The organism is Arthrobacter sp. P1_H7 (genome assembly GCF_056405215.1).
The window spans coordinates 166334-222322 of the sequence record NZ_JBFUCO010000006.1; the positions used below are offsets into that span (position 1 = coordinate 166334).

Here is a 55989-nt window from a genome sequence, read left to right on the forward strand (position 1 = left end):
ACGAGACCCACCGGCGTCGCGATCACCACGCTGATCAAGAAGCCCACGACGCCGCGCTGCAGCGAGGTCCAGACGGCCTCTTGAAGCTTGCCCTCGCTCCACAAGGTTCCGACCTGGCCGACGACATCCAGCGGGCCGGGCACGACGTCGCGCCGCTTGAAGCCGAGGGAGACGTACAACTGCCACAGGATGATCAACACCGCGAGCGCAGCCACCGGCAGCAGGATCCGGCTCCAGTCGATGCGGACCTTGCGGATGGAGTCTGACTGCAGGGAATCGAGGCCTGCTTCGAGCTCGCGGAGATCTTCCTTGCCGGTGGAGGACCGGGTCAGCGCTGCATGGACTTTGCGGGTCTCGGCCGGGGCTTCCGCCACGGGTAGCTGGTTACTTGGCATGGCGGCGGATCTCCTCGCGTAGCCGGGCGGTGATTTCGCCGGTGAGCTGGCCGGCCAGTCCGGCGTCCGTGCGGTGCTCTTCGCTGACGTGCCATTCCCGCACCACGCGGCCGGGCCGGGAGGACAGCAGCAGGACGCGCTGGCCAAGCCGGACGGCCTCGCGGACGTTGTGCGTGACAAAGACGATGGTCCGGCCGGTTTCCTTCCAGATCCGTTCCAGCTCGTCATGGAGCAGGTCCCGCGTGATGGCGTCCAGGGCCGCGAACGGCTCGTCCATGAGGAGCAGCTGGCGGTCCTGGGCCAGCGACCGGGCCAGGGACACGCGCTGGCGCATCCCTCCGGAGAGTTCGTGGGGCCGTTTGTCCCCCGCTCCGCCCAGGTGCACCAGGTCCAGCAGCTCCCCCGCCCTGACCCGGCGATCAGCTTTCCCGACGCCGCGCAGCTTCAGGGCCAGCTCGATGTTCTCCCGCGCGGTCAGCCAGGGAAACAGTGCCGCGTCCTGGAACATGAAGGCGGCGCCGTCGCTGGGCACTTCCAGGGCCCCCGACGTCGGGGCCTCCAGTCCCGCCATGATGTTGAGCAGGGTGGACTTGCCGCAGCCGGAAGCACCGAGCAGGGCGACGAACTCGCCCTGCCCGATGGTGGCGTTGACGTCGTCCAGCACCGGGGCGCCGGCGCCGAAGCGCTTGCCCAGGTGTTCCAGTACGACTGGCATGGTCTGGTCCTTACTGTTGTGGCGGGTGGCTGGAGGCCAGGGAGCTACTCTTTGCCGAGCCCTTCGGCGGAGATCTTCTTGCCGGCCGCACTCTCGCTCAGAACACTGTTGAGCGCCGTGAGGTCGAAGATGCCGTTGATGTCGGCCTGCTTGGTGGTACCGGCGTCGACGCCGTCCTGGAGCAGTTTCTTGTACGTCCCTGCGAGCGGGTCGGTGGTGAAGACAATGTTCTTCAGGGACCGGTCGATGACGTCGGCCGGCAGCGCCTTGCCGGCGGCTGCCTTGAGTCCGTCGTTGAGGACGGTGGCTTTCTCGGCGGCGGGCGCCGCGTTGAGCCAGTCCACGGATTCGACATGTCCCTTCAGCAGCGCCTGCACGGTGGCAGGGTGCTCGGCCGCGAACGTCTTGTTGACGATCAGGACGGTGGTGACGAACTCGCCCTTCTCCCACAGGTCCTTCTCGTCGACCAGGACCTTCGCGCCGGCCTGGAGCACCAGGCGGGAGGCCCAGGGCTCGGGCAACCACGCGCCGTCGAGCTTGCCGTCCTGGAACAGCTTGAGGGTCTGCGCGTTCTCGGTCGGGTTGATCGAGACGTCGCCGCTGCCGTCCGTGGAAGTCTTGAACCCCTGCTTGCCGAGCCAGGCGCGGAGGGCCACGTCCTGGGTGCCTCCGAGCTGCGGCGACGCGAGCGTCTTGCCCTTGAGGTCGGCGGCCGAGGTGATGCCGGGCTTGACCACCAGCTGCGCTCCGCCGGACGTTGCGCCGGCAATGATGCTGATGGATTGGCCGTTGCTCTTGACGTGGGAGTTGATGGCCGGGTTGGGCCCGATGTAGGTGGCGTCGATGGCGCCGGCGTTGAGGGCCTCGATCGCGGCCGGGCCGGCGTTGAACACCTGTGTACTGAGCTTGGTCGCCCCGAGGTCCTTGGCGATGAACCCCTTATTGACGCCAACCAGGGCCGGGGCGTGGGTGATGTTGCCAAAGTAGCCGAGCTTGAGCTCGGTGGCCGGGCCGGCGTCCGCCGCGGCCGCTGCAGGGGCGGTTTCCGGGCTGCGGGACAGCGAGGATGCCACGGCGGCCCCGGCGCCGATCAGGAGCACAAGCCCCGCGACCAGGGCGATCTCCAGGGTGCGCTTGCGTTTGGGTTTGCCGGTCTCGCCGGCGACGATCCGGGTGGTGCCGGGCTGCGTGCCGTGCCCGGGGTTTTCGGGGGTGTGTGACATGGGTGAAGTCCTGTTCTGGGGTGTGTGCGGAAGGGCCGGGCGGATGGTCAGCGCCGGCGACATCGCCCCTGGAAGTCCCTGCGGGGGAGGCCGGGGAACCGTTCCTGTGTCTTCATTCATTCACCATAGGGAGTGTCATATTCGGGGTTCAACGGCCCGGAAACCGGGGGTCACGCGGGTTCACGCAGCGTCACATTCGGCCCCAAAAGAGGGCAGCTTGTTTCCCGGACCACCGCCAATGGCGACCGACCGGGAAACAAGCTGCGCCCGTGTGACACGTGGCCTAGATCGAGTAGCGCTCGTCCTCGTGGTCGCCGGGGTGGTCGTTGACCAGGCCTGCGGCGAGGGTGTTGCCGTCGAGCGGGTCGATCACGAGGAACGCCCCGGTGCGGCGGTGGTGCAGGTAATTCTCCAGCGGAAGCGGGGCGGCGAGCCGAAGCTGCGCGTGCCCGATGTCGTTCAGCTCCAGGGTGGTGGTCGGCTCCAGGCCGAAGCTGGCGAGGTCCAGCTTGCCCGTCACGTTCCGGACCAGCGCCTGGACGGTGCGGGTGCCGTGCTTGACCAGGACCTTGGCGCCCTCCCGGAGCGGTTTGGGCGAGAGCCAGCACAGCGCGGCGTAAAGGTCTGCCGATGCTTCGCGCACGGTCCCGGCGGCCGCGATGGTGTCGCCGCGGGCGACGTCGAATTCATCCGCCAGGCGAAGGGCCACGGACTGCGGTGCTGCCGCCTCGGCGAGCTCGCGGCCAGCGAAGTCGATCCCGGTGACGGTGGTGGTGCGCGGCTCCTGGCCCGGGGTCAGGATGCTGACCTGGTCCCCCACCTTGACCGAGCCTTCGGTGATCTGGCCGGCGTAGGCACGGTAGTCGCGGTACGCCTCCGGATCGAGGCCGCCGGCGATGGCATCCGGAGCCAGCGCGCCCTGCGGCCGGACCACCAGCTGGACCGGGAAACGGAAGCTCTCGAGGTGGCTTTCGAGTTCGTCCGCGGCCGGCAGCGTCTCGAGCACTTCCAGCAGCGCCGGGCCGTCGTACCACGGGGTGCGCTCCGAGGCATCGACCACGTTGTCGCCGTCGAGCGCGGACACGGGGATGACCCGGAGGTCGGCGACACCGTCGGACCCGAGCCCGAGTTCGCGCCCGACCTGCTGGACATCCGCCTCGATCGCGCGGAACACGTCCTCGCTGAAGTCCACGAGGTCGATCTTGTTCACGGCGACGATCACGTGCGCCACCCGCAGCAGCTGCAGCACGGACAGGTGCCGGCGGGTCTGCTCCAGGACACCCTTGCGGGCATCGATGAGTACGACGACGGCGTCCGCGGTGGACGCGCCAGTTACCGTGTTCTTGGTGTACTGCACGTGCCCCGGGCAGTCCGCGAGGATGAAGCTGCGCCGGTCAGTGGCGAAGTAGCGGTAGGCGACGTCGATCGTGATGCCCTGCTCGCGTTCCGCGCGCAGGCCGTCGGTCAGCAAGGCGAGGTCGATCGCTTTTGTGCCGGTGGCCCCTTCGCCGCCGAACCCGCGATCCGCGGAAGTGCGGGCGACGGCGTCGAGCTGGTCGGCAAGGATCGCCTTCGAGTCGTGCAGGAGGCGGCCCACCAGCGTGGACTTGCCGTCGTCGACGGAGCCTGCGGTGGCGAAGCGGAACAGCGTGGTGGGCAGCGCCGCGGCAACGAGGTCCGGGCCCGGGAGAAACGTTTCCGTGCTCATTAGAAATAGCCGTCCTTCTTGCGGTCTTCCATGGCGGCCTCGGAGATGCGGTCATCAGCACGGGTGGCGCCACGTTCGGTGATGGTCGAGGCGGCAACCTCAATGACGACGTCGCGCACCGTGGCGGCGTCCGATTCCACGGCGCCGGTGCAGGACATGTCGCCGACGGTCCGGTAGCGGACGGTCTTGGTGATGACTTCCTCGTGTTCGCGCGGCTGGGAGACCTCGCCGACAGCGCGCCACATGCCGTCGCGGGCAAAGACTTCGCGGCGGTGGGCGTAGTACAGGCCCGGCAGCTCGATGTTCTCGCGCTCGATGTAGCGCCACACATCCAGTTCGGTCCAGTTGCTGATCGGGAACGCGCGGACGTGCTGGCCCACGGTGTGCCGGCCGTTGTAGAGGTTCCACAGCTCGGGCCGCTGGTTGCGGGGGTCCCACTGGCCGAACTCGTCGCGCAGGCTCAGGATCCGTTCCTTGGCCCGGGCCTTGTCCTCGTCCCGGCGGCCGCCGCCGAAGACGGCGTCGAACTTGTTGCGCTGGATCGCGTCCAGCAGCGGCACGGTCTGCAGCGGGTTGCGGGTGCCGTCGGCACGCTCGGCCAGCTCACCGGAGTCGATGAACTCCTGGACGGAGCCGACAACGAGCTTCAGGCCCAGCCGCTCCACGGTGCGGTCGCGGAAGTCGATGACCTCGGGAAAGTTATGACCGGTGTCCACGTGCAGCACCGGGAACGGCACCTTACCCGGCCAGAAGGCCTTCGTGGCCAGGTGCAGCATCACCACAGAGTCCTTACCGCCGGAGAACAAGAGGGCAGGCTTCTCGAACTCGGCGACCACCTCGCGGATGATGTGAATGGCCTCGGACTCAAGGGTGTCCAGGCTGGAAAGGCGACCTGGGGCTGCGACGCCGATTGCCGCCCCCGCCCCTGCGCCGCGCGGCTGATCTTCGATCAGCCCAGCGCGCGGCTCCGACAGGCCCGATACCACTCCCGGGGCGGCAGTCGGCGTCCCAGCAGCGTCGTTGCCCAGCACGGACAGCTCCAGGTCCTCGTTGGTGGTTTGAGTTCTCATACGTGTAGTCCGCATTCTGTCTTGTCGGTTCCTGCCCAGCGTCCGGCGCGGGGGTCGTCGCCGGGCGCCACCTTGCGGGTGCAAGGCTGGCAGCCAATGGACGGATAGCCCTGTGAAAGCAGCGGGTTGACGGGAAGAAGGAAATCGATCGAGTACTGCACCAGCTGGTCGAAAGACCACGCCGCCACCGGGTTGACCTTGACCAGGCCATTGGCCTCGTCCCAGGTGACCAGCGGCGTGTTGGTGCGGGTGGGGGCCTCGTCGCGGCGGACCCCGGTGAACCAGAGCTCGTAGCCGGCCAGGGTGCGGCGCAGCGGCGCCACCTTACGCAGGGCGCAGCACTGCGCGGGGTCGCGGGCGAAGAGGTCCTTGCCCAGGAGCCGGTCCTGCTGCTCCACGGTGTTCTCCGGCAGCACGTCCACTACGTTGACGCGCAGGTTGGCCGCCACCTCATCGCGTGTCGCGTGCGTCTCTGGGAAGTGGTAGCCGGTCTCCAGGAACAGGACGTCGACGCCGGGAAGCTGGTCCGCGACCAGCGCCGGGAGGACCGCATCCGCCATGGAGCAGGCGACGGCGACCGTCGGCAGCTCGAAATTGCGGGCCACCCAGGCAATGACGTCGCGGGCCGGGGCGTCCCATCCGAGCTCGGCGGCACCGGTCTCGGCGAGGGCCTTGAGCTCGTCGTGGGTGCGGAGAACTGCGGTCACTGAAGATCACCCTCCTCCGCGGCGAAAGCCCACTCGGCGAAGCTTTGGCCCTCGGAGCGGTCGGCGACGAACTTCCGGACCACGCGTTCCACGTAGTCCGGCAGCTCCCCGGCCGTGACCTTGAGGCCGCGGACGGTCCGGCCCAGGCCTGCCTCCTCGCGGCTGTCGGACGCGAGCCCGCCGCCGAGGTGGACCTGGAAGCCCGGTGTGGGGTCGCCGTCGGGCGTTGGCAGCATCATGCCCTTGAGGCCGATGTCCGCCGTCTGGATCCGGGCGCAGGAGTTGGGGCAGCCGTTGATGTGCAGGGACAGCGCCTGGGGCAGCTGCTTGCTCTCGGCGAGGTCGGCCAGGCGGCGCTCCAGTTCGGCCACCGCCGTCGCCGCGGTCACCTTCGTTTCCACGATGGCGAGCTTGCAGAACTCGATGCCGGTGCAGGCGATGGTGCCGCGGCGGAACACGGACGGCCGGGCGGACAGGCCCAGCGCGTCGAGCTCGGCCACGAGCGGGTCCACCTCGTCCTTGGGCACGTCAAGGACCACGAGCTTCTGGTGCGGGGTGGTGCGCAGGCGCTGCGAGCCGCGGGCCTCCAGGGTGTCCGCGAGCTTGACCAGCTGGCTGCCGGAGAGGCGGCCGGCCAGCGGGGTGGCGCCGATGAAGAACTTGCCGTCCTTTTGTTCGTGCACGCCGATGTGGTCGCCGGGCGTGGAGGGCTTCGGGGCGGCCGGGCCGTCGGCGAGCTTGTAGCCGAGGTATTCGTCCTCGAGGACCTGGCGGAACTTCACCGGTCCCCAGTCGGCCAGCAGGAACTTCAGGCGGGCCTTGGTGCGCATGCGCCGGTAGCCGTAGTCGCGGAAGATGCTGGTGACGCCGAGCCACACGTCGGCAGCCTGGTCCGGCCGGACGAAGGCGCCGAGGCGCTTGCCCAGCATGGGGTTGGTGGAAAGCGCGCCGCCCACCCAGAGGTCGTAGCCGATGCCGAGTTCGGGGTGGACCAGGCCCACCAGGGCGACGTCGTTGATCTCGTGCACCACGTCCTGGCTGGGGTGGCCGGTGATGGCGGTCTTAAATTTGCGCGGCAGGTTGGCCAGTTCCGGGTCCCCGATGAACCGCTCGGCGAGTTCCTGGATCAGCGGCGTGGGGTCGATGATCTCGTCCTTGGCGATGCCCGCCACCGGGGAGCCGAGGATCACGCGGGGCACGTCGCCGCAGGCTTCCGTGGTGGACAGCCCGACGCCCTCGAGCCGGCGCCAGATCTCGGGCATGTCTTCGACCCGGATCCAGTGCAGCTGGATGTTCTGGCGGTCCGTGAGGTCGGCCGAGTCGCGGGCGAAGTCCACGGAGATCTGGCCGATGACGCGCAGCTGCTCGGTGGTGAGCGCACCGCCGTCGATCCTGACCCGGAGCATGAAGTATTTGTCTTCGAGCTCGTGCGGTTCAAGCGTGGCAGTCTTGCCGCCGTCGATCCCGGGTTTGCGCTGGGTGTAGAGCCCCCACCAGCGGAAGCGGCCGTGCAGGTCGGTGCCGTCGATCGAGTCGAAGCCGTGCTTGGAGTAGACGGACTCGATACGCTCGCGGACGTTCAGGCCGTTGTCTTCCTGTTTCCAGGTCTCGTTGGCGTTCAGCGGCGTGGTGCCGTCCACTTTCCACTGCCCGTGCGGCTTTGCGGCCGGGCGGGAAGGGCGCTTGGTGCGGCCGGCGGCAGCCTCGTCCGTGGACGCTCCGGCTAGAGCTGTATCAGTCATGCATCGACTGTAGGGGCGGCCGTAATCCCGTCACAAAGGGTCAGAAACGGGGAGTCACCTAGGGCAACATTTCGTCACGAACCGCCGGAAACCCTTGAAGTCGCCCACCGGCTGTGCATCTGCGCGGACCGTCAGGGCAGGGGTTGCGATGACCCGGCCAGCGCCGCGTCGAAGCGTTCCAGGGCAATTTCGGCGAGGACCGGCGAGGGCAGCAGCGGCGCCGTCACCAGGTCCGCGCCGGCCTTGGCCAGCTGGTCGTGGAAGAAGCCGGGCGCCAGAAGATACGAGGCGATGACCACCCGTCCGCCAAGGTCCACCGCTCCTGCCGACTCCCCCGCGCCGGCACCGCCGGCGGCCTCCTCGCGGAGCATGGCGACCGCGTCGGGAACCGAGGGTTTGGCGGAGGCGCCGTAGGCGGCCACGATCCGGTTGGAACGCAGGGCACGGAGCTGTTCCGTGAGTTCCTCGACACTCTGTGCGGCTCTGGGATCGGAGGAACCGGCGGCGGCGAGGACCACGGCGTCGTTGTCCGTTACCCCGGCCTCGCGCAACCGCGCATCCAGCAGCGCTGCGAGCCGCGGATCCGGCCCGAGCGGCGCCGCGGCCAGGGAATTGGGCCGGCTCTTCACGGCGCGGGCGATGTCCACCTTGACGTGGTACCCGACGCTGAGCAGCAGCGGAACCACGACGGCGGTCTCCCCCGCCGGGAGGGCCGCCACGACGGCCGGCAGGTCCGGGTCCTGCACGTCGACGTAGGCCTCGCGGACGTCCAGCCCGGGACGGAGCCCGGCGATGCCGTCCCGGAGCGCATTGACCTCCGCTGCCCCCTGCGGGCTCGACGTGCCGTGGGCGCAGGCGATCAGGATGGGGGTATTCATAGCCGTTAGCGTAACCTTGGAGCCGCCCTATCCGCCCCCTTGCAATCGACCGGGACGCTTCATGACCTTCTCCTTCAGCCTTGTCCTGGTCTGGCTTGACCTCGCCGGCGTGTTCTTCTTTGCGGTCTCCGGCTCGCTGCTCGCGGCGCGGAAGCAGTTCGACATCATCGGCTCGCTGCTCCTGGCCTCGGTGGTGAGCCTGGGCGGCGGCGTCATCCGCGACATCATCATCAGCGCAGGCCCGCCCGCCGCGTTCACCAACCCGGCGTATCTGGCGCCGCCCCTGTTTGCCACGGTGCTGGTGTATTTCCTGTTCTCCAGCGTCCAGCGCTTCACGTCGCTGCTGGTCCTGTTCGACGCCGGCGGCCTGGCCCTGTTCTGCATCACCGGCACACTGAAGGCCTTGGCCGCAGGGATGAATCCTGTGGCCGCCGTCCTGCTGGGTGTCACGACAGCGGTAGGTGGCGGCCTGCTGCGGGATATCACCGCCAACGAGGTGCCGCAGCTCTTCGACCCGAAGGATCTGTACGCGCTGCCGGCGTTCGCCGGGTCGGCGTCGACCGTGGTCCTGTCCCTCACGGGGACCTTCACCGCGGTGACCGCCTGCGCCGTCGCCGGGATTGTCTTCGCCTTCCGGGTCACGGCCTGGCGGCGCCACTGGTACGTTCCGCTGGCGGTGCGCGGCTGGCACCGGCTGGGCCTGGATACCGCGGAAAACGACCGCTGAGGATTAGCTAGGATAAGACCATGACTGACATGTTCCTCGAGAAATTCCGCGCGCTTGTTCCGAAGTATCTCGAAGACGAATGGCAGGAAGAAGATGGCCTCCCGGCCGAGGAGCTCGACGCCGCCCTCGCCGAACACCAATTCCAGGTCCCGCTGGTCCTGCGCGAGTTCTACCTGGCCGTCGGCGGCTGCGAGGACATCATGGAGGCCTACCACTACTTCTGGGACCCCGAAGAGCTCGAAGTAGATGACGAGGGTTTCCTCATGTTCCTCGAGGACGAGGAAGAGCAGTTCACCTGGGGCTTCCGCGTCGGGGACCTCAGCATCCCGGATCCCATCGTGTACCGCCGCAACAACGCCCGCGGCCAGTGGAAGAGCGAGGAAGGGACCTTCTCCGAATTCGTCTTCGACATGTTCGAGTGGGCCTTCAACGACGAGGACGAGGACTAGGCCTTCACGGCTTGGGCCGGGCCCGGGCCCGGCGGTACGGGGGCACTTTGAGACTGACACACCGTCGTCCGGCCCGGAGATCCCCTGCTCAGGCGCCAATGTAGCCCCGGACGGCCGCCGCGACCTGCCCGTCACGGCCTGAAAGCCCCACTGCGCCACAACTCCAGCACCGCCAGAACCTCCGCAACCATCCGATCCGGGTGATGGACGACGTCGTCGTAACCGAACCTGAGCACCAGGTAGCCGCCGATGAGGCTTGCGTTGTTCCGCCGCCGGTCCTTCTTGACTTGCAGCGGCTCCAGGTGCGAGGCACCATCAGTCTCCACGACGATGCAGTCCTCAACGAGGAAGTCCACCTCCCCTACCCCGGGAATCTCCACATGTCGGCGCACGTGCAGCCCGGCCCTGCGGAAAGCGGTGTTGGCGAGGACTTCCAGCAGCGAATCGGCCCGGGCAATGACGAGGTCCAGTACCGACCTGGCGCGGCCGTTGCGGTTGCCCCCGAGTTGGCTGCGGAGGAAGGCCAGGCTGATGTCCCCCCGGCCCACAGCACACTGGACCATGACAAGGGCCTCCAATTCAGGCAGACAATGGAGTGCATGGATCAGGACGTCGGCGAGTCCGGCCACGGGCAGCCACGGGTGCCGGAGGTGCCTGCAGCTGCCGTGGGCCACGGTGCCGGGCGGTGCCGCCCGGTGCCCAAGACACAAATGCATCGACTGGGCCGGCGCCAAAGTCCACAAGCCGTAGCCCGGAGCGGCCGAGAGGCACGTCAGCAACCCCTTCAGTTCGCGCGCCGCCCGGTAGACGCCGGAATCCTGCGGAAGCCCATATTGCCCGCGGCGGATCCTCACCACGGTGCCCTGGGCCACGGCCACGGCAAGTCGGTGGCGGCTGAATCCGGCCCGGCCAAGGTCCGCCGTGGCGGCCGTCCCTCCCCGTGAAGCAAGATAAGTGGCAACGTCCATTCCGCCAATGTGCCCTGTCGGGGATCCTTAGGGCGCGGCCCGGTTGCGCCATGTGGAAAACCTCGGACCGGACACCCCGTGCCGCTGTGGGGCACTTTGACGCCAACACGCCGAGAAAACAGCCTGGAACCAGCCCGCAACACGCCAAAGTGGCCCCGCACGGCCGAAACGAGCCCCAGGTGTCCCGGGGGCTCCGCCAAGCTGCCGACGAAACCTGTGACAATCAAATTACAAAACCGCTGGACAGTATTACAAAGTTGTCATATGCTCTTTCTTGGGTTCACCAAATGCCTCCGGTGGATCTGATGCGAACGGAGAAATGGCCCCGGTTCGGCACAACGGAAGACTCGAACGTTGTGAGGAACCGGGGCCATTCCGTTTAAGCCGGAGGCCCGGCTGGACGGCGGCCCGGCTCAGCGGGACAGACCGACCGGGGACGGCGCTGAAGGCTCAGCGGCCGGAAGCCGGGGACCTAGCTGCTGCGGTCCACTACGGCGTGGGCAAAGCTGGTCAGCGAGGCCTTCACGACGCCTTCGGGCAGCGGGGCAAGGGCGGCAATGGCCTCATCGGCCCAGGCACGTGCAACCACCCAGGACTGTGCGGTGACGGGGTGTTCCCGGAGTCCGGCCACGGCGGCGGCCAGGGCCTCATCCGAGCTGAGATCGCCGTCGATCAGCGTCAGCAGTTCGACGGCGGCCTGATCGCCGTCGCGGGCCGCGTTGCGCAGCAGCAGCACGGGCAGGGTGGGGACGCCTTCGCGCAGGTCGGTTCCAGGCGACTTGCCGGACTTGACCTTGATCCCGGTGACGTCGATGACGTCGTCGGCGAGCTGGAAGGCCACGCCCACCTTCTCGCCGTACTCAACCAGGATGGGCTCGTAGGATTCGTCGGCGCCGGAGAAGATCGCGCCAAGCTGCCCTGAGGCGGCCACGAGCGAGCCGGTCTTGTCCGCGATGACGGAGAGGTAGTGCGCCAAGGGGTCCTCGTCCGGGCGCGGACCCACGGTCTCGTGCAGCTGGCCCAGGCAGAGCCGTTCAAAGGTGCGGGCCTGGATGCCAAGCGCCCGGGACCCAAGCTCCGAGACCAGGATGGAGGCGCGCGCAAAGATGAGGTCGCCGGTCAGGACCGCGACGGAGTTGCCCCAGACCTCGTGGGCCGTCGGCGCCCCCCGGCGGAACGGCGCGGAGTCCATGACGTCGTCGTGGTAGAGGGTGGCGAGGTGCGTCAGTTCGACGACGACGGCGGCCTGCACCACTGCGGGCAGGGAGGCATCGCCGAGGTGGGCGCACAGCAGGGTCAGCAGCGGCCGGATGCGCTTGCCGCCGGCTTCCACGAGGTGACGCGACGTTGCGTCAGCCAGGGGATCAGAGTTGGCGATGGCTTCGCGCAGCTTCTTCTCGACGCGCGCCAGGTTGGTGGTGAGCGCGGGGCCCAGCTCGGGGTCGCCCGCAATGGCCGAGAAGCCTGCCGGCAGTTGGAGGCCTGTGGCGATCGCGGTGGTGTTGAGGCTGGGTTCAGCGCTCGGCAGGCCGTGTCCGGCGTGCGTCCAGCTTTGGTCTGCAGAGTTGGTCACGGGTTAACCCTAACTTTTTGTTGCGGAAACCGCGGAGTTGGTGCCGGAGCGCGGAACACTGTCCGTGGTGAGTGCGGCCTTGGTGGACGTTGCCTGATTGGACGTGGCGGGAACCAGGGACTCCAAGACCCGGATGACCCGGTCCTCAAAGCCCTTGGCGGCAGGATCGGTGAGGTTGGCCAGCATCCGCACCACGAAACGCATGAGCACGGGGACAGGCATGCCGGTCCGGAGGGCCAGTTTCATGACGGCCGGCTTGCCGATCAGGGCGGCGAACGCCCGGCCCAGCGTGAAGTGTGAGCCCCACTGCTGCCGCACGTAGTCGGCGTACCGGGCAAGGTGCGCGTCGGCGGCCCTGACAGCCTCCGTCCCGGACCCCCAGCCGGCAGACGCGGACCGGGCAGCGGCGTCGGCGATGAATTCGGCCGCGAAGCGGGCGGACTCCATGGCGTAGGAGATGCCCTCGCCGTTGAACGGGGAGACCATGCCGCCGGCGTCGCCGAGGAGCAGCAGACCCGGAGAATAGTGCGGGGTGCGGTTGAAGCCCATGGGCAGCGCGGCGCCGCGGATCTCGCCCACCTGGTTCTCCGGGGTGAAGCCCCAGTCGGCGGGCATGCCGGCGGTCCATTCGCGCAGCACCTGCTTATAGTCCAGCTTGCCGAAGTCCTTCGAGGAGTTCAGGATGCCCAGGCCCACGTTGGAGGTGCCGTCGCCGACGCCGAACACCCAGCCGTAGCCGGGCAGGAGTTTGCCGTCGCGGCCGGGAAGCTCGAGCCAGCCTTCCATCCAGTCGTCCTCGTGCCGCGGCGAGGTGAAGTACGTCCGCACGGCCACACCGAGCGGGCGGTCGTCGCGCTTGCCGATGCCCAGTGAGACGGCGGTGCGTGTCGAGTTCCCGTCGGCGGCGAGGACGACGTCGGCACTGAAGTCGCGCGTCTCGCCGGTCTTGCGCCCGGAGTTGTCCAGCAGCGCCGCGCGCACGCCGGTGACCCGGCCGTCCTCGGACCGGAGGGCCTCGGTGACGCTGTGGCGTTCCAGCACGACGGCGCCCGCGGACTGGGCATGGCGGGCGAGCTGTTCGTCGAAGCCGAGCCGGGTCCGGATCAGACCGTACTGCGGGAAGTCGGCCACCTCCGGCCAGGGCAGTTCGATCGTGCGGCCGCCGGCGATCAGGCGCAGGCCCTTGTTCCGCCGCCAGCCGTCGGTTTCGGGATGGGCGAGTCCCAGCTTCTGGATCTCGCGGACCGCGCGCGGGGTGAGCCCGTCGCCGCAGACCTTCTCGCGGGGGAAGCTGGTTTTCTCCAGCACCGTGACGTCAATGCCGGCTTTGGCAAGGTAGTAGGCGGCGGTGGATCCGGCCGGGCCCGCCCCGACGATCAGTACATTCACAGCAGGGATCGGCTATCGGCCGGGCCGGGTGATGTTGCGGCGCAACTTGGCCACGGGTCCGGTGTGGGCCGCCAGTGCGTTCGCGCCCGCGGCAGGGCCGGCTGCGGGGCCGGCCAGCGGTTTCTGGGCCCGGTGCACGGCGACGATGCCGCCGCTGAGGTTGCGGTAGGTGACGGTTTCCCAGCCAGCCTCCTGCAGCCAGGCCGCGAGGTGGTCCTGGTCCGGCCAGGCGCGGATGGACTCGGCGAGGTAGACGTAGGCGTCGGGGTTGGAGGAGACCTTGACGGCGATGGCCGGCAGGGCCCGCATGAGGTATTCGGTGTACATGGTGCGCCACAGGGGCACCACCGGCTGGGAGAATTCCGCGATGACCAGCCGGCCGCCGGGCTTGGTGACCCGCAGCATCTCGGCCAGGGCCTTCTTCGGCTCGTTGACGTTGCGCAGGCCAAAGGAGATCGTGCTGGCGTCGAAGGTGTTGTCCGCGAATGGCAGGCGGGTGGCATCCCCGGCGATGAAGTCGATGTCCGGGCGGCGGCGCTTGCCCACCTTGAGCATGCCAAGGGAGAAATCGCAGGCGATGACGTTGATGCCTGCGTCGGCGTACGGCTCGCTGGACGTGCCCGTGCCCGCGGCGAGGTCCAGGACGCGCTGGCCGGCCGATACGCCCATGGCCTCGACCACCACCTTGCGCCAACGCCGCGTCTGCCCCAAGGACAGGACATCGTTGACGACGTCGTATTTGGGGGCGACGTCGTCAAACATCGTGGCTACTTCGTCCGGACGCTTATCCAAGGATGCTCGGTTCACCCTGACATTGTCTCAAATGATCGGCGCTCCCACGAACGGACCGTCAATTGACGCGGCTTTCACCTGCGGCAACGGCCGCGGCACCCTCATCCGGGCCCTGCCGACTCGTGTATATCCACCCAACGGGCGATCACGGGCTAGTGTTATGCCATCATGACGAGCACGTTCCGCACCTTGACAGTCCCCCTCGATGCCGAAACTTTCCCCGGGGGCCTGCCGTCGTTTCTGGTCCGGGACGATGTCCTCTGCTGGACCCGCCGCGAGGCCGGGCTCGTGGGCTTCGGCGAGATCGCCCGATTCACCGCCACCGGCCCCGAGCGGTTCCTCGAGGCGGACATCTGGTGGCGCCACCAGGTCCTGGAGGCAGAGATCGAGGACCGTGTGGGTTGCCCCGGCACCGGTCCGGTCGCTTTCGGCTCCTTCGCCTTCTCCAAGGCTTCCGCCCATGAATCCCGGCTGCTGGTCCCGGAAATCGCTGTGGGGCTCCGTGACGGCCAGGCCTGGCTGACCCAGCTCACGTTCGACGACGGCGAACTCACCGAAGCAGGCGCCCGCGCCGCCCTGGACCGCTGGCTTCGGGGCACGAGCGCCAATCCCGGCTCAAATCCCGGCGTTAGCGCCAACCCCGGTCCCGGCGCCAATCCCGGCGCCGCTGCGAGCGCCAGTCCCGGCGCCGGAGTGACTGTGGTGGACGACCCGGTGCCTGCGGCCGCGCAGGCGGGTGGCGCCGTCGTACGTCCTTTGCCTTTGGCCGCAGGGGCCACGTTGCACACCGGCTCGCTCAGCGAGGAAGACTGGATGGCCGCCGTTGCCGCCGGGGTCGCAGAGATCCGGACCGGCGCCCTGGAGAAGCTGGTGCTGGCGCGGGACGTCGTGGCCACCGTCCCCACCGGCGTCAAGGCCGCCGAGGTGCTGCGCGAGCTGTCCGCCCGGTACCGCGAATGCTGGACGTACGGTGTGGACGGGCTGGTGGGGGCCACGCCGGAAATGCTGATCCAGGTGGAGGGCCGCACCGCGCAGGCCCGCGTCCTGGCCGGCACCCTGGACCGCCGCGACGCCGATGGCATGGCGGGCTCGCCGCTGGAATTCGCCGAACGGGTGCTGGCCGGTTCCGAGAAACAGCGCCACGAACACGACATCGCCATCCAGTCCCTGACCACGCAGCTGGCCCCGTTTTCCGAGGCCATGAACGCGCACAGCGAGCCTTTCATCCTCGAACTGCCCAACGTGTGGCATCTGGCCTCGGACGTCAAGGCCGAACTGGCCGAGGTGGAAGGCCACGTCCCCACGTGCCTGGCCCTGATCAACGCGCTGCATCCGACCGCCGCCGTCTGCGGCACCCCCACCACCGTGGCCGGGGCACTCATCCGCAAGCTCGAGCACCTAGACCGCGGCCCGTACGCCGGGCCGGTCGGCTGGCTCGACGCGGCCGGCAACGGCGAGTGGGGCATCGCCCTGCGGGGCGCCGTCATCGAATCCCCGCACACGGTCCGACTGTATGCGGGCTGCGGCGTGGTGGACGGCTCGGTTCCCGAGATTGAGCTCGCCGAGACGTGGGCGAAGTTCCGTCCGATGCTGGAATCGCTCGGCATCAGCAGCTAGGCCCGCGGGGCTGGCGGCCCCGGCCCCCCGGAGAATTAGACACCGATCTGGCACGGCGGGAGCCGGCGAACGGGCAGGAATCCGGGATCACAGACAGGGCGCGCATTGAAGATATTGCTTTTGGGTCTGGTTTAGTTATCCAATAGTGAAACTTAGTTTTCTGTGACGTACATCTCTTGTTCGGCGATACACTATAAATCGGCCTCGTTACGCATCCCTCCGGCAACAAAAGGTAAGAAAATGCAGATCTCCCCTTCGCTCCTGAGCAACCCCGCACTGAAGCTCGCCACGGTGCTCGCCGTGAGCGCATTGGCCCTCACGGCCTGCACGAACGCCTCCGAGACCGGGACCGGCGGCGCGGCCACCCCTTCCGGCAGTGCCGCGGCCAGCTTTGACCCCAGCACGGTCCAGAAAGACGATGCCCTGGCGGCCATGTTGCCCGAGTCGATCAAGTCAAAGGGCACCCTGACCGTCGGCTCGGATACGTCCTACGCCCCCGCGGAATTCCTCGGCACCGACGGCCAGACCCCTGTGGGCTACGACGTCGACATCGCCAAGGCGATCGGCGCCGCGCTCGGCCTGAAGGTCCAGGTCCAGACGGCTGAATTCACCGGCATCCTTCCGGCCCTGGGCCCGAAGTACGACCTCGGCATCTCTTCCTTCACGATCAACCCGGAGCGGCTTGCCGCGGTGAACATGGTCAGCTACTACCAGGCAGGCACCGGCTGGGCCGTTCAGAAGGGCAACCCGAAGAAGATCTCCCTCGATGACCTGTGCGGCAAGTCCATCGGCGTGCAGACCGGCACCATCCAGGAAGATCCGGACCTCTCGGACCGCAACAAGAAGTGCATCGCCGAGGGCAAGCAGCCCATCAACATCGTGACGCTCAAGACCCAGACGGACATCACCACCCGCCTGGTCAACGGCAGCATCGATGCCATGGCCGCCGACTCCCCCATCATCGGCTACGCACTGACCCAGACCAACGGCCAGATCGAGAAGCTCGGCGAGGTCTACGATTCTGCTCCCCAGGGCATCGCCGTCGCCAAGTCGGACACGGCCTTGGCCGACGTCGTCCAGAAGACCATGACGAAGCTGATGGAAGACGGCTCCTACAAGAAGATCCTTGAGGGCTGGGGCGTTACCGACGGTGCCATCACCAAGTCCGAGGTCAACCCGGCGGCGGCGTCTTGAGCCTTCCAACAACCGGACCCGCAACAGGTGCAGAGATGGACAGCGACCACGACAGCCACGCAGCACCGGTACTGAATAATGCGGTGCCGGTGCGGCACCCCGGCCGCTGGATCAGCGCCGCCATCATCATCGGCGTCCTTATCGGCTTCCTGCAGAGCCTGTTCACTAACCCCAACTTCCGCTGGGATGTCGTCGGCACCTACATCTTGGACACTAAGGTGGTCCAGGGCGTTGTCTGGACCCTGGTCCTGACCTTTGCCTCCATGGTCCTGGCCATCGTCCTGGCCATCCTGCTGGCCTTCATGCGGCAGTCCGATAACCCGGTGTTCCGCTGGTCCAGCTGGACCTGGGTCTGGTTCTTCCGCGGTACCCCGATCTACACCCAGCTGCTTTTCTGGGGGCTCGCCACTGTTCTCTATCCGACGATCGTGCTCGGAATCCCGTTTGGTCCTGCCACTTTCACCTGGGTGACCTCGGACCCCACGCACGGCCTGATCCCGGCCATCCTGGGCCTTGGTCTCAACGAATCCGCGTATCTGGCTGAGATCTTCCGGGCCGGCCTGAAGTCCGTGGACCAGGGCCAGAGTGAGGCCGCCGAGGCCCTCGGCATGACAAAGGGCAAGATCATGCGGCGGATCATCCTGCCGCAGGCCATGCGCGTCATCGTGCCGCCCACCGGCAACGAGACCATCGGCATGCTGAAGACCACGTCGCTGGTCCTGGCGGTGCCGTTCACGCTGGACCTGACCTTCGCGACGAACGCCCTGGCCAACCGGATTTACCTTCCCATTCCGCTGCTGATTGTCGCTGCTTTCTGGTACCTCGTCATCACCAGCATCCTGATGGTAGGCCAGCACTTCATTGAGGCGCACTACGGCAAGGGCGTGGACAACCGGGTTCCGGCAGCGATCAACCCCGCTGCCGCCAAGGCGTCCGCGGCCGTGGCCCCCAGTGCCAAGGCCGAGCCGGACCTCAAGATGGACTTCCCCGAGGAGGAGGCGAAATGACGATCACCACTGAGCAGCCGTTGGTCAAGATCGAGGGCCTTCACAAGTACTACGGCACACACCACGTGCTGCGTGGCATCGACCTGACCGTCAACCAGGGCGAGGTGTCCGTTGTGATCGGCCCGTCCGGTTCGGGCAAGTCCACCATGCTGCGCTGCGTGAACCTGCTGGAGACCATCAGTGCCGGGCGTATTTCGGTGGGCGGCGACCTGATCGGCTACCGCGAGGTCAAGGGCAGGCTCCATGACCTGAAGACCAAGGAAATCGCCGCCCAGCGCCGCGAGATCGGCATGGTCTTCCAGCGCTTCAACCTGTTCCCGCACAAGACCGCGCTGCAGAACATCATGGAAGCCCCGGTCCAGGTCAAGGGCCAGTCAAAGGCCGTCGCGCGCAAACGTGCCCTGGAGCTGCTGGACCGGGTGGGGCTCGGCGACCGCGCCGGACACTACCCCTCCCAGCTCTCCGGCGGCCAGCAGCAGCGCGTGGCGATTGCCCGGGCCCTGGCCATGGACCCCGAGCTTATGCTGTTCGATGAGCCCACGTCCGCGCTCGACCCTGAACTCGTGGGCGATGTCCTGAACGTGATGAAGGACCTCGCCAAGTCGGGCATGACCATGATCGTGGTGACCCACGAGATCGGCTTTGCCCGGGAAGTCGGTGACCGTCTGACCTTCATGGACGGCGGCATCGTCGTGGAGTCGGGCGACCCGCGGGAGGTCCTGGCCAATCCCCAGCACCCCCGCACCAAGGAGTTCCTCAGCCGGGTGCTGTAATACCGGTATTCCGCACCGAATAAGGACAGCCGCTTCGTGGATCCACGTAGCGGCTGTCCTTTTTCGTAGCGGAAACGTGCTCTAGGTCTGCGGGAGGCCCTCCACGGCCGTGGCCACCGCGGCCCGGATGGCGCGGTGCAGTTCCCCGAGCCGGTGCCGGTCCGTGCGCACCTCGATGATGCTGCGGCCCTCCAGCGGGCCGGACAGCGCCTCGGCGAGTTCCGCTGTCGTGCCGACCTGGCGGTGCGGGACACCGTATGCCGCGGCCAGCGCGGCGAGGTCCACGCGCTGCGGGGTGGCGAAGAGACGTTCGACGGCGTCGCCGTAGCGCCCCGCCGCGGCGACTGTGCCGTGCTCCAGGAGCCCGAAGATGGCACCGCCGGCGTCATTGAGCACCACGATCCGCAGCTGCGGTTCGGCCTCGCCGGCCCCGAGCAGCAGTCCCCCGGCGTCGTGCAGGAACGTCACGTCCCCCATGAACACGGTGGTTTCCTGGCCCCCGCCAAGGGCGATCCCGGTGGCGGTGGAGGTGGTGCCGTCGATCCCGGCCAGGCCTCGGTTGGCGAACATGGTGGCCTGGGGTTCCGCGGGCGGCGCCCCGGCGAGGTCGACGTCGCGGATCCCGTTCGAGGAGCCCAGAACCAGCTGCCCGCGGGCGTGTTTCCAGACCTCGGCGCCCACCGACGGGCCGGTCGCGGCCGGGGCTGCGGCCAGGATCAGGTCCACGGCGTGCTGGGCGGCGGCTCCTGCGAGGAGCCAGGCATCGAGCCATGCGGCAGTTCCGCGGCCGGCGAATTCCGCCAGGTCCGCCAGGGTTTCGAGCGGCAGTTCGGTGCGGCGGCCGGGTTTGTACCAGGCCACCGGAACGGGCTGGTACAGGGCCGAAGGGACATCGGCGCGCTCCAGCAGCGCGCTCACCGGCCGGGAGAGCGTCGGCCGGCCAAAGAGGACCACGCGTTCGATCGGCTGTGCCGCGTCCGCGCCGAAGTGCTCGATCAGCAGCCGGTAGGGCCCCACCGCGTTGGGGCCGAAGCGGGCGTTGGAAGACGGTTCGGCCAGCAACGGCAGGCCGTGCGCGCGGGCGAAAGCCTCGGCGACCGGGCCGGCGTCGTGCCCGGCCAGCACCACGGTGCGCCGCTCCGGCAGCGCCGCTGATGCGGCCGGAAAGTCCAGGGCCAGGGGCTTCCGGGCGGCCCGGTAGATGCCGCGTCCGGCCGCCGCGGGCAGCCCGTCGCCCACGGCCGGGACCAGAGGGTCGCGGAAGGCAAGGTTGAGCTGCACCGGCCCGGGCGGGGCGTCCTCGAACGCTCCGGTGGCGGCGCTGAGGGCCGTTTCGACGGCGCGCTGCGGATCGCTGCCCGCGGGCACGTCGACGGCGAAGCGGACGTGGTCGCCAAAGAGGTCCAGCTGCACAGTGGTCTGGTTGGCGCCGGTTCCCCGCAGTTCCTCGGGCCGGTCGGCGGAGATGACCACGAGCGGCACCGCGGCGTGGTTGGCCTCCATGACGGCCGGGAGGAGGTTGCCGACGGCGGTCCCGGACGTGGTCAGGACGGCGGCGGGGGCACCGGCGGACAGGGCGAGGCCCAGGGCCGTGAAGCCGGCGGACCGCTCGTCGATCCGGACCAGCAGCTCCACTCGTCCGGCGGCTTCGGCCTCGGCCAGGGCGTAGGCCATGGGCGCCGAGCGCGATCCCGGCGACACCACCACCTGGCGCACACCGGCGGCGAGCAGCGTGTCGACGGCGATGCGAGCGGCCTCCACCGCGGTCAGGCGGCCGGGGGCTGGCGAGGAGGCAGCGGAATCCGCCGGACTCACATGTTCTCCGGCGTTTCGATGCCCAGCAGCTCCAGGCCGCCGGAGAGGCGGCGCAGCGCCAGCGCGCACAGGGCCAGCCGCGAGTCACGGACCGATTCCTCGGCCTTGAGCACCGGGCACTGGTCGTAGAACGTGGTGAAAAGCTGCGCGAGCTCAAAGAGGTAGCCGCAGAGCCGGTGCGGCTCCAGCGCGTCCCGCACCTTGTTCAGCGTCGCGTCGAACTCCAGCAGGTGCAGGGCCAGCGCGCGTTCTGCGGGTTCGACGACGGCGATCGCCGTGGCGGGTCCGCCGGCTGCTTCGGCTGCCGGAGTGCCGGCCGCCGGAGGACCTGCCAGCGGGACCTCGGTCAGCTGGGCCCCAGTTCCCGCAGCGCCGACTGCCGGTGTGCCGCCGTCGCCGGTGATCTGCTCCAGCACCCCGGCTTTGCGCAGGATGGAGCGGATCCGGGCCGCAGCGTACTGCACGTAGGGTCCGGTGTTGCCGCTGAGGGCGAGCATGCGGTCGAAGTCGAAGACGTACTCGGTGTCGTGTCCGGTGGAGAGGTCGGCGTACTTGACGGCGCCGATGCCCACCTGGCGGGCGGTCACCGCGCGCTCCGCCTCGCTGAGCTCGGGCCGGCTCGCGTCAATGACGGCGCGGGCACGGTCCACGGCCTCCTCGAGCAGGGCCATGAGCTTCACCGGGGCACCGGAGCGGGACTTGAGAATCTTCCCGTCCTCGCCGAGCACGTTGCCAATCTGCACATGCACGGCCTCGACCGTCTCCGGAAGCCAGCCGGCGTCCCGCGCACTGGCCATGACCATGCGCAGGTGGACGTTCTGCGGGGCGCCCACGACGTAGAGGATCCGGTTGGCCTCCAGGTCGCGGACCCGGTAGCGGATGGTGGCGAGGTCCGTGGTGCCGTAGCCGTAGCCGCCGTCGGACTTGCGGATAATCAGCGGCAGCGGCTGCCCGTCGCGGCCGGTAAATCCTGCCGGGAAGGTGCACAGGGCGCCGTCGCTGATCCGGGCCAGGCCGCGCTCCTCGAGTTCCTGGCACAGCTGGGCCAGATGCGCGTCGTAGGAGCTTTCGCCGGCGATGTGGTCGTCGGTGAGGCTGATGCCGAGGGTGGAGTAGATGGCGTTGAAGTAGCGCTTGGACTGCGCGACCAGCCGCTGCCAGACGGCGAAGGTCTCCTGGTCGCCGCCCTGCAGGGCAACGACGCGGAGCCGGGCCCGGGTGGCGAAGCCGTCCTCGTCGGTGGCGGAGGCATCGAACTTGGCCCGGGCGGCCCGGTAGAAGGCGCTGGGGTCCTCCACCAGCAGCGCCGCCTCCGGGGAGTCCTCGCCGACCTCCAGCCAGTGTTCGATCAGCATCCCGAACGGGGTGCCCCAGTCACCGATATGGTTCTGCCGGATCACGGTGTCGCCGAGGGCTTCGAGCACCTTGACGAGGCTGTCACCCACCACGGTGGTGCGCAGGTGGCCGACGTGCATTTCCTTGGCGACGTTCGGGGAGGAGTAGTCGACGACGACGCGCTGCGGTGTCGCGGCGGGCGTGACGGCCGTGGCCGGGGACGCAGCCTGGACCGACTCTGCATTGAGCAGTTCCTCGATCCAGGTGCCGTCAAAGCTCAGGTTGATGAAGCCGGGCCCGGAGATTTCCACACTGGTGCAAATGCCGTCCAGGTTCAGGGCTTCCACGATCTTGGCGGCGGCGTCCCGCGGCGGCAGGCCGGCTTTCTTGGCCAGGGCCATGGCGGCGTTGATCTGGATGTCCGCGAACTGGGAGGGCCTGACCACCGGGTCCGTCTGCCGGAACTCTTCGCCAAACGCGGTGGCAATTGCAGCCTGGACTCTGGGGACAACCAATTCGGCCGGATTATTCACAATCCCAAATTATCAGTAGGAGCCCTCCCCCGATGCTCGCCCGTCCTCCGAAGCAGCGCCCTCAGATGCAACGCGGGGTCATTTCCGGCCCATGCCGGGCGCCGACACGGGCGGGAAATGACCCCGCGTTGCTTTGACCGGAGGCGGCTAGGCGTCGGTGCGGAACACCTGGACCACGGACGGACGCGGGGCGCGCACCTGGCCGGGCTTCGGCGTCGCCCCGGCCGCGACGTAGTCCGGGAAGTACGAGTGCTGGTCGGCGAACGTGCCTTCCTCGCCCGGGTGCTGAACGGCAACGAAGACGGTGCGCTCGTCGTCGTGGATGACCGGGCCGCAGGTTTCGGCGTCGCGCGGGACGGCGAGGAACTGCTCCACCTTGCCGCGTTCGGCACCGTCCAGGGTCACCTTGAAGAGCCCGTCGGCGTAGCCGATGCTGGAGGGCGCACCGTCGGTGGAGATCCAGAGGTTACCTACGGAATCGAACGCCACGTTGTCCGGGCAGGAGATCGGTGAGACCTGGCTCGCGGGGAACCCGGCGAAGTAGGTGGCGGAGTTCTTGGCCGGATCGCCGCAGACCATCAGCAGGTTCCAGCCAAACGTTGTGGAGCTCTGGTCTCCGGTCTCGGTGATTTCGACGATGTGGCCGTCGCGGTTGAGGGTGCGGGGGTTGACCTCGGTGGCCCCTTCCTTGCCGGGCTTGCCGCGGTCCGCGTTGTTGGTGCAGACCACGTAGACCTTGCCGGTGTGCAGGCTGGGCTGGACGTCCTCGCAGCGGTCCATCTTGGTGGGGCCCACCTTGTCGGCGGCGAGGCGGGTATACACGAGCACCTCTTCCACGGACATCCCGGCCACCTTGGACTGTCCGCCCACCACGAGGGGCAGCCAAACACCGGCGCCGTCGAAGGCGCCGTCGGCCGGAAGCTTGCCCGCGCCGTCGAACCCGTCGGCCGGGGAATTGCCGGTGAACTTCGCGACGTACAGGTCACCCTCCGAGAGCAGCGTGAGGTTGTTCTTGCGGTCCTCCGCCGTATTTCCGGGCCGGTACGTGCCGGCCGAGACGAACTTGTACAGGTAGTCGAAGCGCTCGTCGTCGCCCATGTAGGCCACCACGTGGCCGGACTTGGCGACGATCACGTTGGCGCCCTCGTGCTTGAAGCGGCCCATCGCGGAGTGCTTGCGGGGCGTGGAGGTGGGATCGAAGGGGTCCACTTCCACGATCCAGCCGAAGCGGTTGGCCTCGTTCTTGTACCCGGCGTTGCGGGTGTCGAAGCGCGGGTCATCCAGTTCCCACTGGCGGGCGGTGGGCTTGCTGGTCAGGCCGTAGCGCTTGTCGGCGTCGGAAGTTCCGGGCGCGGCGAAGTAGCCGTTGAAGTTTTCCTCGCCGGACAAAATGGTGCCCCACGGGGTGGTGCCGCCGGAGCAGTTGCCCAGGGTGCCCCGGATGGCCCGGCCGGAGGGATCGGCGGCGGTCTTCAGGAGGGCGGATCCGGCGGCCGGACCGTCGAGCTCGTAGGTGGTGTCGGTCAGGAAGCGGCGGTTCAGCCCGGCGCCCCGGACGTAGCTCCAGGGCTTGTTCTTGTTCGTGCGTTCCAGCTCCACCACCGTCAGTCCGTGGGCTGCACGGCCGATCGCGCGGGCCTCGGCGGCGTCGAATCCGGCCGGCAGCATGATGTTCTCGTTGGTATATTCGTGGTTGGTGAAGAGCACGGCCCGGCGGTCCTTGGATCCTTCGATCGGCAGGATGTCGGTGTAGTCGTTGTTGTAGCCGAACTGGCGGGCCTGCGCCGCGGCGCTCTGGTGCGCGATGTCGAAGGCCGGGGAGTCCTTGAACAGCGGGTCACCCCAGCGGATGACCGGCTGCCAGGTGAACCCGGCGGGGACGGTCAGCTTGTCCACGCTGGCGTCGACGGGTGCGATGGCGGTGAACTGCAGCTTGGATTTCCCAAACCCGTCCTTGGCCGCGGCGGCGAGGCCCGGGCCGCCGTCGGCGACGGCGGTTCCGGCGGATGTCACCGCGTTGCCGAAGACGACGGCGAGCGCGCCGGCAGCGCCGAAGCCCAGCGCGGCGCGGCGCGACATCGTGGCGGAGGCAATGTCACGGAAGTAGCTGTTGTTGCTGGTGTTGCAGACCTCGCCTGAGCAGGCGTTGTCGCACTTCAGCGCGCAGGTGACGGGGCTTCGCTTGCCTTTGGTGTGGCCAAGCATGGGGAGCAGGGAAAACGTGCGTCCGGAGGAGACAGACATGGAGAGACCTTCCATGGGGTGAGTTGCGGTCGCGCCCACCCTTCCAGCCGCTGGCTACCGAGAGGCGTCTCCCAGATGAAGTCCCGGTGAATGCTCGCCGTACCGCCGAACCCATCGGTTGCTCCGCAAACGCCGTTTTCGCGGTCCTGAAGGGCCGTTACGGAGCAGTCGATGCGGCCAGCACCGCGTGCACACGCCGCAGCCGGTCCAGCCACCAGTCGCGGCGTTCCGGCGAGGCGGCGTGTTCGGCCAGCAGCTCGGGCGCCGGGCGGACGTCGCGCAGGGCGATCGCGCCGTCGTCGGGCACCAGCGGATCCTGCGTGACATCGGCGGCGAGCAGGGACACCGTGCCCAGCCCGCACGCGTACGGCAGTTCGGGCAGTGCGGCAGCCAGGGCCAGCCCGGCCCGGATCCCAACCGAGGTCTCCAGCGCCGAACTCACGACGGCGGGCAGCCCGGCCTGCGCCACGATCTGCAGGGCGCGCCGCACTCCCCCGAGCGGGGCCACCTTGACCACGATCAGGTCCGCGGCGCCGGCCCGCGCCACTTTGAGGGGGTCGTCCTCCTTGCGCACGCTCTCATCCGCGGCGATCAGCACGGGGACGCCCGCGGCCCGGAGCTGCCGCCTGACCTCGGCGAGGCCCGAGATCTCCGGCACGGGCTGTTCGGCATATTCGAGCCCGACGGCGGCGAGCCGCGTCAGTGCCGCGACGGCCTCCGGCACGTCCCAGCCGCCGTTCGCGTCCACCCGGATCGCGGCGTCCGGCAGCGCCTCCCGGACGGCCGCCACCCGGGCGGCGTCGTCGTCCAGGCCTTGGCCGCGCTCCGCGACCTTGACTTTGACCGCGTCCACCCGCCCGAAGCGGGCCAGGACCTCCGGCACCCGGTGCGCCGGCACGGCAGGGACCGTGGCGTTGACCGGGATGCTGTCCCGAAACGGTGCCGGGAACCCGGCCCAGCCGGCCTCGATCGCGGCTGTAAGCCAGCGGGAGGCCTCGGCGTCGCCATATTCGGGAAAGGGACAGAATTCGCCCCAGCCCAGCGGCCCGCGGAGCAGCAGGGCCTCCCGCTGCATGATGCCCCGGAATTTCACGCGCATCGGCAGGCTTACAACATGGGCGCCGGCCAGGAGTTCGTCGAGGCCGGGCAGGGGCGCGGCGGGACGTGCCGGGGGGTCCATGGGGAGGGCAGGCATGGAGCCACTGTACTGGGAATGCACTGCGAGGAATGCACAGCGAAGCTATGCCTGGACACCGGCCTGGGACGCGCAGCGCGGGGACGCAGTACGGGAGGCAGTACGGCGATGCAATACGGGAGCCGGGCGTGGATCCTTGATTGGGCCGGCGTCGACTGGGGGTGAGTCCCTGGTCCAGGAAACTCGTCTCCGCCGGCCCCGCTCAAGGAGCGTCGTGCCGGGGACAAGCCGCGCCGGCACACACGACTCTACAAATCCCGGTCCGGCGGCGCACGAGTAGTGGGTACTCGTTTTTTGGCAGGTACTACCGTCCCCGCCGCGCGCCGGGCCCTTCAGCTGGCGCGCAGGGTTCTGTGGGACTCTTAATGGCATGACTTTTCGGCAGGAACGCACCCCCTGGGACCCGTCTGCCCGAGTCCAGAAAACCCAGGTCCAGGAGATACCGGTTTACGAAACACAGGCCGCGGAAACACAAGTCCTCCCGGCCCGTCCGCCCGAAAATCCGGGGCGCAGCGCTCGGGCCCGCGCCACACCGGATCCGCAGGCTCAGTGGTCCCCCGGCAAGGCCACCGCCGCCTTGTTCGTGCTGGCCACGGTTGCCTGCGTCGCTGCGCTGGCCGCCACCTACGTCTTCTTTGTCCGTACCACCACGGGCCAGTTCATTGACGAATCGGCCCTCGTGGAAGCCGTGGAGCTCAGCGGTACCGCGGGCAAGGCCGCCACCAAGCTGTTGGACTGGCTGCCGGCGCTCTCTGTGGTGATCGCGTCGGTTGTGGTCGTGTTCGTCACTATCCTGCGGCGCCGCTGGTCTGCGGCGGTGATTGCGATTGCGGCGTGTGTGGGGGCCAACCTGGCCACCCAGATCCTGAAGGACTGGCTTCCGGTCCGGCCGTACCGCGGCGTCGAGACGCTGGAGCTGAATTCGCTTCCCTCGGGCCACACCACCATGGCGGCCTCGGCCGCCGCTGCCGTGTTCCTCATGGTCTCGCCGCGCTGGCGGCCGCTGGCCGGCTATCTGGGCGGCAGCTTTGCCGTCGCCACGGGCGTGTCCACGCTGATCAACCAGTGGCACCGGCCCGCCGATGTGGTGGCGGCTTTCCTGGTGGTCGGGGCCTTCATGGTCCCGGCCGGCTGGCTGATCATTCGGCGGGGCCCGGGCTGGAATGTCTGGAACGGCTACAACGAGCACTGGGCCTGCGCCAGGGTGTGGGTGGCGCTTCCCGTCCTCACCGGTCTTGCCGCGGCCGGGGTGGCGGCCGTCGCGTTGCTGAGCATCGGCCCGGGCGGGCAGGAGGTCAGCACCATCAGCTACTTCTGGGCCGGCACGGCGCTGATCGTCATTGCCGGCTACCTCGCCACGGTGGCCGGTGTGTGGTTGTTCGGCCTGGCCGCCCGGCAGCCGGACCCACGGCGGCGGGACAGGCCCCTGCGCCAGGCACGGTAGGGGGCGCGCCAGGGACCCGGCAACACTCAGTAGTTCCGGCGGTGCTTGAGCCGGGGAATGGTCACAGCGAACACGGCCGCGGCGGCCAAGCCGATCACGCCGGTCGCGGCCACGCCGGCCCCCAAGGACGCGACGGCGGTGACGGCGGAGAGCAGCACGGGCCCGCCGGTCGCACCGGCGTCGGCCATGAAGCGCCAGATGCCCAGGAACTGGCCGCGGCCGTTGTCCGGCGAAAAATCGGCCCCGAGCGTCATGTTCAGGCCCGAGCTGATCCCGTTGCCGAAGCCGATCAGGAGCGCCGCCAGCATGAGTGAGACGAAGCCCGTGCTGAGCGGAATCAGCACCATGGCCGTCCCCATGATCAGTGTGGACGGCACGGCCACCCATTGCCGGCCCTTGCGGTCCATCAGCTTTCCTGCCGGATAGAACACCAGCATGTCGATCGCCCCGGAGATCCCGTAAATCAGGGAGGCCTGGGTGGGGTCCAGGCCCAGGTGATCGGCCCACAGCGGGATGACCACCTGGCGCGAGGCACGCAGCCCGCTCAGCAGCAGCACCCCGATCCCCACGCTCAGGAAGACGCCGGCGTGGGACACCGCGATCCCGCGCAAGGTGGGTTGTTGCTCCGGAACGCCGCCGGCCGGCAGCGGCTTCGCTTCGAGGTCGGGGATGGTGACGGACACGGCCGCCGCGGCGGCCATCGCGACGACGCCGGCCCAGTAGGCCCCGCTGATGCCGGCAAACTGCATCACGGCGGCCCCAACGAACGGGCCGATGAAGATCCCGATCCGGTTGACGCCGCCGAGGGTTGACAGGGCCCGGGCCCGGAGCGTGACCGGGACGGCCTCGGTCAGGTATTTCTGCCGGGCCAGGCTGAATACGCTGGCGGCCATGCCGACCACCACCATCGCCGCCGCCAGCACCCAGAGGCCGCCGGAAAACAGCGGAGCGACGGCCGCCGCGGCGAGGGCGAACGCGCTGGCGGCCGCGGCCCCCACGATCGCCCAGCGTTCCCCGAATTTCAGGGTGATCAGTGACGCCGGAAGGTTGAAGAACCAGGATCCGAGGCCGATCAGCGTCACAATCAGCGCGGCACCGGGCACGGAGGCGCCAAGATCACGGGCGGACAGGGCGACCACGGGCAGGATCGCGCCCTCCCCCAGGCTGAACATGAGGGCCGGCCCGAACGCGGGAACGGCGATGCTGCGGAGGCTGAAGGGCGCGAGGCGTGTGCTGGTCATCCCCTTCATCCTAGGCACCCGCCGTGGCCGTCCCTGCCCTACGCGTCGAAGTGGGTGCGGACTTCCTCGCTGGTGAGGTGCCGGAGCACGTCCTCGGCGACTTCCCGGAGCTTTTGGTTCCGGTTGCTGGAGACCCTGGTGAGGATGGCCATGGCCTGGTCCTGGGAGCAACGGTTCTGGGCCATGATCACGCCGCAGGCCAGATCGATGGAAGTGCGGTGTTCCATGGCCGACTGGAGATCCTCGGCCCGGGACTGGAAGGTTCCGAGCCGCACGGCCAGCCGGAGGGCGCGGCCGGCGAGGTCGGCGAATCCGGCCGCCTCCGCAATGATGTCGTCCGTGAACAGCCCGGTGTCCGCCCCGAAGAAGTTCAGGGCCGCGGCGGCGTCGTCGCCGATTTCCAGCGGAACGCCCAGGGTGCTGCGGCACCCGTTGGCGGCAAGCTGCCGCTGGTAGTCGGGCCAGCGGGGGTCGGCGTCGACATCCGCCAGCAAGACCACGGACCTGGTCCGCAGCGCCTCGATGCAGGGGCCGTCTCCGAGGGTCTGTTCGATGCGGTCCAGGGTGACCGCCCGCGCGCTGCTGCCCGCGACCGTCATGGTCCGCTTGCGGCGCTGCAAGGTCACGCCGCACTCAATCTCGGCGCCGGTCGTACGGCTCAGCGTGGCGGCCGAGAACTCCGCAAGACGGCCCAGGAAGTCCTCGACGTTGTCGGTCCCCAGAAGCAGGTCCTGGAGGTGGCGGGCGGCGTCGACCCCGAGTGAGTTGTTGGCCATGCTCAAATGTACCGCGGAGGCCGGCATGGGTCGCGCTTAGACGTATCCGTCGACGATTGCCGCGGCGATCTCCCGGTACGCGCGCCGCGTTTCGGGGCGAAGCACATCGAGTGTGACGAGGTCGCCGTCGGCCACCCCGCGGTCGTGCGGAACCGCGATCAGCTGGCGGCAGATGCCGGACAGGTGTTCCTCGATGGCGTCCTTGTCCACCCGGGTGGACACCTCGTCCTTGTCGGTGATGACCACGACGGCGTTGCGGGCCAGATCTTCGTAGCCGTGGCTGGCCAGCCAGTGAAGCGTGCTGCGGGCCCGCTTGGCTCCGCTGACGGCGTAGCCGGCCGCGATGATCAGGTTGTCCGCCGACTGCAGGATGCCGCTCATGGCATTGTGCGTCACGCCCGTGCCGCAGTCGATCAGCGCCACTGAGTAGTAGGCGGAGATGAGCTTGCGGATCCGCAGGTATTCCTCGGCCGTCAGCGAATCTGAAACCTCGGGGTCCTGTTCGCCGGCGATGAGGTGGAGCCTGCCGGCGTGGTGCATGTAACGGGCCAGGGCCGTGAGGGAATCGACTGACTCGATGTTCTTGAGCAGGTCGGTGATGGTGCGCGGGCTCTGCTGCTGGTAGATCCCTTCGCCGAGGGCGCGCTCGACGAGGTCGCCGGAATCGGGGTTGGCGTCGATGGCGCACGGAGGATCGCCCCGGAACTCGGCCAGGGTCAGTCCGACGCCGACTGTAGTGGAGGTCTTCCCGATGCCGCCTTTGAGGCTCAGGACGGCCGTGTTGTAGCTGCCCTGGAGCTGGCGGGAGATGCGCCGGGCCAGCTCGTCTTCCTCACGCTGCCTGGCACTCGGGCCCAGGTTCAGTCCGCCGCCGGTGAGGTTGAAGAGGGCGCCGCGGAACCCGCCGACGGGCCGGGGCTTCTGCTCGCGGACAAAAAGACCCGGGGAGCTGATGAAGTCCGGCAGCGGGGCGTCGGCCAAGGCCGCGGCCTTGCTGGCCGAACGGGTGGAACGGGTGGGCTGGGCGGGCACGGCAGGAGCGGCCTCGGGGGCAGGCGGCTTCAGCACGGGATCCTTGGACGGTTTGGCAGGCTGCGGGCGCGCTGGCGCATCGGCGGCAGCGGCGGCCTCCGCCCAGGAACTGCTGGGGGCTGAAGGGCGCTGTTCGGCCTGGTTGCTCGAAATGATGGGCATGGTTCCTGTCCAGGCGTCAGAGTCGTCGCCGCGGCGGCGGTCTCTCCGACGCGGAAGTTGGGCCTGCTCTTCAGCTGCTTCAGCTTCAGCGAGGGCGTTGGCGGTCTTGTTTTCGACCGGTTCTGGCATGTTCGTTCCCCCCAGGGATCACAGCGCAGACCGCTGCAGTGCTCGATTGACATCGTTCAAGGAACAAGTCTAGGGGCAGTAATGAGCACACTTACCATCACCGCCATTTATCTGGACTTAGCGGTGGGCCCGCGTGTCCTGCAGGCGCTTGATGAACCAGCGCGACTGTTCGGGGCCGTACGGCAGGATCGGGATGGCCTTGGTTGCATCGTCCGGGGTTTCCCGGGTGGCCTGGATGGCCTGCCGGACCGCGGTGCTCATGGTGTTGGCCATGGTCTTGACGAACTGGTCCGAGCAGGGTTCGCCGTGGCCGGGAATCAGGAATTCGTAGCGGTGCCGCAGCGCGGAGAGGTGCCGGAGGGCGTCGGCCCAGTCTTCCGGGAATGAGTCCTCGAAGGATGGGTGGGAACCCTGTTCAACGAGGTCGCCGGCGAAGAGGGTGCTTGCCGTGCCGACCAGGAGGTCGCCGTCGGTGTGGCCGCGGCCCAGGTAGAACAAGGTGGCGGTCTGTCCGCCAAGATCCACGAGCACCGGCTGGTCCTTCACGATGGCGTTCGGAACCACCAGCTCAGCGTCGGATCCCTGACCGGCCGCCATTTCCGGTTCCGCGGAGGCCACAAGGCGGCGCTGCTCGTCGCCGTTCTCCTCGATTTCCGCGGCGCAGTTCTCGTGCGCCCAGAATTCCGTGACGCCGTCACTGGCGAAGACGGCGTTGCCGAAGAAGTGGTCGTAGTGGGCGTGCGTGTTGACGACGACGAGCGGCAACCCGGTCTTTTCCCGCACGGCGGCCAGGATCTCGCGGCCCTGCCGGGGGCCGCAGCCGGTGTCGATCACCATGGCGCGCTCGGTGCCGACCACCAGACCGGTGTTGAGCAGGGAACCTTGGGTTGTCAGTACGTAGTTGTCCGGACCGACTTCGAGCCATCGTGACATTGAATCTCCGTATTTCCGACGCTTTTCCGGCATTGTTGGTCCGGCGTTGTTAGTGCTGTACAGGCCTCGATTCTACCCGCGCTGGCTGGCATTTCCCGTCAGGGCATGCCCGTCCCGTCCCTGCGGCGGGTATGCCCGGACCCCTCGTCGTGGCCTGCGCGGCGGTGTAGCCTGTGGGCTACTTCCCTCGAGTGAGCCAGGTGCTCCACCGAACGAATGGGGGTGGCTCCCGTTGAAATCCGGCACGTCCCTGGAGCGGATGGTGTTCTTCAGCGATGCCGTCTTCGCGATCGCCCTGACGCTCCTGGCCCTGGACCTGAAACTGCCCGAGGGCATTCCCGCGGAGCAGGTGGACGACGCCTTGGTGGCTGCCCTGCCGCAGCTGCTGGCGTACGCCTTGTCCTTTGTCATCATCGCCAAGACGTGGATGTCCCACCACTCCGACTTTGCCCTCATCCGCCGTTTCAATGCGAACCTGGCCTGGCTGAATCTGGCCCTCTTGTTCTTCATCGCCATGCTGCCCGGTCCGACGGCGGTCCTCAGTGACTACGGGGACGATCCCACCCCGTGGCCGAGCGTCCTGTACGCCGCCAACATTGCCGCGGTCTATCTGATGCTGGCGGCCATCTGGGGCTATGCGAAGCACGCGGGGCTCATGGACCGCGAGATGGCCGCCCACGTCCACCGCCGCATCTTTTATGCGCGGATTGCTGTGGCGCTGGTCTTCCTGCTCTCCATCCCGGCGGCGTTCGTCTTCAACGCCTACACGCCATTCGTGTGGCTGCTGCTCCTGCCGGCATCGTGGCTGGCGCGGTGGCTCTCGGCCCGGCCGGAGAGCACGGAGACCGCACCAGACTGACTGTGCGGTCCCCGTCCCCTCACCCGGGATGCAGATCCCGGTTAAGCCTCACATGTCCGCGAGTGCCGACCCCGGGTTCTCGATCGCGTCCGCGACGTAGCGCAGGAAGCCGCCGGCCGCGCCGCCGTCGCACACCCGGTGGTCGAACGTGAGCGTCAGCTCGGTGACCTTGCGGACCGCGAGCTCGCCGTTGACCACCCAGGGCTTGTCGATGATCCGCCCGACGCCGAGGATCCCCACCTCGGGGTGGTTGATGATCGCGGCGGAACCGTCCACCCCGAACACGCCGTAGTTGTTCAGCGTGAACGTGCCGCTGCCCAGTTCCGCCGGGGTCGCTTTACCCTCGCGCACGACGGCGGTGAGGCGGCGGATCTCGGCGTCCAGTTCGCGGGCGCTGAGCTTGTCCGCGTTCCGCACCGACGGCACCATCAGTCCGCGGTCGGTCTGCGCCGCGAACCCGAGGTTGACGCCGTCGAAGGCCACAATCTCCTGCATCGCGCCGCCCGCGGCATCCTCGGTGGTCACGATCCGGGTGTTCAGCTCCGGGAACTTCTTGAGCCCGGCAGTAACAAACCGGGCGATGAAGGCCAGCAGCCCGGGGGTGCTGTGCGGGTCCGCTTTCTTCAGCGCGGCACGCATCTCCACCAGCGCTGTGGCGTCCACGTCCACCCACACGGTGGCTTCCGGGATCTCGGAGCGGCTGCGCGTCATGTTCGCCGCGACCGCCTTGCGCACGCCCCGGACCGCCGTGCGTCCGGAAATGCCCAGCCCGGTGCGCGCGTCGGTGTCTCCGGATGCCGCGGCAGGCGCGGCAGGCTCTGCAGCCGGGCGCTCAACCACCGGCGACGGCTTGATGACGGCCTCGACATCGCGCCGCATGATGAGCCCGCTGGCCCCCGACCCTTGGAGTTCCCCCAAATCAACCCCATGATCGCGCGCCATCCGGCGAACCAGCGGAGAAATAACGGCCCCCAGTTTCCCGGGAACCCTGGTGCGCATCAGCACCAGGTCATCGGCAGCCTTCTCGGCAGCAGAGACCCCGCTGACAGCCTCAGCCATCGCGGCCCGCTTAGGAGCCCGCGTCCGCCGGGCAACCCCATGACCGCCAGGAGTCCCATACCCAATCAGGACATTGCCGGACCCGGCCTTCTCCTCCTCGCGGTAAGCCTCAGCCGCAACAGCAGCCGGCGACGAAACAACGGCGTCAGGTGAGTCGGAAGCAACGGCCGGTGACGTACCCGCAGACCCAGCCGACGCAGGCGATGCCGCCCCGGGAGTGGCATCGGGCCTGTCGGAGCCGGTCGGCATGCTGCTTGCAGCAATGCCGATCGGCGAAGGGGCGGGGGCGGCATCGCCTGTGGCGGCGCCCGCACCGGAAGCACCGGAAGCAGCGGAAGCACCGGAAGCAGCGGAAACAGCGGCTCCAACCGGCATCACCGAGATCAGCGGCTTGCCGACGTCGAGCGTCTGGCCGGGCTCGCCGTGCAGCACTGCCACGGTGCCGGCGTACGGCGAGGGCACCTCCACCATGGACTTGGCCGTCTCGACCTCGGCGATCGGCTGGTCCACGCGGATTTCGTCGCCCACGGACACGAGCCAGTTCACGAGTTCGGCTTCGGTGAGGCCTTCGCCCAGGTCCGGCAGGAGGAATACTTTCGGTTCGCTCATGGTCAGTCTTCCCACTGGAGGTCGTCTACGGCGTCGAGGATGCGGTCCACGCCGGGCAGGTAGTAGTGCTCGAGCTTCGGCGCCGGGTACGGCACGTCGAAACCGGTGACACGGCGGATCGGTGCGGCCAGGTGGTGGAAGCAGCGTTCCTGGACCCGGGCGACGATTTCCGAGGCCACGGACGCGAAGCCGTGGGCCTCGGCGATGACCACGGCGCGGCCGGTCTTGCGGACCGAGGCGCAGACGGTCTCGTCGTCGAACGGCACGATCGATCGGACGTCGATCACTTCCAGCGAGCGGCCTTCCTCGGCGGCGGCGGCCGCGGCGGCGAGCGCTGTCGGGACTGACGGGCCGTAGGCGATCAGGGTGGCGTCGGTGCCGGGGCGGGCCACGGCGGCGCGGCCCTCGGAGGACGTGCCGTGCTCGGTGTTCGCGGCGTGCTCGGCGCGCAGCGCGTCCAAGTCCACCTGGTCCTTGGACCAGTAAAGCTTCTTGGGCTCCATGAACATGACGGGGTCGTCGGAGTCGATGGCTTCCCGGAGCATCCGGTAGCCGTCGGCCACGGTGGCCGGGGTGAAGACCTTCAGGCCGGCGGTGTGCGCGTAGTAGGCCTCGGACGAGTCGCAGTGGTGCTCCACTCCCCCGATGCCGCCGGCGTAGGGAACCCGGATGACCATGGGCAGCTTCACGGCGCCCTTGGTGCGGTTGTGCATCTTGGCGACGTGGCTCACGATCTGTTCGAAGGCCGGGTACGCGAACGCGTCGAACTGCATCTCGATGACCGGGCGCATGCCGTTCATCGCCATGCCGACGGCCATGCCGACGATGCCGGATTCGGCCAGCGGGGTGTCGAAGCAGCGGCTCGTGCCGAAGGTTTTGGTGAGCCCGTCCGTGATGCGGAAGACGCCGCCGAGCATGCCGACGTCCTCGCCGAAGACCAGGACCGAGGGGTCCGCGTGCATGGCGTCCGCCATCGCGGTGTTCAGGGCCTTGGCCAGGGTGATGGTCTGCGGGCCGGCCTGCTCGGCCGCAACAGCAGCCTTGGCGGCGGCGCGCGCGGTCGCGGCGCTGACGTTGCCGTTCGCCTCGGAGGATGTGGTGATGGTGGGGCTCATTTCCCGGCCCCCTTCGAAGCAGATGCGGTTGCGGTGGATGCGGCGTCGCGGGCCAGTTCGTCGGCGAGCATGGCGGACTGTTCCTTCAGCTGTGGTGTGGGGGTGGAGAAGACGTACTTGAAGAGATCCTGCGGTTCCACCGGGACCTCTTCGCTGAGGCCCTCGCGCAGCTGCGTGGCCACAGCCTCTGCCTTTTCGGCGATCCTGGCGGCACGGTCGTCGTCCAGCAGGCCGCGGTCCGTCAGGTAGGTCTGCATCCGGCTCAGCGGATCCTTCGCCACCCATTCGGCGACTTCGCTGTCCTGCCGATAGCGGGTGGCGTCATCGGCGTTGGTGTGCGCCTGCATCCGGTAGGTGTGCGCCTCCACCAGCAGCGGGCCGGAACCTTCCCGGGCGAGCTTGACGGCCCGGCCGAGGACGGCCAGAAGGGCCACGATGTCGTTGCCGTCCACGCGTTCGCCAGCCATGCCGTAGCCCACGGCCTTGTGGGCGAGCGAGGGCGCAACGGACTGGTGCGCCAGCGGCACGGAGATCGCGTACTGGTTGTTCTGGACGAAGAAGACCACGGGCAGGTGGAAGACGGCGGCGAAGTTCAGGGCCTCGTGGAAATCGCCTTCGCTCGTGGCGCCGTCGCCGCACATGGCCAGGACCACGGTGTCCTCGCCGCGCAGTTTGGCGGCGTGGGCAACGCCGACGCCGTGCAGCAGCTGGGTGGTCAGCGGGGTGCACTGGATGCCAACCTTGTTCTTGGCGGGGTCGTAGCCGCCGTGCCAGTCGCCGCGGAAGAGCGTCATCGTCTGGACCGGATCCACGCCGCGGGCCATGACGGCCACAGAGTCGCGGTAGGTGGGGAACAGCCAGTCGCCCTCGGCAAGGCACAGTGCGGCGGCAACCTGGCACGCCTCCTGGCCGTGGCTCGAGGGGTAGACGGCCATGCGGCCCTGCCGGACCAGCGCGGAGTTCTGGTCATTGACGCGGCGGCCGACGACGAGCTGCTCGTATGCGGCCATCAGTTCGGCTTCGCTGGGCAGGCTGTACTCGTGCCCCGGCTGGGTGCCCTGCTCCGTGTGGGGATTCAGGGTTCCGTCCGGGCCCACCATCTGGATCTGGTGGCGGGCGGGAAGCATGTAGTCCTCAACGGTGATGCCGAACTTGCTCACGGCCTCACCGGCTGGATCTTGTTGCGCGGCCTGCTGCGCAGCTGGCTGCGCAGCGTGGTCTGCGGAGATCGTCATTGGTCCGTCCTTCTGTAGCCACTAATCTTTCCCAGTATGCCGCCAGCTGATGTTTCGTATCCACCTCTCCGGGGAATCGTGGAGATGTCCACAAATTTGCCCTAATCTGAAAGACAAATCGTAAGTGTGAGCTGGATTACCGACGGGGGTTGTAGACGAATGGCAGAGCTCGAATCAGAGCAGGTGGCGGTGCCGCTGGACGATGTGGACCGGAACATCATCGCGGAGCTGACCCGGGACGGCCGGATGTCGGTGACACAGGTGGCCGAGAACGTCCATATTTCCCGCGCCCACGCCTACACCCGGATCGCCCGGCTCACCGGCGAAGGCGTCCTGACCAAGTTCACCGCCCTGGTGGATCCCATCAAGGCCGGCCTGAAGTCTTCTGCCTACGTCACACTGAAGGTGCGCCAGCATTCCTGGCGCGAGCTGCGCGAACTCCTGCGCGCCATCCCCGAGGTCCACCACATCGCGCTGGTGGGCGGGGACTTCGATGTCATCCTGCTGGTGCGCGCCGTGGACAACATCGACCTGCGCCGGGTGATCTTCGACCAGCTGCAGTCCATGCCCGGGGTGCTGGACACCCAGACGTTCCTGGTGTTCGAGGACCTGGACACCCGCTAGCTGACGAACGCCTTCATCCAGGCCCGGAGCTCTTCGCCGAACTCCACCCGGTCGGCAGCGATCGAGATGACCGCCTTGAGGTAGCTGAGTTTGTCTCCGGTGTCATACCGGCGGCCCCGGAAGACCACCCCGTAGACGCCTCCGCCCTCGCAGTCGGACACGGCCAGGGTCTGCAGCGCGTCGGTGAGCTGGATTTCACCACCGCGGCCGGGCGGGGTGTCCTCCAGGACATCGAAAATCTCCGGATGCAGGATGTACCGGCCGATCACGGCCAGGTTGGACGGGGCCTCGGCTGCGGCAGGCTTCTCCACGAGCCGGTTGACCCGCACATGGTCCTGGCCCGGCACCGCCGAAACGTCGGCGCAGCCGTAGGCACTGATTTCCGCCGGATCCACCTCGATCAGGGCCACAACGGAGCCGCCCGTCCGGGCCTGGACCTCCATCATGGCGGTCAGCAGCTCGTCCCGCTCGTCGATCAGGTCATCGCCCAGCAGGACGGCGAACGGTTCGTACCCGACATGCTGGCGGGCGCAGAGGACCGCATGGCCGAGGCCTTTGGGATCGCCCTGGCGCACGTAGTGCAGCGGGCCCAGGCGGGAAGCGTGGCGGACGGCCTCCAGCCTGTCGAAATCACCCTTGAGTTCGAGGGCGTGCTCCAGCGAGGGCTCGCGGTCGAAGTGGTCCTCCAGCGCCCGCTTCTGGCGCCCGGTCACCATCAGCAAGTCCGTCAGCCCGGCCCGGACGGCTTCTTCCACCACGTACTGGATGGCCGGCTGGTCGACCACGGGCAGCATTTCCTTGGGCATCGCCTTAGTTGCCGGCAGGAACCGCGTTCCCAGTCCCGCCGCAGGTATGACAGCCTTGTTTACAGATTTCCCCAGAGTCATAACCGAACATTACAAGCGGGTTCCGGAAATGAAAATGCTTCGAAGCAAAGACGAGTACCACGAAAGCACGTTTCCGGGACGCCCGGCCTGGCCGGCCCTCAGCCCTTGAAAACCGGGCTGCGCTTCTCCTGGAAGGCGCGGAAACCCTCGGCGTAGTCCTCGCTCTTGCACAGCCGTGCCTGTTCTGCGTTTTCTTCCTCCATGGCCTCCCACAGCCCCAGCCGCTGGTCCCGGATGTGCGCGACGAGCTCCTTGCTGGCCCGGAACGCACCCGTGGCGCCGGTGGCAACGTTGGCCACGATGGCGCGGGTATTGTCCAGCAGTTCCGCCGCGGGCATGGCCCGGCTGAACAGGCCCTGCGCCACGGCGTCGGCGCCGCTCATGAGCTCGGCGGTGTAGATCAGGTCCAGGGTCCGGTGCATGCCCAGGCGCTCGGTGAAATACCAGTGCCCGCCCGAATCGAGGGTGGCACCGAGCCTGGCGAACGGTGAGCCGACCTTGGCATTCTCTGCCACGTAGACCACGTCTGTGGCCAGCAGCAGCCCCAGCCCCACGCCGAGGCAGGCGCCCTGGGCAGCGGCGAACGTGGGCGCGGGGAAGGCGCTCATTTTCTTCAGCAGCGGCTGGACGAGCCCGCCGAGGTAGGCCTGCGCGTCATCGCTCTCCGGGGTCACGCCGGCGATGTCACGGCCGGCGCAGAAGGCCCGGCCCTCGCCGCGGAGCAGCAGCGCCCGGACTTCACCGCGCGCGGCGGCGTCAGCGGCGTCGTCGTACGCCCGGGACAAATCCGCGAGCGCCTGCTCGTCGAGGGAGTTCAGCTTGTGCGGGGCGTCGAGGACGACCTCGGCGACGCCGTCGGCGATGGAAAGGGAAATCATGGGGCTCCTTGGATTCGAAAAGGCCTGGACGTCGAAAAACCTTAGACGTCGAAGTCCACCGTGACTTCCGGGGTGGTGGGGTGGGACTGGCAGGTCAGGACGTAGCCCTTGTCGAGCTCATCCTGCTCCAGGGCGTAGTTCTCGTCCATGGTGACGTTGCCGCTGACCACCTTGGCCCGGCAGGTGCCGCAGACGCCGCCGGCACAGGCGAACGGCACATCGGGGCGGACCCGGAGGGCGGCGTTGAGGACGGACTCACGGGCATGGGTGGGGCTGGCCACTTCGCCCTGCAGCCCGTCCAGCTTGAACGTGATCTTGTAGGTTTCCTTGGATTCGTCCGTGACCACGGGCCGGCCAATGTTGCCCTCGGGGCGCTCCGGCTTGCCCGAGGTGAACAGTTCGAAGCGGACGTGCTCCGGGGCGACACCGCGCGCGGCGAGCGTGTCCCGGCAGAGCTGGACGAGTTCGAACGGGCCGCAAAGGAACCATTCGTCAACGTCTTCGGCGTGGATCGCGGTGCCCAGCAGGGCCTGCAGCTTCTCGGCGTCGATCCTGCCGCTGAGCAGCGGCGCGATCCGCTGTTCACGCGAAAGGACGTGGTGCAATGCCAGCCGGGCGGGGTATCTGTCCTTCAGGTCCGCGAGTTCTTCCAGGAACATCACGTCCATGGCGGCCTTGTTGGCGTAGATGAGGTCGAAGCGGGTCTCCGGGTGGGCCGCCAGCAGGGTGCGGGCGATGGCGATCACGGGGGTGATGCCGGAGCCGGCGGCGATCGCCACGAAGGAGCCGGGCTCACCCGCCAACTCTGTTGCCATGTCCTGCGGGTGATTCATCGAGTTCATGACGTTCTGTTCCACGGATTTGCCGTCGCGGCCGTGCTTGGAGACAAAGGCACCCATGGGGCTCATGACGTCCAGGACGTCGCCGGCCTTGAGCTCGGCATTGGCCCACGTGGAGAACAGGCCCCCGAGGTCTTTCTTGATGGCGACGCGGATTTCGCTGCTGCCGTCCGCGAAACTGCGCGGTTCGGCGCAGATCGAGTAGCTGCGGCGGATCTCGTGCGGCTGGCCGTCGGCGTCGGGCAGCGTGGTGCGCAGCGCGACGTACTGGCCCGGCAGGTAGTCGAACTGTCCGGCGAGCTCGGCCGGGACCCCGAACGTCACCTCGATGGCGTCGTCGGTGAGCCGGCGGACCTCGTCCACCGTCAGCGTGTGGAAGGACGCACGACGGCGGCCGGTGACTGCGGCCGACTCCGCGGCGGTCTGGCGGACAACCTTCATGGAGGCACCTGTTCCTTACAAGACTTTGAAGTAGTCGAACGGTTCCTTGCAGTCCTGGCACACGTAGAGGGCCTTGCAGGATGTGGAACCGAAGCGGGTGAGTTCTTTGGTGTTGAGGGATGAGCACTGGGGGCACTTGACGGCGAGCGCGAGCCGGACCGGGCCGGCGTGCCGGGTGGCCGCTGAGTGGCCCGAGGGCGGAGCGATCCCGTACTGCTCCAGCTTGGCCTTGCCGTCCTCGCTCATCCAGTCGGTGGTCCAGGCCGGCGAGAGGACAAGTTCCACCCGGACGCTCGGGTACCCCGCGCGGTGGAAAGCCGTGGTGAGGTCATCCCGGATGGCGTCCATGGCGGGACAGCCGGAGTACGTCGGGGTGATGGTGACCTGGACGGCGGGAACCATCCCGCCGTCGTCAGTGCTTGGTTCCGTCGAGACCTGGACATCGCGAAGGATGCCGAGGTCCGCGATGGTGAGGACCGGGATTTCGGGGTCGCATACTGTGGCAGCCACCGCCCAGGCCTTTTCCCGGGCGGTGTTGCCCTTGGCGGCGTTGCGGCGCTCGGCGGTTTCCGGATCAGAAACAAACATATCCATGGTTTCTACCAGCTGGCTCCGGGGTGCTCGCGGGCGAGCACCTGCATCTCGGCGAGGATGTAGCCGAGGTGTTCGGAGTGCAGACCCCGGCGGCCCCCGCCCGGTGTTGGCTGGACGTTGGGGACCTCGAGCTCCGCTTCGGCCAGGACCTCGCCGGTGAGCCGGTCGAAATCCTCGCGCAGGCTCGACGGCTGGGGCGCGGCGCCGGCTTCGCTGAGGCGTCCGGTGAGTTCGTCGTCGTGGAACAGCTCATCGACGAAAGGCCAGACGACTTTGAACGCGTGGCTCATCCGCTGGCGCGATTCGTCCGTGCCGAGGGCCAGGCGCAGCACCCACTGGGCGCTGTGGTCCCGGTGGTAGTCCACTTCCTTGACCGCCTTGGCGGCGATGCCGGCCAGGGTGGAGTCGGTGGAGGACATCAGCCGGCGGTAGAGCTCGAACTGGTAGTAGCTGACCACGAATTGCCGGGCGATGGTGACGGCGAAGTCCCCGTTCGGCTGCTCGAAGAGCGCCGCGGAGCGGAACTCATGCTCGCTGCGGAAGTAGGCGAGATCGTCTTCGCTGCGGGCTGTGCCGTCCTCTCCGAGAGCGCCGCCGGCGTAGCTGAGGAAGGACCGGGCATGGCCCAGTTCATCCAGAGCGATGTTGCCGAGGGCGACATCCTCTTCGAGCTCCGGGGCGCGGGAGATCCAGTGGCCCAGCCGCTGGGCCAGGATCAGGGCGTCGTCACCCAGGCGCAACGCGAACTCGGCAGCGTCCTCGCTCGGCTTCGCGGAGCCGCGGCTGACGGCGAGGGCAATGTCCTCCGGACGGAGGGCGTTGCCGGGGGTGATGCGGGTGGCGCTGGCCGTGGCCTCGCCGCTACCGCTGGCTCCGGTGACGCCGACGTTGATGTCGCCGTGGCCGGCCGTTTCTTCTGCGGGCAGGGCAGTTTCGGGAGTGGTGCTCACAGGTGCTTCACGCCCTCACTCTTGGTGTAGTACGTGGCGTGGCGGTAGTCCTTGCCCTGGGGGGATTCGAAGAAGGAGCCCTTGGAATCGGGGTCGCTGGAGGCGATGGCGTCGGCCGGAACCACCCAGATGGACACCCCTTCGTTGCGGCGGGTGTAGAGGTCCCGGGCGTTTCGCAGGGCCATGGCCGCGTCGGGCGCGTGTAGCGATCCTGCATGGACGTGGGACAGGCCGCGGCTGGAGCGGACAAATACTTCCCAGATGGGCCAGACGTTTCCTGCTTGGGGCTCTGTTGTCATGCTGCGGATACCTTTTCTGCTTGCTTCTTTGCCTGCTTTTCCGCGTAGGCGGCGGCGGCTTCGCGCACCCAGGCGCCGTTCTGGTGTGCCTCGCGGCGCCGTTCCAGACGCTGGGCGTTGCAGGGGCCGCGGCCGGCCAGGACTTCATGGAATTCAGCCCAGTCCAGCGGCCCGTGCTCCCACTTCTTGGTTTCCTCGTTGAACCGGATGTCCTTGTCCGGAAGCGTCAGGCCGAGGACCTTGACCTGCTCCATCATCATGCCGACAAACCGGTTGCGGAGCTCGTCATTGCTGAATCGCTTGATGTTCCAGGCCATGGACTGCTTGGAGTTGGGCGAATCGTCGTCCGGCGGGCCGAACATCATCAGGGCGGGGGCGTACCAGCGGTTCACCGCTTCCTGCGCCATCTGCTTCTGCTCCGGGGTGCCGTTGGAGAGTTCCAGCAGGATCTCAAAGCCCTGGCGCTGGTGGAAGGACTCTTCCTTGCAGACCCGCACCATGGCCCGGCCGTAGGGGCCGAAAGAGGCGCGGCAGAGCGGCACCTGGTTGGCGATCGCGGCGCCGTCGACCATCCAGCCGATGGCACCCATGTCTGCCCAGGTGCGGGCGGGGTAGTTGAAGATGGAGGAGTACTTGGCCTTGCCGTCCATCAGGTCCTGCATCATCTGATCGCGTGGCTGGCCGAGGGTTTCGGCAGCGGAATACAGGTAGAGTCCGTGGCCGGCCTCGTCCTGGACCTTGGCCATGAGGATGGCCTTACGCTTCAGGCTCGGGGCGCGGGAGATCCAGTTGGCTTCGGGCTGCATGCCAATGATCTCCGAGTGCGCGTGCTGCGAGATCTGGCGCAGGAGCGTTTTGCGGTAGGCCGGGGGCATCCAGTCATGCGGCTCGATCCGGGAATCTTCCGCCATGACCTTGTCGAAGTATGCCTGGCCCTCGGCGTCGCGCCGGGCCGCGTCCTCGGGGCTCGGTTCATGCCGTGCCTGCGATGGCTCGGCGGGCACTGACTGCAGGGTCTGCGATGCCATGGTTGCTCCTAATGATTTCCGATAAATAATTACCGACCGTTCGTTCAGGATATGCGGAAGGCCGGAGATGCGTCAAGGACAGGAATCCGTGCAACGCTGGTTGTATGGATCTGGAGGTGTCGGCCGCGCTCACCATTCCCGCGTCGGAACTCCGCTGGCGGTTCTCGCGGTCGTCCGGGCCCGGCGGCCAGCACGTCAACACCTCGGACAGCCGCGTCGAACTCTCGTGGAATGTCGCGGCCTCGACGGCGCTTTCGGATGGCCAACGGCTGATGCTGGCCACGCGCCTTGAACGGCGCCTCATCACCGGGGTTATCACCGTGACCGCCGCCGATCAGCGCTCTCAGTTGCGCAACCGCGAGATCGCCCTGGCCAAGCTCGCCGGCCTCGTGGCAGAGGGTCTTGCCCCCGAGGCTGCCCGCCGGCGCGCGACCAAACCCACCCGCGGCTCGAACCGTCGACGCCTCGCCGCCAAGGAAAAGCGGGCGGCAACGAAACAGCAACGACGGCGGCCGTCCGCCGAATAGCGCCGTCCAGGCATCCAGTCAGCGGGGAAACGCACGCCGGTGCCCGGGGGAGGATAAGCTCGAACATCACGTCGCCGCTAAGCCTCACGAACCGGAAAAGGAAGCCTTGGAGTCGTCCTCACCCATTCGGATCCTGACCATCTGCACAGGGAACATCTGCCGTTCCCCCGTCGCAGAACGCCTGCTCCGGGCAGGACTTGACCGGATGAAACCCGGCGCCTTCCAGGTAGAGAGTGCCGGCACGCGGGCCATGGTGGGCGAGCCCGTCCAGCCCAGCTCAGCGGACATCATCCGGGCCTATGGCGGAACACCGGAAGGCTTTGCCGCCCGGCAGTTGACGCCGAAGATCCTGCGCGACACCGATCTGGTCCTGACCATGGCCGCACATCACCGCGGCGAAGCGCTGCAGCTGGATGCCTCCGCGCTCCGGCGCACGTTTACCGTCCGTGAGTTCGCGCGCATGCTGAGGGTCCTGGAACAGCGGGGCAGCACGCAGCGGGATGGCACGGCGGATCCGGCCGTGGACCTGGGAAGTTTTTGGCGCGAGTTGCCCGCCCGGGCCGCTGCGGTCCGGCACTTGACGCTTGCCCAGGACGCTTCAGAGGACGACGTCGTGGATCCCTACGGGCGCGGCGAAGGAATGTACCGGCAGATGGAGTACGAGCTTGCGCCCGCGCTCTTCACCATCCTGCGTTTCGCGCGCACTGCAGCTGAGCGGCACAATGGCTGAGCGGCCGTAATAGCCGGGCACTCCCGGAGGAGTTTCGTTCGACGAGCCGGAGCTATGCCGCCAACATCCTGGCCCGGGGTACTGCCGTCGTTTCCACCGGCGCCACTATGCTGAGCTGGCATTCCGTCTGAAGCGGATCAATGGCGGCGGGCAGGTGGTGGGAGGCTGAGCACTCCCGCAGCTGCTCAAGGGCCGCCGGCTCCACCACGGCGTGGCTGACATCCAACACCAGGTGGAGTCCTTCCCTCAGGTGGTTCGCCCGCTTGACCACCACGTACAGGGCCTGGAGGCTTCTTGCCGTCACATGTCCCTGCGCTGCTACTTCTGCCTGACCGCAATCGAGGTCGAGCCTGACAAGAACCCGGAGTTTGTGGTTCAAACGATTCCCCTGTTCGTGCATTTACTGCTTTGGCCGCGACGCTGCGACCGGTTTGGCCGCGACGCTGCGACCGCCCCCAGCCTAGGCAGGGAGTGTGACGCAGGCAACAGTGCGCTTCATATCCGGGAAACCCCGCGTTATCTAGCGCCTTCTTGGGCCAGAAGTGTTGTTGCCGTGCCCGGTGTACTGTAAAGAAGGCCGCCACCGCGCCCACTTTCCGGCGCCTGGCCCCCGGCGCAGCCAGCCTGAGTACGGACAGATAGATTCCGGGCACCGTCCCGGCTGATCAAGAGGAACACATGACGCACCCCTTCGACAGCGCAGACCAAGTCCCCGCGGCCGGATCCAGGGAACGGCGGCCCCTGAAGAAACACCGAGGCCGCAAGGTGCTGATCGCCGTCGCAGTGGTGGTGGCGCTCGTCGCGGTGGTGGCTGGAGGCTACCTCTTCAACCTGGCACGGACCTTCGACTCCGGTACGAGCAAGATTGAGCAGGCCTTCCCCGACGAGTCCACGCGGCCGCAGAAGACAAACTCCGCGATGAATATCCTGGTGATGGGCAGCGACAGCCGCGGCGCCGCCGAGGCTGATGCCGCGGGCGGAACGCCCACAAACCAGCGCGCGGACACGCTGATGCTCATGCACATCCCGGCGGACCGCAAGAACATCTACACCATGTCCATCATGCGCGACCTCTGGGTGGACATTCCCGGGCACGGCGAGGCGAAAATCAACTCGGCGCTGGCTCTTGGCGGTACGCCGTTGATGGTGCAGACCATCGAGTCGATCTTCCAGCAGCGCATCGATCACGTGGCGATGATCGACTTCGAAGGCTTCAAGGGACTCACCGACGCGTTGGGCGGGGTAAGCGTGAACATCAAGGTACCGTTCACCTCGACCGCACTGCCTGGCCAGTCCTTCGCCCCGGGCCAGCACACCTTCGATGGAACCCAAGCCCTGGCCTTCGTGCGCGAACGCCATGCCTACGCCGACGGCGACTACCAGCGGGTCCGCAACCAGCAGGAGTTCCTGCGGGCCATCATCAAGAAATCGATCGCCGGCCAGACGCTGAGCAACCCGATCACCATCAACAACATGGTGGGTGCCGTCTCGCCGTTCGTCACGGTCGACAAAACCTTCGATTCGGGAGCCGTGGCAGGGCTGGGGCTCGAACTCAAGGACATCCGGGCGCAGAACACCGTCATGTTCACCCTGCCGACCGGGGGCATCGGAACGTCCACGGACGGCCAGTCGATCGTGCTGGCCGACCCGGACGCCATCCAACAAATCTCCGCGGCGATGGCCTCTGACACCCTGGGCGAATACATTGCGGCGAACAAGTTCGAGAACGGCAACTAAGCCCGGCCGGGTGAGGCGCCCGGAGAGGCCCTTGGACCCATAGTCCGCGGCCGGGGCGCAGTGGTAGCGTCCGCTTATGGGGAACGCTCCGGAGCCAGCAGCAGCGGCATCCGCGGCGTCCCCGCCCCCTCCCCCGCCCGCCGCTGCAGGCGCCCGCCGCCGGACGATGCTGCTGCTGGGAGTACTGCTCGCGGTCGCCGCCGCGGTGGCCGTCGCGGTCGCGGCGTACGTTCTCCCCGGGGTCCGGCCCGGTAGCCCCGGACCGGCCGGAACCACGGCACCGGCCGCCGCCCCGGCGGCCGCGACCGCGACGCCGGCCAGCCCCACGCCGGCGCCCMGCCCCACGCCCACCCCGGAACCACCCGCCGTCGCCCTCAACATCCTGCTGATCGGGAGCGACAGCCGGGTGAATGAGCGGGCGGCGGCGGCCCGCGGCACCACCTCCGACCAGCGCGGCGACGCCCTTGTGCTGATCCACCTCCCGGCGGACCGGAAGAACGTCTACGGCATCTCGATCATGCGCGACCTCTGGGTAGACATCCCCGGCCACGGAGCCGCGAAGGTGAATGCCGCACTGGAACTGGGCGGAGTGCCGCTGATGACGCGGACGGTGGAGGTGCTGCTGGGTGCCCACATCGACCACACGGTGATGCTGGATTTTCAAGGGTTCGCGGCCATGACGGATGCCCTTGGCGGCGTCGACGTCACCATCAAACAGCCGTTCACCGCCACCGCAGATGACAAGGTGCATTTTCCGGCGGGCGTGAACCACCTTAACGGGCTGCAGGCCCTGGCCTTTGTCCGCGAACGCCATGCCTTCGCGGACGGCGATTACCAGCGGGTCCGGAACCAGCAGACTTTCCTGAAAGCCATGATGGCCAAGATGGCTTCCGAAGGCGGCTTGGCGGACCGCGGCACCGTCCGCAAACTCATCAAAACGGTGCTGCCGCACGTGACCTTGGACGCAAGCTTCACCCTGAAGCCGCTGGAAGACCTCGCCTTCAGCCTGCGGAACACCCCGCCGGGGCGTACCGTGTTCTTCACCCTGCCGACCGCCGGCACCGGGACCAGCCGGGACGGCCAGTCGATTGTACTGAGAGACCCTGCCGCGACCGCCGCGGTCTCCGCCGCACTGCGTTCGGGAACGCTCGCCGGCTACGTCGCGGCCAACAACCTGCAGAACGGCAATTGAGGCGCCGCTCTTCGGTAGATTGGGTCCATGACCCAGACTCCCGCCCAGCCGTCCCCGCAGCCTCCCGTCGCCCGGAAAGTTCCCTCGGTGCGCACCCACCACGGCGACGCATTCGAGGACAACTACGAATGGCTCCGGGACAAGGAGTCCGCAGAGGTCGTGGACCTGCTCAAAGCGGAAAACTCCTACCAGGAGTCCGTGACCGCGCACCAGGAGCCGCTACGCGAAGCGATCTTCCAGGAAATCAAGGGCCGCACCCAGGAAACTGACCTTTCCGTCCCGAACCGCAAGGACGGCTGGTGGTACTTCACCCGCTCCGTCGAGGGCAAGGAGTACGGCATCCACTGCCGCGTGCGCGGCCAGGACACCGGGGACCGCGTCGCGGACTGGACTCCCCCGGCCGTGGAGGCCGGCGTTGTCATCCCCGGCGAGGAAGTCCTCCTCGATGGCAACCTCGAGGCCGAGGGCAAGCCGTTCTTCGCCGTGGGCGGGGCCGCCACGACCATCGACGGCACCCTCTATGCCTATGCCGTGGACAACGCCGGCGACGAGCGCTTCACGCTGCGGATCAAGGACCTCCGCACCGGTGAGCTGCTGCCGGACGTGATCGAGAACGTCTTCTACGGCATCTCCTTCTCCCCCGACGGCAGCCGGATCTTCTACACCGTGGTCGACGACTCGTGGCGGCCGTACCAGGTCAAGTCCCACGTACTCGGCACACCCGTCGGCGAGGACACAGTCGTCTACCAGGAGGACGACGTCGCCATGTGGCTCGGCTTCGAACTCTCGGCCGACCGGCGCCACCTGGTGCTCAGCATCGGCTGCTCCGAGTTCAGCGAGACCCGCCTGCTGCGCTTTGACGATCTCGACGCCGGCCTGCGCACCGTGATCTCCCGCGACGAGCGCATCCTCTACGAGGCCGAGCCGTTCCTGCTGACGGATGCCTCGGGCCGGGGCCAGGAGCGGATCCTGCTCACCCACAACAAGGACGCCATCAATTCCATGGTCTCGCTGGTGGACCCGGCCGAGCTCGCCAAGCCGCTCGCCGAGCAGCACTGGGACACCGTCGTCGCCCATTCCGACCAGGTCCGGGTCAACGGCGCCGGGGTCACGTCGACCCACGCGGTGGTCTCCGTGCGCAAGGACACCATTGAAAGGGTCCAGGTCCTGCCCCTGGCCGGACTGGGCACCCCGGAGCAGGGCGCCGCGGTGGAACCTGCGTTCGCTGAGGAGCTGTATACCGCCGGCGTCGCGGGCTCCGACTACGAGGCGCCCGTGATCCGGATGGGCTATACCTCGTACTTCACCCCGTCGCGGGTCTACGACTTCGTGCTGCCCACCCCGGAGCTCCCGGCCGGTGAACTGCTGCTGCGCAAGGAGAGCCCGGTACTGGGCGGCTACTCGCCGTCGGACTACGTTGCCACCCGGGAGTGGGCGGTGGCCTCCGACGGGACCCGGATTCCGCTCTCGGTCCTCCGCCACGCCTCCGTCCGGAAGGATTCGACGGCGGCCGGCCTGGTGTACGGCTACGGCTCCTACGAAATGAGCATGGATCCGGGCTTCGGGATCCCCCGGCTGTCCCTGCTGGACCGGGGCATCGTGTTCGTGATCGCCCACATCCGCGGCGGCGGCGAGCTGGGCCGGCACTGGTACGACGACGGGAAGAAGCTGCACAAGAAAAACACGTTCACCGACTTCATTGCGGCCACGGACTGGCTCGCCGGTTCCGGCTGGGTGGACCCGGCCCGGATCGCGGCGATGGGCGGCTCCGCCGGCGGCCTGCTGATGGGCGCCGTCGCCAACCTGGCGCCGGAAAAGTACGCAGCGATTGTTGCCGCCGTCCCGTTCGTGGACGCGTTGACCACCATCCTGGACCCGGAGCTGCCGCTCTCGGCGCTGGAGTGGGAGGAGTGGGGCAACCCGATCACCGACCCGGACGTGTACGCGTACATGAAGTCGTACACGCCCTACGAGAACGTCCGCGCCGTGGCGTACCCGAAGATCGCCGCGGTCACCAGCTTCAACGACACCCGCGTGCTCTACGTGGAGCCGGCCAAATGGGTGCAGCGGCTGCGCGAGGTGAACACCGGCAGCGAACCGGTTGTCCTGAAAATCGAGATGGAGGGCGGCCACGGCGGCGCCTCGGGCCGGTACGTGCAGTGGCGCGAACGGGCCTGGGACTACGCGTTCGTCGCCGATTCCCTCGGCGCCACCGAACTGCTGCCCGGAACCGGACTGAAGTAAGAACCCCGTCGGTTGCTCCGTAGCCGCCCTTTTGGACCTCCATTAGGGCAGCTACGGAGCAATCGATGCGCTTTCCGGCCGGTCAGCGGACTTTCCGGAAATAATCCGGGAGCCCGCTACCGCCTATTTGGTCATCATGCTTACTATTTACTGGCATGATGGGCCTTCGACGTGGAACCCGTCCGCTGGGGGCGGGGCGTCGAAGGGCTTTGACCGGGCACTGGGTGCCGGAGATGGAGTTTGTTATGAGCGTTGAGCAGGGAATGACCCCGTTGACTGATGATGAGCTGATGGCGCAGGGCGGCACGGCTCTTCCGGACAAGGAAGTCGCCTCCGTCCTGGACCTGAACGCCGATCTGAATCTGGGGATCAGCGCCGCGGCGCCGATCGACCTCGGCATCGCGGCCAACGCCAACGTGGCGGCCCCGATTGACGCGGCCGCCTCGGCTAACGTGCTGTCCTTCGGGTCCGAATCCCAGGCCCTCGCCGACCAAGGCACCATCATCAACCAAGGCGTCACGGGCGATGCCACGGCAGACTCCACCCAGGACAGTGTCATCGACCAGGGCACCGGCGCAGATGCCGGCACCGCGGCGGCCCCCGCGCCTGCACCCACGCCTGCGGCCACGGATCCGGCCGCGGCTGATCTCGGCGGCGCCGTACCCGCCGGCACGGTACCTGCCGATGCCACCGGCGTCCTGCCGGATGGCACGGCCCCGGACCTGGGCGGCGCGCTGCCGACGGATGTGGGAGCCGCCGCCGGCGCCGCGGGCGCCCTCAGCGGCAACCTGCTCAACGTCGACGTGAACCTGGACGCCAACGCGGGCATCGCGGCACCGATCAATGGTGCGGTGGCCGCCAACGCCAACGTGGCCGCTCCGATCGACGCTGCCGTCGGCGCCAACATCGGCTCAATCGACAGCAACGCGTTCGCCGTCGCCCAGCAGGATGCCATCATCAACCAGGACATCCATGGCGACGCTACGGCGTCGGCTGACCAGCAGTCCGACCTGAAGCAGTAGCACCTAGATGAGCACAGTGCACGGAGGGCCGTCCGGGCAGGACGGCCCTCCCGCCGCGCCTGCCACCGGCGGCGCCACAGCCGACGCCACATCGCCCAGCGCCGACTCCGTCGCCGACTCCGGCGCTGGCGCGCGCAGCGACGCCGCCGGCCCGGCGTCGTCCGTGGCGGTCGCCCTGCAGCCGGTTCCGGTGCGGGCCGCCGGCGTCCAGCTGATCGGCGAGGCGAAAGGGTCCGGTTACAAGGAAGCCCCGTCCCTGGTCCGCCGTGCCGACGGCCAGACCATCCAGCTCACCCGTCTGCTGTACCTGGTGCTCGAGGCGATCGACGGCCAGCGGGGCATCGAAGAAATCGCCGGGCACGCCAGCGACAGTTTCGGACGGCTCGTCAGTGCCGAGAACGTCCGCACGCTGATCACCTCCCAGCTGCTCCCCCTCGGGCTCCTGCAACTGGCGGACGGTTCCGAGCCCGCGGTGAAGAAATCGAATCCGCTGCTGGGCATGCGGTTCCGGTACTCGGTGACCGATCCGGAGCGCACCCGGAAGATCACGGCGCCGTTCGCCACGCTGTTCAACCCCTTGATCGTCGTGGCCGTGACTGCTGCCTTCCTGGCCACGTGCTGGTGGGTGCTGATGGTCAAGGGGCTGGCGTCGGCCACGCATGAGGCCTTCGCCAACCCCGGCTTGGTGCTGCTGATCCTGGTGGTCACGGTGCTCTCGGCCGGTTTCCATGAGTTCGGCCACGCCGCCGCCGCCCGCCGCGGCGGGGCCACCCCCGGCGCCATGGGGACGGGCCTGTACCTGATGTGGCCGGCCTTCTATACCGACGTCACCGATTCCTACCGGCTGGGGCGCGGCGGCCGGATGCGCACGGACCTCGGCGGACTGTACTTCAACGCCATCGTGGCCGTCGCGATCATGGGCATCTGGTGGGCCACCGGCTTCGATGCGCTGCTGTTGGTGGTGGTCACCCAGATCCTGCAGATGGTCCGGCAGCTGATGCCGCTGGTCCGCTTTGACGGCTACCACATCCTGGCCGACGCTACCGGCGTCCCGGACCTGTTCCAGCGGATCAAACCCACGCTGCTCGCCCTGGTGCCGTGGCGGAAGACTGATCCCGAAGCCGGGCTCCTGAAGCCCTGGGCCCGGGCCGTGGTCACCATCTGGGTGTTGGTCACGGTCCCCCTGCTTCTGTTCAGCATGGCCACCATGGTGCTCACCCTGCCGCGCGTCCTGGGCACCGCCTGGGACAACGGCCTGAAGCAGCAGTCCATGCTTTCGCACAGCGTCGCCACCGGGGACGTCGCCGACGCCGCCGTCCGGGTGATCGCGCTCGCCTGCCTCGCGCTGCCGGTGCTGGGCATCTTGTACATCCTGCTGCGCCTGGTCCGCCAGCTGGCCACCGGGCTGTGGCGCAAGACCCGCGGCAAGGCCCTCCAGCGTGCCACCGCCATCGTTGCGATCGCGGCGGTGGCGGCGGGCCTCGCCTGGGCCTGGTGGCCCGGCGCTGACACCTACCGCCCGGTCCAGCCCTACGAGCGCGGCACCCTGGCCGACGCCACCACCGCCGTCTTCCCGGCCACCGCCGCGGCCCGGATGGCCGAGGGCCAGTCAGGAACGACCGTTGCCCTGTGGCCGGAGGGCGCCCGGCGGCCCACACGCGAGGACCCGCAGCTGAGCATGGTCCTGGTACCCCGGCAGTCCGGCACGTCCAACACGGCCGGCCCCGCGACAGCGCCCGCTGCCCCTTCCTGGGTGTTCCCCTTCGACAAGCCGGCCGCTCCGGAGGACGACGGCAACCAGTCGCTCGCGGTCAACACCACTGACGGTTCCGTGGTCTACGACGTCGCCTTCGCCCTGGTCTGGGCCGAGGACGGCGACACCGTGGACACCAGGAATGAGGCCTACGCCTTTGCCAGCTGCGCCGACTGCGCCGCCGTGGCGGTGGGCTTCCAGGTGGTCCTGATTGTGGGCCAGACCGACGTGATCGTTCCGGAAAACCTCTCGGCGTCTGCGAACTACAACTGCGTCCGATGCCTGACCTACGCCCTGGCCAGCCAGCTTGTCTTGACCCTCGACGGGCCCCTGAGCAGCGACGGCATGGCCAGGCTCAACGCGCTGTGGCAGGAGATCGCCGCCTACGGCAAGGACCTGCAGAACCAGCCGCTCTCGGAGATCCAGGGCCGGCTCAGCGCCTACAAGGAACAGATCATGGCGGTCATCAAAGCCGATCCGAACGCCACCCCGGCCGGGTCCGCCGGCACGGCCTCGACGCCGGGGGCCACTCCCGGCGCAACCTCCGGCGCCACGCCTGCCGCCACCACGGGAGCCAGCACCGGCAGCACGCAGGCCCCGTCACCGGACGCGGGCGGGACCACCGCGCCGACCGGTGGTACGGCGTCGCCCGCTCCCGAAACCGGCGCCGGCTCCGGCTCCACAGATCCGGCCTCTCAGCAAACGCCGCAGCCCGCGGCCTCGGCGCCCTCCGATCCCACGGCGCCGGCAGCGGGGACAGCCACGCCCGTGCCGGCGGGAACCACCCCGCCTGCCCCATAGGCGCGCACCCGATTTGGGACCGAATTGACGCAGATGGCCGGAATGAAGTCTTCATTCCGGCCATCTGCGTCAGATCGGTGTCTCCGGATATGTGCTGCCGGGCCTTCCCTTCATCCGCGAGGATGGTGTACACCATTTCCGTGGCCCGTTCGTCCTTGTTGTGCCACTTTCCCACCTGCCGTGATTCCAGGCCCAACCCGGGCCGTTGAACCCGGCACCCGTCACGGAGAGGCACCACGATGAGACTAACGCTGACAGAGTTCATCACATTGGACGGCGTGGCGCAGGGTCCTGGATCGCCCGAGGAGGACACCAGCGACGGCTTCTCACAAGGAGGTTGGTTCGTCCCCCACCTTGACGGGGAATTCATCCAGCAGGCGGCGGACTGGCTGGGTCAGGCGGACGCGTTACTGTTCGGGCGCCGCACCTACGTCAACTTTGCGAGGGACTGGCCGAGAATCACGGACCCTGATGATCCGTTCTCTGAAAGGATGAATGGTTTGCCGAAGTACGTGGCTTCGCAGACCCTGGCGCAGGCTGGTTGGGCGCCGACGACAATCCTGTCCGGCGACGTCCCCGCACAGGTCGCTGAGTTGAAGAGGCAGCCGGGCCGGGAGTTGCAGATCCACGGGAGTGCCCGGCTGGCCCAGTCGCTTCTGGGCGCGGGGCTGATCGACGAACTGAGGCTGGTGATCGCCCCGGTGGTGGTAGGGAACGGCAGGCGGCTGTTCCCGACGGGAGGCGCCCCGGCGGGCCTGCGTTTGGTCCGCAACGAGGCGACGCCGGGCGGACTCGCGATTCTTGTCTACGAGTCGGCAGGGCTTCCGACGTACGGGACCTATGAGCCTGGTTCGTCCCGTGGTTGAGCCTGTCGCTACGCGGCGGGCAACAGCGCCCGCCAGAGGGCTCCAGGCGGACTTGCCCGAACCGTTGGGGTCCGAATTGACGCAGATGGCCGGAATGAGGACTTCATTCCGGCAATCTGCGTCAGATCGGTGTCTCGTTAGGTCAGCGTTCCGTTAGATTGGCGCTTCGCCTTGCCCGAACCGTTGGGGCCCGGTCAGCGGGCCTTCCACTCGTCCGCGAGGATGGCGTACACCACCTCCGTGGCCCATTCGCCCTTGTAGTGCCATTTGTCCACCTGCCGTGATTCCAGGCGCATGCCGAGCCGTTCACAGAGCGCCGCCGAGGCCGTGTTCAGGGCATCGAGCTTGGCGTCGATGCGGTGGAAGCCCAGGTCCTCAAAGCCGAGCTTGAGCAGCGCCCGGGCGGCCTCACTCGCGATGCCCCGGCCCCGCGCCTCCGGGGCCAGGCTCCAGCCGATCTCGGCCTGCCCGCACCCTTCCAGCCATTTCAGCACCACCTCGCCGAGGAGTCCGGGCGAATCCTGGGCCTCGATGGCCAGGGCCACCCAGTCGCCCTCCTTCTCGAACTCGAAGTTGGCGTACCGTCCCACCGTTTCCATCGACTGAGTGTAACTCTTGGCCTCGCGGGGCAGGAACCGGGCGGTTTCCGGGAGCGAGTGGTAGGCGTGGAAGGCTTCGAGGTCGGCGGCTGCAAAGCGCCGCAGCACCAGCCGTTCAGTGCGGATGGGCAGCGGAGGGAGGGGCTTGGGTTCGGTCACATCTCCAACGCTACCCATCAAATGCTCCGTAAGCGCCGTTTTGAGCCGCCACAAGGGCGGCTACGGAGCAACGGATGCCCGGGCGACGACGGCGGCCGTTGCCTCTGCGATCGCCCGCTCCTCGTCGGTGGGAACCACCAGGACCGGCAGGGCCGACGTCGGGGTGGAAATGACGCGGGGTTCCCTGGACCGCTCCCGGTTCAGCCCGGCGTCGAGCTCGACGCCGAGAGCACCGAGCCGCTGCGCCACCAGGTTCCGGAACTGGTGCGAGTTCTCGCCGATCCCGGCCGTGAACACGAGGGCCTTCGCGCCGCCAACGGCCACGTGGTAGCCGCCGATGTACTTCGCGAGCCGGTAGGACGCGACCGCCAGGGCCATGGCCGCCTTGGCGTCGCCGGCTTCCGCGGCCTCCACCACGGAGCGCATGTCGTTGTTTCCGGCCAGGCCCTTGAGCCCGGACTGCCGGTTCAGCATCGAATCCAGGTCCTCGGGTGACCAGCCGTTCCGGCCCAGGAAGACCAGGATGGACGGATCGAGGTCGCCGGAGCGGGTGCCCATGACGAGGCCCTCAAGGGGCGTGAATCCCATGGAGGTGTCGATCGACTGGCCTCCGCGGATGGCCGTGACCGAGGCGCCGTTCCCCAGGTGGGCGATCACGGCGTCGAACTCCTCGACCGGAACATCCATCAGCGCCGCCGCCCGGTGCGCAACGTATTCGTGCGAGGTGCCGTGGAACCCGTAGCGGCGGATCCCGTGGTTCGTGTAGAGCTCGTCCGGGACCGCATAGCGCCAGGCGTGCTCGGGCAGGGTGCGGTGGAAGGCGGTGTCGAACACGGCCACCTGCGGCAGTTCGGGCCACTTCTTCGAGATCGCGCGGATGCCAAGGACGTTGGCGGGATTGTGCAGCGGGGCGAGCGGGTTCAGCCGTTCAATGGCCCGGGTGATCTCGTTGTTGACCAGCACCGGTTCGGCGAAGCGCTCACCGCCGTGGACCACGCGGTGGCCCACGGCATCCAGTACTCGGTCCCCCAAGGCTTCGTGGATGGCCGCATCCACCTGTTCCAGCGCCTCGGCGTGGTCGCGCGGGCCCTCGATCTGGCCGTCGCCCTCTCCGCCGGCACCCATGCCGATCTTCTCGACCAGGCCTTCGGTGAGCACGTTGCCGGCCTCGACGTC

At 68.1% G+C, this 55989-nt stretch carries 50 protein-coding genes (2 of these 50 only partly in view); 17 read left to right on the top strand and 33 right to left on the bottom strand.

Features of this window, described 5'->3' with window-relative positions; genetic code table 11:
- The 8 genes from AC1DXI_RS08690 to AC1DXI_RS08725 form a co-directional block, all read right to left on the bottom strand.
- On the bottom strand, nt 1–395 hold the beginning of the coding sequence (locus AC1DXI_RS08690) for an ABC transporter permease (protein ID WP_476938242.1). Its footprint begins 544 nt before the window's first position; only the first 395 of its 939 coding nucleotides appear in the window; its start codon is at nt 393–395; its stop codon lies off the left edge, out of view.
- Nucleotides 385–1110 carry an ABC transporter ATP-binding protein gene (locus AC1DXI_RS08695; RefSeq protein WP_018775157.1) on the bottom strand — a complete coding sequence of 242 codons (726 nt, stop codon included), beginning with the start codon at nt 1108–1110 and terminating at the stop codon, nt 385–387. Before AC1DXI_RS08695 ends, AC1DXI_RS08690 begins: the two co-directional genes overlap by 11 nt.
- Before the next feature lie 44 nt (nt 1111–1154).
- Nucleotides 1155–2333 (bottom strand): ABC transporter substrate-binding protein, encoded by a 1179-nt coding sequence (locus AC1DXI_RS08700; RefSeq protein WP_476938243.1) that lies wholly within the window; start codon nt 2331–2333, stop codon nt 1155–1157.
- 283 nt (nt 2334–2616) lie between these two features.
- A complete protein-coding gene (locus AC1DXI_RS08705; protein WP_476938244.1) occupies nt 2617–4041 on the bottom strand; it encodes a sulfate adenylyltransferase subunit 1 in 1425 nt (474 codons plus the stop codon).
- Nucleotides 4041–5111 carry a sulfate adenylyltransferase subunit CysD gene (gene cysD / locus AC1DXI_RS08710; protein ID WP_476938245.1) on the bottom strand — a complete coding sequence of 357 codons (1071 nt, stop codon included), beginning with the start codon at nt 5109–5111 and terminating at the stop codon, nt 4041–4043. The genes AC1DXI_RS08705 and cysD overlap by 1 nt, the downstream gene beginning before the upstream one ends.
- The gene (locus tag AC1DXI_RS08715; protein WP_476938246.1) at nt 5108–5818 is read right to left on the bottom strand and encodes a phosphoadenylyl-sulfate reductase; all 711 of its coding nucleotides are present in this window, start codon (nt 5816–5818) and stop codon (nt 5108–5110) included. Before AC1DXI_RS08715 ends, cysD begins: the two co-directional genes overlap by 4 nt.
- On the bottom strand, nt 5815–7560 hold the full coding sequence (locus AC1DXI_RS08720; protein ID WP_370123966.1) for a nitrite/sulfite reductase: 1746 nt from the start codon (nt 7558–7560) through the stop codon (nt 5815–5817). Before AC1DXI_RS08720 ends, AC1DXI_RS08715 begins: the two co-directional genes overlap by 4 nt.
- Nucleotides 7561–7691: 131 nt before the next feature.
- Nucleotides 7692–8438, bottom strand: a complete 747-nt coding sequence (locus AC1DXI_RS08725; protein ID WP_476938247.1) for a sirohydrochlorin chelatase — start codon at nt 8436–8438, stop codon at nt 7692–7694.
- A 61-nt stretch (nt 8439–8499) separates the two neighbouring features.
- Here AC1DXI_RS08725 and AC1DXI_RS08730 point away from each other — a divergent pair, with 61 nt between their 5' ends.
- Nucleotides 8500–9165, top strand: a complete 666-nt coding sequence (locus AC1DXI_RS08730; protein ID WP_476938248.1) for a trimeric intracellular cation channel family protein — start codon at nt 8500–8502, stop codon at nt 9163–9165.
- Between the two features lie 20 nt (nt 9166–9185).
- The gene (locus AC1DXI_RS08735) at nt 9186–9614 is read left to right on the top strand and encodes a hypothetical protein (RefSeq protein ID WP_018775149.1); all 429 of its coding nucleotides are present in this window, start codon (nt 9186–9188) and stop codon (nt 9612–9614) included.
- Nucleotides 9615–9745: 131 nt separating this feature from the next.
- Here AC1DXI_RS08735 and AC1DXI_RS08740 read toward each other — a convergent pair whose 3' ends face one another.
- The 4 genes from AC1DXI_RS08740 to AC1DXI_RS08755 form a co-directional block, all read right to left on the bottom strand.
- A complete protein-coding gene (locus tag AC1DXI_RS08740; RefSeq protein ID WP_476938249.1) occupies nt 9746–10582 on the bottom strand; it encodes a DUF559 domain-containing protein in 837 nt (278 codons plus the stop codon).
- A gap of 472 nt (nt 10583–11054) precedes the next feature.
- Nucleotides 11055–12155, bottom strand: a complete 1101-nt coding sequence (locus tag AC1DXI_RS08745; protein WP_476938250.1) for a polyprenyl synthetase family protein — start codon at nt 12153–12155, stop codon at nt 11055–11057.
- Nucleotides 12156–12164: 9 nt separating this feature from the next.
- Entirely contained in the window at nt 12165–13544 is a 1380-nt protein-coding gene (locus AC1DXI_RS08750; protein WP_476938251.1) for a geranylgeranyl reductase family protein, read from the bottom strand.
- A 12-nt stretch (nt 13545–13556) separates the two neighbouring features.
- A complete protein-coding gene (locus AC1DXI_RS08755; RefSeq protein ID WP_476938252.1) occupies nt 13557–14351 on the bottom strand; it encodes a demethylmenaquinone methyltransferase in 795 nt (264 codons plus the stop codon).
- 153 nt (nt 14352–14504) lie between these two features.
- On the opposite strand from AC1DXI_RS08755, the gene AC1DXI_RS08760 reads away from it, so the two are divergent.
- The 4 genes from AC1DXI_RS08760 (at nt 14505) to AC1DXI_RS08775 (ending at nt 18927) form a co-directional block, all read left to right on the top strand.
- Nucleotides 14505–15953, top strand: coding sequence for an isochorismate synthase (locus tag AC1DXI_RS08760; protein ID WP_476938253.1), 1449 nt, complete (start codon nt 14505–14507; stop codon nt 15951–15953).
- Nucleotides 15954–16193: 240 nt separating this feature from the next.
- Nucleotides 16194–17147 carry an ABC transporter substrate-binding protein gene (locus AC1DXI_RS08765; protein ID WP_476938254.1) on the top strand — a complete coding sequence of 318 codons (954 nt, stop codon included), beginning with the start codon at nt 16194–16196 and terminating at the stop codon, nt 17145–17147.
- Between the two features lie 35 nt (nt 17148–17182).
- Nucleotides 17183–18154, top strand: coding sequence for an amino acid ABC transporter permease (locus tag AC1DXI_RS08770; protein ID WP_476938255.1), 972 nt, complete (start codon nt 17183–17185; stop codon nt 18152–18154).
- Nucleotides 18151–18927: an amino acid ABC transporter ATP-binding protein gene (locus AC1DXI_RS08775; protein WP_028276658.1), complete on the top strand. Its 777-nt coding sequence runs from the start codon at nt 18151–18153 to the stop codon at nt 18925–18927. Before AC1DXI_RS08770 ends, AC1DXI_RS08775 begins: the two co-directional genes overlap by 4 nt.
- A gap of 81 nt (nt 18928–19008) precedes the next feature.
- Here AC1DXI_RS08775 and menD read toward each other — a convergent pair whose 3' ends face one another.
- The 4 genes from menD to AC1DXI_RS08795 form a co-directional block, all read right to left on the bottom strand.
- Entirely contained in the window at nt 19009–20742 is a 1734-nt protein-coding gene (menD, locus tag AC1DXI_RS08780) for a 2-succinyl-5-enolpyruvyl-6-hydroxy-3-cyclohexene-1-carboxylic-acid synthase (protein ID WP_476938256.1), read from the bottom strand.
- Entirely contained in the window at nt 20739–22610 is a 1872-nt protein-coding gene (gene argS, locus AC1DXI_RS08785; protein WP_476938257.1) for an arginine--tRNA ligase, read from the bottom strand. The genes menD and argS overlap by 4 nt, the downstream gene beginning before the upstream one ends.
- A gap of 147 nt (nt 22611–22757) precedes the next feature.
- Nucleotides 22758–24854 carry a PhoX family protein gene (locus tag AC1DXI_RS08790; protein WP_476938258.1) on the bottom strand — a complete coding sequence of 699 codons (2097 nt, stop codon included), beginning with the start codon at nt 24852–24854 and terminating at the stop codon, nt 22758–22760.
- 157 nt (nt 24855–25011) lie between these two features.
- The gene (locus AC1DXI_RS08795; RefSeq protein ID WP_476938259.1) at nt 25012–26049 is read right to left on the bottom strand and encodes an o-succinylbenzoate synthase; all 1038 of its coding nucleotides are present in this window, start codon (nt 26047–26049) and stop codon (nt 25012–25014) included.
- A gap of 370 nt (nt 26050–26419) precedes the next feature.
- Here AC1DXI_RS08795 and AC1DXI_RS08800 point away from each other — a divergent pair, with 370 nt between their 5' ends.
- The gene (locus tag AC1DXI_RS08800; protein ID WP_476938260.1) at nt 26420–27493 is read left to right on the top strand and encodes a phosphatase PAP2 family protein; all 1074 of its coding nucleotides are present in this window, start codon (nt 26420–26422) and stop codon (nt 27491–27493) included.
- A gap of 26 nt (nt 27494–27519) precedes the next feature.
- Here AC1DXI_RS08800 and AC1DXI_RS08805 read toward each other — a convergent pair whose 3' ends face one another.
- The 4 genes from AC1DXI_RS08805 to AC1DXI_RS08820 all read right to left on the bottom strand — a co-directional run bounded on the left by AC1DXI_RS08805 (nt 27520) and on the right by AC1DXI_RS08820 (nt 31766).
- Entirely contained in the window at nt 27520–28734 is a 1215-nt protein-coding gene (locus AC1DXI_RS08805) for an MFS transporter (protein ID WP_476938261.1), read from the bottom strand.
- 38 nt (nt 28735–28772) lie between these two features.
- Nucleotides 28773–29510, bottom strand: coding sequence for a GAF and ANTAR domain-containing protein (locus AC1DXI_RS08810; RefSeq protein ID WP_028277729.1), 738 nt, complete (start codon nt 29508–29510; stop codon nt 28773–28775).
- Between the two features lie 36 nt (nt 29511–29546).
- On the bottom strand, nt 29547–30833 hold the full coding sequence (locus AC1DXI_RS08815; protein WP_476938262.1) for a MinD/ParA family ATP-binding protein: 1287 nt from the start codon (nt 30831–30833) through the stop codon (nt 29547–29549).
- A gap of 117 nt (nt 30834–30950) precedes the next feature.
- A complete protein-coding gene (locus tag AC1DXI_RS08820; RefSeq protein ID WP_476938263.1) occupies nt 30951–31766 on the bottom strand; it encodes an MBL fold metallo-hydrolase in 816 nt (271 codons plus the stop codon).
- 232 nt (nt 31767–31998) lie between these two features.
- On the opposite strand from AC1DXI_RS08820, the gene AC1DXI_RS08825 reads away from it, so the two are divergent.
- Complete coding sequence (locus AC1DXI_RS08825) at nt 31999–32625, top strand: TMEM175 family protein (protein ID WP_476938264.1); 627 nt, start codon at nt 31999–32001, stop codon at nt 32623–32625.
- A gap of 48 nt (nt 32626–32673) precedes the next feature.
- Here AC1DXI_RS08825 and AC1DXI_RS08830 read toward each other — a convergent pair whose 3' ends face one another.
- Genes AC1DXI_RS08830 through pdhA form a run of 3 tightly spaced genes read right to left on the bottom strand, consistent with a single transcriptional unit; the run spans nt 32674 to nt 36643 of the window.
- Entirely contained in the window at nt 32674–34293 is a 1620-nt protein-coding gene (locus AC1DXI_RS08830; protein WP_476938265.1) for a dihydrolipoamide acetyltransferase family protein, read from the bottom strand.
- A 2-nt stretch (nt 34294–34295) separates the two neighbouring features.
- Nucleotides 34296–35408, bottom strand: a complete 1113-nt coding sequence (locus AC1DXI_RS08835; protein ID WP_026537453.1) for an alpha-ketoacid dehydrogenase subunit beta — start codon at nt 35406–35408, stop codon at nt 34296–34298.
- Nucleotides 35405–36643, bottom strand: coding sequence for a pyruvate dehydrogenase (acetyl-transferring) E1 component subunit alpha (gene pdhA / locus AC1DXI_RS08840; protein WP_018775127.1), 1239 nt, complete (start codon nt 36641–36643; stop codon nt 35405–35407). Before pdhA ends, AC1DXI_RS08835 begins: the two co-directional genes overlap by 4 nt.
- A gap of 159 nt (nt 36644–36802) precedes the next feature.
- Between pdhA and AC1DXI_RS08845 the strand changes: the two genes are divergently transcribed.
- Entirely contained in the window at nt 36803–37267 is a 465-nt protein-coding gene (locus AC1DXI_RS08845) for an Lrp/AsnC family transcriptional regulator (protein ID WP_026537452.1), read from the top strand.
- Here the strand turns inward: AC1DXI_RS08845 and galU are convergent.
- From galU to paaA, 7 genes are all read right to left on the bottom strand, one after another.
- Nucleotides 37264–38154 (bottom strand): UTP--glucose-1-phosphate uridylyltransferase GalU, encoded by an 891-nt coding sequence (gene galU / locus AC1DXI_RS08850; protein ID WP_026537451.1) that lies wholly within the window; start codon nt 38152–38154, stop codon nt 37264–37266. The genes AC1DXI_RS08845 and galU overlap by 4 nt on opposite strands.
- Nucleotides 38155–38252: 98 nt before the next feature.
- On the bottom strand, nt 38253–39032 hold the full coding sequence (locus AC1DXI_RS08855) for an enoyl-CoA hydratase/isomerase family protein (RefSeq protein WP_476938266.1): 780 nt from the start codon (nt 39030–39032) through the stop codon (nt 38253–38255).
- A 41-nt stretch (nt 39033–39073) separates the two neighbouring features.
- The gene (paaE, locus tag AC1DXI_RS08860; protein WP_476938267.1) at nt 39074–40312 is read right to left on the bottom strand and encodes a 1,2-phenylacetyl-CoA epoxidase subunit PaaE; all 1239 of its coding nucleotides are present in this window, start codon (nt 40310–40312) and stop codon (nt 39074–39076) included.
- Nucleotides 40313–40327: 15 nt separating this feature from the next.
- Complete coding sequence (paaD, locus tag AC1DXI_RS08865; protein WP_476938268.1) at nt 40328–40900, bottom strand: 1,2-phenylacetyl-CoA epoxidase subunit PaaD; 573 nt, start codon at nt 40898–40900, stop codon at nt 40328–40330.
- 11 nt (nt 40901–40911) lie between these two features.
- Complete coding sequence (gene paaC, locus AC1DXI_RS08870; RefSeq protein ID WP_476938269.1) at nt 40912–41856, bottom strand: 1,2-phenylacetyl-CoA epoxidase subunit PaaC; 945 nt, start codon at nt 41854–41856, stop codon at nt 40912–40914.
- A complete protein-coding gene (paaB, locus tag AC1DXI_RS08875) occupies nt 41853–42155 on the bottom strand; it encodes a 1,2-phenylacetyl-CoA epoxidase subunit PaaB (RefSeq protein ID WP_476938270.1) in 303 nt (100 codons plus the stop codon). The genes paaC and paaB overlap by 4 nt, the downstream gene beginning before the upstream one ends.
- Complete coding sequence (gene paaA, locus AC1DXI_RS08880) at nt 42152–43183, bottom strand: 1,2-phenylacetyl-CoA epoxidase subunit PaaA (protein WP_476938271.1); 1032 nt, start codon at nt 43181–43183, stop codon at nt 42152–42154. The genes paaB and paaA overlap by 4 nt, the downstream gene beginning before the upstream one ends.
- A gap of 104 nt (nt 43184–43287) precedes the next feature.
- Between paaA and arfB the strand changes: the two genes are divergently transcribed.
- Together arfB and AC1DXI_RS08890 are read left to right on the top strand one after the other, a co-directional pair.
- Nucleotides 43288–43710 (top strand): alternative ribosome rescue aminoacyl-tRNA hydrolase ArfB, encoded by a 423-nt coding sequence (gene arfB, locus AC1DXI_RS08885; protein ID WP_476938272.1) that lies wholly within the window; start codon nt 43288–43290, stop codon nt 43708–43710.
- Nucleotides 43711–43816: 106 nt separating this feature from the next.
- The gene (locus AC1DXI_RS08890; protein ID WP_476938273.1) at nt 43817–44440 is read left to right on the top strand and encodes an arsenate reductase/protein-tyrosine-phosphatase family protein; all 624 of its coding nucleotides are present in this window, start codon (nt 43817–43819) and stop codon (nt 44438–44440) included.
- Nucleotides 44441–44492: 52 nt separating this feature from the next.
- On the opposite strand, the gene AC1DXI_RS08895 is transcribed toward AC1DXI_RS08890, so the two are convergent.
- A complete protein-coding gene (locus AC1DXI_RS08895; RefSeq protein ID WP_476938274.1) occupies nt 44493–44744 on the bottom strand; it encodes a hypothetical protein in 252 nt (83 codons plus the stop codon).
- 374 nt (nt 44745–45118) lie between these two features.
- Between AC1DXI_RS08895 and AC1DXI_RS08900 the strand changes: the two genes are divergently transcribed.
- The 6 genes from AC1DXI_RS08900 to AC1DXI_RS08925 all read left to right on the top strand — a co-directional run bounded on the left by AC1DXI_RS08900 (nt 45119) and on the right by AC1DXI_RS08925 (nt 54055).
- Nucleotides 45119–46177, top strand: a complete 1059-nt coding sequence (locus AC1DXI_RS08900; RefSeq protein WP_476938275.1) for an LCP family protein — start codon at nt 45119–45121, stop codon at nt 46175–46177.
- A 76-nt stretch (nt 46178–46253) separates the two neighbouring features.
- Nucleotides 46254–47369, top strand: a complete 1116-nt coding sequence (locus AC1DXI_RS08905) for an LCP family protein (protein WP_476938276.1) — start codon at nt 46254–46256, stop codon at nt 47367–47369.
- 27 nt (nt 47370–47396) lie between these two features.
- A complete protein-coding gene (locus AC1DXI_RS08910) occupies nt 47397–49613 on the top strand; it encodes a S9 family peptidase (RefSeq protein ID WP_476938277.1) in 2217 nt (738 codons plus the stop codon).
- A gap of 245 nt (nt 49614–49858) precedes the next feature.
- Nucleotides 49859–50635 (top strand): peptidoglycan-binding protein, encoded by a 777-nt coding sequence (locus tag AC1DXI_RS08915; protein ID WP_476938278.1) that lies wholly within the window; start codon nt 49859–49861, stop codon nt 50633–50635.
- Between the two features lie 7 nt (nt 50636–50642).
- Nucleotides 50643–53189, top strand: coding sequence for a hypothetical protein (locus AC1DXI_RS08920; RefSeq protein WP_476938279.1), 2547 nt, complete (start codon nt 50643–50645; stop codon nt 53187–53189).
- 239 nt (nt 53190–53428) lie between these two features.
- On the top strand, nt 53429–54055 hold the full coding sequence (locus tag AC1DXI_RS08925; RefSeq protein ID WP_476938280.1) for a dihydrofolate reductase family protein: 627 nt from the start codon (nt 53429–53431) through the stop codon (nt 54053–54055).
- Nucleotides 54056–54249: 194 nt separating this feature from the next.
- On the opposite strand, the gene AC1DXI_RS08930 is transcribed toward AC1DXI_RS08925, so the two are convergent.
- Nucleotides 54250–54831 (bottom strand): GNAT family N-acetyltransferase, encoded by a 582-nt coding sequence (locus AC1DXI_RS08930; protein WP_476938281.1) that lies wholly within the window; start codon nt 54829–54831, stop codon nt 54250–54252.
- 42 nt (nt 54832–54873) lie between these two features.
- Nucleotides 54874–55989, bottom strand: partial view of an acetate kinase gene (locus AC1DXI_RS08935; RefSeq protein ID WP_476938282.1) — the 3' portion only. The gene runs 54 nt beyond the window's last position; only the last 1116 of its 1170 coding nucleotides appear in the window; its start codon lies off the right edge, out of view; it ends in the stop codon at nt 54874–54876.

What these genes read in the sequence shown, in the direction of transcription:
- AC1DXI_RS08695 (WP_018775157.1), bottom strand. Translation starts at nt 1,110, where the DNA reads ATGCCAGTCGTACTGGAACACCTGGGCAAGCGCTTCGGCGCCGGCGCC.
- AC1DXI_RS08700 (WP_476938243.1), bottom strand. Translation starts at nt 2,333, where the DNA reads ATGTCACACACCCCCGAAAACCCCGGGCACGGCACGCAGCCCGGCACC.
- AC1DXI_RS08705 (WP_476938244.1), bottom strand. Translation starts at nt 4,041, where the DNA reads ATGAGCACGGAAACGTTTCTCCCGGGCCCGGACCTCGTTGCCGCGGCG.
- cysD (WP_476938245.1), bottom strand. Translation starts at nt 5,111, where the DNA reads ATGAGAACTCAAACCACCAACGAGGACCTGGAGCTGTCCGTGCTGGGC.
- AC1DXI_RS08720 (WP_370123966.1), bottom strand. Translation starts at nt 7,560, where the DNA reads ATGACTGATACAGCTCTAGCCGGAGCGTCCACGGACGAGGCTGCCGCC.
- AC1DXI_RS08725 (WP_476938247.1), bottom strand. Translation starts at nt 8,438, where the DNA reads ATGAATACCCCCATCCTGATCGCCTGCGCCCACGGCACGTCGAGCCCG.
- AC1DXI_RS08730 (WP_476938248.1), top strand. Translation starts at nt 8,500, where the DNA reads ATGACCTTCTCCTTCAGCCTTGTCCTGGTCTGGCTTGACCTCGCCGGC.
- AC1DXI_RS08735 (WP_018775149.1), top strand. Translation starts at nt 9,186, where the DNA reads ATGACTGACATGTTCCTCGAGAAATTCCGCGCGCTTGTTCCGAAGTAT.
- AC1DXI_RS08740 (WP_476938249.1), bottom strand. Translation starts at nt 10,582, where the DNA reads ATGGACGTTGCCACTTATCTTGCTTCACGGGGAGGGACGGCCGCCACG.
- AC1DXI_RS08760 (WP_476938253.1), top strand. Translation starts at nt 14,505, where the DNA reads ATGACGAGCACGTTCCGCACCTTGACAGTCCCCCTCGATGCCGAAACT.
- AC1DXI_RS08765 (WP_476938254.1), top strand. Translation starts at nt 16,194, where the DNA reads ATGCAGATCTCCCCTTCGCTCCTGAGCAACCCCGCACTGAAGCTCGCC.
- AC1DXI_RS08770 (WP_476938255.1), top strand. Translation starts at nt 17,183, where the DNA reads ATGGACAGCGACCACGACAGCCACGCAGCACCGGTACTGAATAATGCG.
- AC1DXI_RS08775 (WP_028276658.1), top strand. Translation starts at nt 18,151, where the DNA reads ATGACGATCACCACTGAGCAGCCGTTGGTCAAGATCGAGGGCCTTCAC.
- AC1DXI_RS08790 (WP_476938258.1), bottom strand. Translation starts at nt 24,854, where the DNA reads ATGTCTGTCTCCTCCGGACGCACGTTTTCCCTGCTCCCCATGCTTGGC.
- AC1DXI_RS08795 (WP_476938259.1), bottom strand. Translation starts at nt 26,049, where the DNA reads ATGCCTGCCCTCCCCATGGACCCCCCGGCACGTCCCGCCGCGCCCCTG.
- AC1DXI_RS08800 (WP_476938260.1), top strand. Translation starts at nt 26,420, where the DNA reads ATGACTTTTCGGCAGGAACGCACCCCCTGGGACCCGTCTGCCCGAGTC.
- AC1DXI_RS08805 (WP_476938261.1), bottom strand. Translation starts at nt 28,734, where the DNA reads ATGACCAGCACACGCCTCGCGCCCTTCAGCCTCCGCAGCATCGCCGTT.
- AC1DXI_RS08810 (WP_028277729.1), bottom strand. Translation starts at nt 29,510, where the DNA reads ATGGCCAACAACTCACTCGGGGTCGACGCCGCCCGCCACCTCCAGGAC.
- AC1DXI_RS08815 (WP_476938262.1), bottom strand. Translation starts at nt 30,833, where the DNA reads ATGCCAGAACCGGTCGAAAACAAGACCGCCAACGCCCTCGCTGAAGCT.
- AC1DXI_RS08820 (WP_476938263.1), bottom strand. Translation starts at nt 31,766, where the DNA reads ATGTCACGATGGCTCGAAGTCGGTCCGGACAACTACGTACTGACAACC.
- AC1DXI_RS08830 (WP_476938265.1), bottom strand. Translation starts at nt 34,293, where the DNA reads ATGAGCGAACCGAAAGTATTCCTCCTGCCGGACCTGGGCGAAGGCCTC.
- AC1DXI_RS08835 (WP_026537453.1), bottom strand. Translation starts at nt 35,408, where the DNA reads ATGAGCCCCACCATCACCACATCCTCCGAGGCGAACGGCAACGTCAGC.
- pdhA (WP_018775127.1), bottom strand. Translation starts at nt 36,643, where the DNA reads ATGACGATCTCCGCAGACCACGCTGCGCAGCCAGCTGCGCAGCAGGCC.
- AC1DXI_RS08845 (WP_026537452.1), top strand. Translation starts at nt 36,803, where the DNA reads ATGGCAGAGCTCGAATCAGAGCAGGTGGCGGTGCCGCTGGACGATGTG.
- galU (WP_026537451.1), bottom strand. Translation starts at nt 38,154, where the DNA reads ATGACTCTGGGGAAATCTGTAAACAAGGCTGTCATACCTGCGGCGGGA.
- AC1DXI_RS08855 (WP_476938266.1), bottom strand. Translation starts at nt 39,032, where the DNA reads ATGATTTCCCTTTCCATCGCCGACGGCGTCGCCGAGGTCGTCCTCGAC.
- paaE (WP_476938267.1), bottom strand. Translation starts at nt 40,312, where the DNA reads ATGAAGGTTGTCCGCCAGACCGCCGCGGAGTCGGCCGCAGTCACCGGC.
- paaD (WP_476938268.1), bottom strand. Translation starts at nt 40,900, where the DNA reads ATGTTTGTTTCTGATCCGGAAACCGCCGAGCGCCGCAACGCCGCCAAG.
- paaB (WP_476938270.1), bottom strand. Translation starts at nt 42,155, where the DNA reads ATGACAACAGAGCCCCAAGCAGGAAACGTCTGGCCCATCTGGGAAGTA.
- paaA (WP_476938271.1), bottom strand. Translation starts at nt 43,183, where the DNA reads ATGGCATCGCAGACCCTGCAGTCAGTGCCCGCCGAGCCATCGCAGGCA.
- arfB (WP_476938272.1), top strand. Translation starts at nt 43,288, where the DNA reads ATGGATCTGGAGGTGTCGGCCGCGCTCACCATTCCCGCGTCGGAACTC.
- AC1DXI_RS08900 (WP_476938275.1), top strand. Translation starts at nt 45,119, where the DNA reads ATGACGCACCCCTTCGACAGCGCAGACCAAGTCCCCGCGGCCGGATCC.
- AC1DXI_RS08910 (WP_476938277.1), top strand. Translation starts at nt 47,397, where the DNA reads ATGACCCAGACTCCCGCCCAGCCGTCCCCGCAGCCTCCCGTCGCCCGG.
- AC1DXI_RS08915 (WP_476938278.1), top strand. Translation starts at nt 49,859, where the DNA reads ATGAGCGTTGAGCAGGGAATGACCCCGTTGACTGATGATGAGCTGATG.
- AC1DXI_RS08920 (WP_476938279.1), top strand. Translation starts at nt 50,643, where the DNA reads ATGAGCACAGTGCACGGAGGGCCGTCCGGGCAGGACGGCCCTCCCGCC.
- AC1DXI_RS08925 (WP_476938280.1), top strand. Translation starts at nt 53,429, where the DNA reads ATGAGACTAACGCTGACAGAGTTCATCACATTGGACGGCGTGGCGCAG.
- AC1DXI_RS08930 (WP_476938281.1), bottom strand. Translation starts at nt 54,831, where the DNA reads ATGGGTAGCGTTGGAGATGTGACCGAACCCAAGCCCCTCCCTCCGCTG.